This is a genomic window from Bradyrhizobium sp. SPXBL-04, assembly GCF_051853035.1.
In the GTDB taxonomy this organism is placed as follows: domain Bacteria; phylum Pseudomonadota; class Alphaproteobacteria; order Rhizobiales; family Xanthobacteraceae; genus Bradyrhizobium; species Bradyrhizobium zhanjiangense.
In genome coordinates this window covers 903,903-960,159 of record NZ_CP182472.1, presented here as the reverse complement: position 1 = coordinate 960,159, position 56,257 = coordinate 903,903, and the positions used below count along the sequence as shown (strand labels likewise).

General features: G+C 64.9%; 53 protein-coding genes, 1 pseudogene and 1 riboswitch (2 of these 55 only partly in view). Of the genes and pseudogenes, 26 read left to right on the top strand and 28 right to left on the bottom strand.

What is annotated here, in order from left to right; translation table 11 throughout:
* Together ACNJX8_RS04475 and ACNJX8_RS04470 are read left to right on the top strand one after the other, a co-directional pair.
* On the top strand, positions 1-1,342 hold the 3' portion of the coding sequence (locus ACNJX8_RS04475) for a M23 family metallopeptidase (protein WP_439359736.1). Its footprint begins 722 nt before the window's first position; the window shows 1,342 of its 2,064 coding nt (coding positions 723-2,064); its start codon lies beyond the left edge, outside the window; the stop codon is at positions 1,340-1,342.
* Between the two features lie 156 nt (positions 1,343-1,498).
* A complete protein-coding gene (locus ACNJX8_RS04470) occupies positions 1,499-1,861 on the top strand; it encodes an SPW repeat protein (RefSeq protein ID WP_128931233.1) in 363 nt (120 codons plus the stop codon).
* An 85-nt stretch (positions 1,862-1,946) separates the two neighbouring features.
* On the opposite strand, the gene ACNJX8_RS04465 is transcribed toward ACNJX8_RS04470, so the two are convergent.
* The gene (locus tag ACNJX8_RS04465) at positions 1,947-2,357 is read right to left on the bottom strand and encodes a hypothetical protein (protein WP_439359735.1); all 411 of its coding nucleotides are present in this window, start codon (positions 2,355-2,357) and stop codon (positions 1,947-1,949) included.
* 448 nt (positions 2,358-2,805) lie between these two features.
* Here ACNJX8_RS04465 and ACNJX8_RS04460 point away from each other — a divergent pair, with 448 nt between their 5' ends.
* Positions 2,806-4,437, top strand: coding sequence for a hypothetical protein (locus ACNJX8_RS04460; protein WP_439359734.1), 1,632 nt, complete (start codon positions 2,806-2,808; stop codon positions 4,435-4,437).
* Between the two features lie 93 nt (positions 4,438-4,530).
* On the top strand, positions 4,531-4,797 hold the full coding sequence (locus ACNJX8_RS04455; RefSeq protein ID WP_128931230.1) for a hypothetical protein: 267 nt from the start codon (positions 4,531-4,533) through the stop codon (positions 4,795-4,797).
* A gap of 180 nt (positions 4,798-4,977) precedes the next feature.
* Here ACNJX8_RS04455 and clpB read toward each other — a convergent pair whose 3' ends face one another.
* Entirely contained in the window at positions 4,978-7,617 is a 2,640-nt protein-coding gene (clpB, locus tag ACNJX8_RS04450; RefSeq protein ID WP_439359733.1) for an ATP-dependent chaperone ClpB, read from the bottom strand.
* Positions 7,618-7,857: 240 nt separating this feature from the next.
* Here clpB and ACNJX8_RS04445 point away from each other — a divergent pair, with 240 nt between their 5' ends.
* A complete protein-coding gene (locus tag ACNJX8_RS04445) occupies positions 7,858-8,646 on the top strand; it encodes an MOSC domain-containing protein (RefSeq protein ID WP_439359732.1) in 789 nt (262 codons plus the stop codon).
* 122 nt (positions 8,647-8,768) lie between these two features.
* Here the strand turns inward: ACNJX8_RS04445 and ACNJX8_RS04440 are convergent, their stop codons facing one another.
* Positions 8,769-9,425, bottom strand: coding sequence for a TIGR02594 family protein (locus ACNJX8_RS04440; protein WP_439359731.1), 657 nt, complete (start codon positions 9,423-9,425; stop codon positions 8,769-8,771).
* A 215-nt stretch (positions 9,426-9,640) separates the two neighbouring features.
* Here ACNJX8_RS04440 and ACNJX8_RS04435 point away from each other — a divergent pair, with 215 nt between their 5' ends.
* On the top strand, positions 9,641-10,501 hold the full coding sequence (locus tag ACNJX8_RS04435) for an alpha/beta fold hydrolase (RefSeq protein ID WP_439359730.1): 861 nt from the start codon (positions 9,641-9,643) through the stop codon (positions 10,499-10,501).
* Positions 10,502-10,609: 108 nt separating this feature from the next.
* On the opposite strand, the gene metW is transcribed toward ACNJX8_RS04435, so the two are convergent.
* Both metW and metX read right to left on the bottom strand, forming a co-directional pair.
* The gene (gene metW, locus ACNJX8_RS04430) at positions 10,610-11,272 is read right to left on the bottom strand and encodes a methionine biosynthesis protein MetW (protein ID WP_164940422.1); all 663 of its coding nucleotides are present in this window, start codon (positions 11,270-11,272) and stop codon (positions 10,610-10,612) included.
* Position 11,273: 1 nt separating this feature from the next.
* Positions 11,274-12,476 carry a homoserine O-acetyltransferase MetX gene (metX, locus tag ACNJX8_RS04425; RefSeq protein ID WP_128931224.1) on the bottom strand — a complete coding sequence of 401 codons (1,203 nt, stop codon included), beginning with the start codon at positions 12,474-12,476 and terminating at the stop codon, positions 11,274-11,276.
* A 91-nt stretch (positions 12,477-12,567) separates the two neighbouring features.
* Positions 12,568-12,647, bottom strand: a riboswitch (SAM riboswitch).
* Between the two features lie 182 nt (positions 12,648-12,829).
* Between metX and ACNJX8_RS04420 the strand changes: the two genes are divergently transcribed.
* Genes ACNJX8_RS04420 through ACNJX8_RS04410 form a run of 3 tightly spaced genes read left to right on the top strand, consistent with a single transcriptional unit; the run spans position 12,830 to position 15,744 of the window.
* Entirely contained in the window at positions 12,830-13,678 is an 849-nt protein-coding gene (locus ACNJX8_RS04420) for a chorismate mutase (protein WP_128931223.1), read from the top strand.
* A gap of 36 nt (positions 13,679-13,714) precedes the next feature.
* Complete coding sequence (gene hisC, locus ACNJX8_RS04415; protein WP_439359729.1) at positions 13,715-14,812, top strand: histidinol-phosphate transaminase; 1,098 nt, start codon at positions 13,715-13,717, stop codon at positions 14,810-14,812.
* Entirely contained in the window at positions 14,809-15,744 is a 936-nt protein-coding gene (locus ACNJX8_RS04410) for a prephenate/arogenate dehydrogenase family protein (protein WP_439359728.1), read from the top strand. The genes hisC and ACNJX8_RS04410 overlap by 4 nt, the downstream gene beginning before the upstream one ends.
* A 128-nt stretch (positions 15,745-15,872) precedes the next feature.
* Here ACNJX8_RS04410 and ACNJX8_RS04405 read toward each other — a convergent pair whose 3' ends face one another.
* Entirely contained in the window at positions 15,873-17,057 is a 1,185-nt protein-coding gene (locus ACNJX8_RS04405) for a DUF2125 domain-containing protein (protein ID WP_439359727.1), read from the bottom strand.
* A 110-nt stretch (positions 17,058-17,167) separates the two neighbouring features.
* On the opposite strand from ACNJX8_RS04405, the gene ACNJX8_RS04400 reads away from it, so the two are divergent.
* A complete protein-coding gene (locus ACNJX8_RS04400) occupies positions 17,168-17,779 on the top strand; it encodes a gamma-glutamylcyclotransferase (RefSeq protein ID WP_164939295.1) in 612 nt (203 codons plus the stop codon).
* Here the strand turns inward: ACNJX8_RS04400 and ACNJX8_RS04395 are convergent.
* The 4 genes from ACNJX8_RS04395 to ftsE all read right to left on the bottom strand — a co-directional run bounded on the left by ACNJX8_RS04395 (position 17,776) and on the right by ftsE (position 21,171).
* Entirely contained in the window at positions 17,776-18,549 is a 774-nt protein-coding gene (locus ACNJX8_RS04395) for a lysophospholipid acyltransferase family protein (RefSeq protein ID WP_439359726.1), read from the bottom strand. The two genes, ACNJX8_RS04400 and ACNJX8_RS04395, sit on opposite strands and share 4 nt — an antisense overlap.
* A gap of 21 nt (positions 18,550-18,570) precedes the next feature.
* Positions 18,571-19,275: a YdcF family protein gene (locus ACNJX8_RS04390; protein ID WP_128931217.1), complete on the bottom strand. Its 705-nt coding sequence runs from the start codon at positions 19,273-19,275 to the stop codon at positions 18,571-18,573.
* 275 nt (positions 19,276-19,550) lie between these two features.
* Positions 19,551-20,519, bottom strand: coding sequence for a cell division protein FtsX (locus ACNJX8_RS04385; protein WP_439359725.1), 969 nt, complete (start codon positions 20,517-20,519; stop codon positions 19,551-19,553).
* Entirely contained in the window at positions 20,512-21,171 is a 660-nt protein-coding gene (ftsE, locus tag ACNJX8_RS04380) for a cell division ATP-binding protein FtsE (RefSeq protein ID WP_020508614.1), read from the bottom strand. Before ftsE ends, ACNJX8_RS04385 begins: the two co-directional genes overlap by 8 nt.
* Before the next feature lie 185 nt (positions 21,172-21,356).
* Between ftsE and ACNJX8_RS04375 the strand changes: the two genes are divergently transcribed.
* Together ACNJX8_RS04375 and ACNJX8_RS04370 are read left to right on the top strand one after the other, a co-directional pair.
* On the top strand, positions 21,357-22,235 hold the full coding sequence (locus ACNJX8_RS04375; protein WP_439359724.1) for an MJ0042-type zinc finger domain-containing protein: 879 nt from the start codon (positions 21,357-21,359) through the stop codon (positions 22,233-22,235).
* A gap of 40 nt (positions 22,236-22,275) precedes the next feature.
* Positions 22,276-22,650, top strand: coding sequence for a response regulator (locus tag ACNJX8_RS04370; RefSeq protein WP_128931214.1), 375 nt, complete (start codon positions 22,276-22,278; stop codon positions 22,648-22,650).
* A gap of 177 nt (positions 22,651-22,827) precedes the next feature.
* Here ACNJX8_RS04370 and ACNJX8_RS04365 read toward each other — a convergent pair.
* From ACNJX8_RS04365 to ACNJX8_RS04350, 4 genes and pseudogenes are all read right to left on the bottom strand, one after another.
* Positions 22,828-24,190, bottom strand: a pseudogene (locus tag ACNJX8_RS04365) (IS30 family transposase).
* 66 nt (positions 24,191-24,256) lie between these two features.
* Positions 24,257-25,426, bottom strand: coding sequence for an IS481 family transposase (locus ACNJX8_RS04360; RefSeq protein ID WP_128936665.1), 1,170 nt, complete (start codon positions 25,424-25,426; stop codon positions 24,257-24,259).
* Positions 25,427-25,561: 135 nt separating this feature from the next.
* Positions 25,562-26,710 carry a DUF4175 family protein gene (locus ACNJX8_RS04355; protein ID WP_439359723.1) on the bottom strand — a complete coding sequence of 383 codons (1,149 nt, stop codon included), beginning with the start codon at positions 26,708-26,710 and terminating at the stop codon, positions 25,562-25,564.
* Complete coding sequence (locus ACNJX8_RS04350; RefSeq protein ID WP_439359722.1) at positions 26,698-28,680, bottom strand: TIGR02302 family protein; 1,983 nt, start codon at positions 28,678-28,680, stop codon at positions 26,698-26,700. The genes ACNJX8_RS04355 and ACNJX8_RS04350 overlap by 13 nt, the downstream gene beginning before the upstream one ends.
* Positions 28,681-28,849: 169 nt before the next feature.
* Here ACNJX8_RS04350 and ACNJX8_RS04345 point away from each other — a divergent pair, with 169 nt between their 5' ends.
* Complete coding sequence (locus tag ACNJX8_RS04345; protein WP_091891246.1) at positions 28,850-29,233, top strand: carboxymuconolactone decarboxylase family protein; 384 nt, start codon at positions 28,850-28,852, stop codon at positions 29,231-29,233.
* A 233-nt stretch (positions 29,234-29,466) separates the two neighbouring features.
* Positions 29,467-30,372 carry an NAD(P)-dependent oxidoreductase gene (locus tag ACNJX8_RS04340; protein WP_439359721.1) on the top strand — a complete coding sequence of 302 codons (906 nt, stop codon included), beginning with the start codon at positions 29,467-29,469 and terminating at the stop codon, positions 30,370-30,372.
* A 181-nt stretch (positions 30,373-30,553) separates the two neighbouring features.
* Here the strand turns inward: ACNJX8_RS04340 and lysA are convergent, their stop codons facing one another.
* From lysA to argH, 3 genes are all read right to left on the bottom strand, one after another.
* Entirely contained in the window at positions 30,554-31,819 is a 1,266-nt protein-coding gene (lysA, locus tag ACNJX8_RS04335; protein WP_439359720.1) for a diaminopimelate decarboxylase, read from the bottom strand.
* Between the two features lie 23 nt (positions 31,820-31,842).
* Positions 31,843-32,136, bottom strand: a complete 294-nt coding sequence (lptM, locus tag ACNJX8_RS04330; protein WP_439359719.1) for an LPS translocon maturation chaperone LptM — start codon at positions 32,134-32,136, stop codon at positions 31,843-31,845.
* 93 nt (positions 32,137-32,229) lie between these two features.
* Complete coding sequence (gene argH / locus ACNJX8_RS04325) at positions 32,230-33,627, bottom strand: argininosuccinate lyase (protein WP_128947157.1); 1,398 nt, start codon at positions 33,625-33,627, stop codon at positions 32,230-32,232.
* Between the two features lie 106 nt (positions 33,628-33,733).
* Here argH and tlpA point away from each other — a divergent pair, with 106 nt between their 5' ends.
* Positions 33,734-34,399, top strand: coding sequence for a thiol:disulfide interchange protein TlpA (tlpA, locus tag ACNJX8_RS04320; protein ID WP_128931208.1), 666 nt, complete (start codon positions 33,734-33,736; stop codon positions 34,397-34,399).
* Between the two features lie 61 nt (positions 34,400-34,460).
* On the opposite strand, the gene ACNJX8_RS04315 is transcribed toward tlpA, so the two are convergent.
* The 6 genes from ACNJX8_RS04315 to ACNJX8_RS04290 all read right to left on the bottom strand — a co-directional run bounded on the left by ACNJX8_RS04315 (position 34,461) and on the right by ACNJX8_RS04290 (position 38,568).
* A complete protein-coding gene (locus ACNJX8_RS04315; protein WP_439359718.1) occupies positions 34,461-34,655 on the bottom strand; it encodes a hypothetical protein in 195 nt (64 codons plus the stop codon).
* 185 nt (positions 34,656-34,840) lie between these two features.
* A complete protein-coding gene (locus ACNJX8_RS04310; RefSeq protein ID WP_128931207.1) occupies positions 34,841-35,722 on the bottom strand; it encodes a 3-hydroxybutyryl-CoA dehydrogenase in 882 nt (293 codons plus the stop codon).
* 190 nt (positions 35,723-35,912) lie between these two features.
* Positions 35,913-36,857, bottom strand: coding sequence for an electron transfer flavoprotein subunit alpha/FixB family protein (locus tag ACNJX8_RS04305; RefSeq protein WP_439359717.1), 945 nt, complete (start codon positions 36,855-36,857; stop codon positions 35,913-35,915).
* Entirely contained in the window at positions 36,857-37,606 is a 750-nt protein-coding gene (locus tag ACNJX8_RS04300; protein WP_128931205.1) for an electron transfer flavoprotein subunit beta/FixA family protein, read from the bottom strand. The genes ACNJX8_RS04305 and ACNJX8_RS04300 overlap by 1 nt, the downstream gene beginning before the upstream one ends.
* Positions 37,607-37,732: 126 nt before the next feature.
* A complete protein-coding gene (locus ACNJX8_RS04295; RefSeq protein WP_128931204.1) occupies positions 37,733-38,305 on the bottom strand; it encodes a cob(I)yrinic acid a,c-diamide adenosyltransferase in 573 nt (190 codons plus the stop codon).
* Between the two features lie 68 nt (positions 38,306-38,373).
* Complete coding sequence (locus ACNJX8_RS04290; protein WP_128937125.1) at positions 38,374-38,568, bottom strand: twin transmembrane helix small protein; 195 nt, start codon at positions 38,566-38,568, stop codon at positions 38,374-38,376.
* A gap of 332 nt (positions 38,569-38,900) precedes the next feature.
* Here ACNJX8_RS04290 and ACNJX8_RS04285 point away from each other — a divergent pair, with 332 nt between their 5' ends.
* Complete coding sequence (locus ACNJX8_RS04285) at positions 38,901-39,794, top strand: YihY/virulence factor BrkB family protein (RefSeq protein ID WP_249759421.1); 894 nt, start codon at positions 38,901-38,903, stop codon at positions 39,792-39,794.
* Here the strand turns inward: ACNJX8_RS04285 and ACNJX8_RS04280 are convergent.
* Positions 39,721-40,989: an ATP-binding protein gene (locus ACNJX8_RS04280; RefSeq protein ID WP_439359716.1), complete on the bottom strand. Its 1,269-nt coding sequence runs from the start codon at positions 40,987-40,989 to the stop codon at positions 39,721-39,723. The two genes, ACNJX8_RS04285 and ACNJX8_RS04280, sit on opposite strands and share 74 nt — an antisense overlap.
* Positions 40,990-41,079: 90 nt before the next feature.
* Positions 41,080-41,949, bottom strand: a complete 870-nt coding sequence (gene gluQRS, locus ACNJX8_RS04275; RefSeq protein ID WP_128947163.1) for a tRNA glutamyl-Q(34) synthetase GluQRS — start codon at positions 41,947-41,949, stop codon at positions 41,080-41,082.
* 179 nt (positions 41,950-42,128) lie between these two features.
* Here gluQRS and ACNJX8_RS04270 point away from each other — a divergent pair, with 179 nt between their 5' ends.
* Positions 42,129-42,782, top strand: a complete 654-nt coding sequence (locus tag ACNJX8_RS04270) for a DNA-3-methyladenine glycosylase family protein (RefSeq protein WP_439359715.1) — start codon at positions 42,129-42,131, stop codon at positions 42,780-42,782.
* Here the strand turns inward: ACNJX8_RS04270 and ACNJX8_RS04265 are convergent.
* Entirely contained in the window at positions 42,779-43,666 is an 888-nt protein-coding gene (locus tag ACNJX8_RS04265) for a LysR family transcriptional regulator (protein WP_128931199.1), read from the bottom strand. The two genes, ACNJX8_RS04270 and ACNJX8_RS04265, sit on opposite strands and share 4 nt — an antisense overlap.
* Before the next feature lie 177 nt (positions 43,667-43,843).
* Between ACNJX8_RS04265 and ACNJX8_RS04260 the strand changes: the two genes are divergently transcribed.
* The 9 genes from ACNJX8_RS04260 (at position 43,844) to ACNJX8_RS04220 (ending at position 54,356) form a co-directional block, all read left to right on the top strand.
* On the top strand, positions 43,844-44,818 hold the full coding sequence (locus ACNJX8_RS04260; protein WP_439361806.1) for an NAD(P)H-dependent flavin oxidoreductase: 975 nt from the start codon (positions 43,844-43,846) through the stop codon (positions 44,816-44,818).
* Between the two features lie 36 nt (positions 44,819-44,854).
* Entirely contained in the window at positions 44,855-46,039 is a 1,185-nt protein-coding gene (locus ACNJX8_RS04255; protein ID WP_128931198.1) for an ABC transporter substrate-binding protein, read from the top strand.
* Positions 46,040-46,054: 15 nt separating this feature from the next.
* Complete coding sequence (locus ACNJX8_RS04250; protein WP_439359714.1) at positions 46,055-47,569, top strand: acyl-CoA synthetase; 1,515 nt, start codon at positions 46,055-46,057, stop codon at positions 47,567-47,569.
* 336 nt (positions 47,570-47,905) lie between these two features.
* Positions 47,906-48,883 carry a peptidyl-alpha-hydroxyglycine alpha-amidating lyase family protein gene (locus ACNJX8_RS04245; RefSeq protein ID WP_439359713.1) on the top strand — a complete coding sequence of 326 codons (978 nt, stop codon included), beginning with the start codon at positions 47,906-47,908 and terminating at the stop codon, positions 48,881-48,883.
* A 211-nt stretch (positions 48,884-49,094) separates the two neighbouring features.
* On the top strand, positions 49,095-49,652 hold the full coding sequence (locus tag ACNJX8_RS04240; protein ID WP_018646514.1) for an HNH endonuclease: 558 nt from the start codon (positions 49,095-49,097) through the stop codon (positions 49,650-49,652).
* A gap of 271 nt (positions 49,653-49,923) precedes the next feature.
* Positions 49,924-51,180, top strand: coding sequence for a glycosyltransferase family 87 protein (locus ACNJX8_RS04235; RefSeq protein WP_439359712.1), 1,257 nt, complete (start codon positions 49,924-49,926; stop codon positions 51,178-51,180).
* A 110-nt stretch (positions 51,181-51,290) separates the two neighbouring features.
* Positions 51,291-51,512, top strand: a complete 222-nt coding sequence (locus ACNJX8_RS04230; RefSeq protein ID WP_128931193.1) for a dodecin — start codon at positions 51,291-51,293, stop codon at positions 51,510-51,512.
* A gap of 180 nt (positions 51,513-51,692) precedes the next feature.
* Positions 51,693-53,597 (top strand): sensor domain-containing diguanylate cyclase, encoded by a 1,905-nt coding sequence (locus ACNJX8_RS04225; RefSeq protein ID WP_439359711.1) that lies wholly within the window; start codon positions 51,693-51,695, stop codon positions 53,595-53,597.
* Between the two features lie 111 nt (positions 53,598-53,708).
* The gene (locus ACNJX8_RS04220) at positions 53,709-54,356 is read left to right on the top strand and encodes an HAD family hydrolase (RefSeq protein WP_439359710.1); all 648 of its coding nucleotides are present in this window, start codon (positions 53,709-53,711) and stop codon (positions 54,354-54,356) included.
* Between the two features lie 22 nt (positions 54,357-54,378).
* Here the strand turns inward: ACNJX8_RS04220 and ACNJX8_RS04215 are convergent, their stop codons facing one another.
* Both ACNJX8_RS04215 and ACNJX8_RS04210 read right to left on the bottom strand, forming a co-directional pair.
* Entirely contained in the window at positions 54,379-55,347 is a 969-nt protein-coding gene (locus tag ACNJX8_RS04215) for an ABC transporter ATP-binding protein (protein ID WP_128931190.1), read from the bottom strand.
* Positions 55,344-56,257, bottom strand: partial view of an ABC transporter ATP-binding protein gene (locus tag ACNJX8_RS04210; protein WP_439359709.1) — the 3' portion only. The gene runs 82 nt beyond the window's last position; only the last 914 of its 996 coding nucleotides appear in the window; its start codon lies off the right edge, out of view — the gene reads right to left on this strand; the stop codon is at positions 55,344-55,346. Before ACNJX8_RS04210 ends, ACNJX8_RS04215 begins: the two co-directional genes overlap by 4 nt.

Genomic DNA, 56,257 nt, shown 5'->3' with positions numbered 1-56,257 from the left:
CTCCGGCGCGACCGGCGCGTCCGACATGAAGATGGCCTACGCCACCGAAGTGTCGTCGGCCGATCCCTATGCCGGCTTCGAGACGCGCGTGGTGCCGGAAAACGTCACGCTGCTGCCCAAGACCAAGGAGCAGATCACCGGCGGCAATCCCAACGGCGAACGCGTCCACATGGTCAAGAAGGGCGACAGCGTCGCTGGCGTGCTGCGCGATCTCGGCGCCACCGCCGACGAGATCAAGGCAATCACCGCAACGCTCGGTCCGCGCGGCCGCGACGGCGGCCTGAAGGAAGGCGAGAAGCTCCGCATCCTGATGGCGCCCGCCAGCCCCGGCGCCCGCCTGCAGCCTTATCGCGTGGTGGTTGCAAACGACACCATGGTCGAGGCGATCGCGGCGCTGTCCGATCTCGGCAAATACGTCGCGGTCGACGTCTCCAGCATGAACACCGTCGCCGACGCAGCGGCCAGCGCCAACAGCGACGACGATGACGACGATGACGGCTCCGGCGTGCGGCTCTACCAGAGCATCTACGAGACCGCGATGCGCAACAAGGTGCCGATGCCGGTCATCGACGACATGATCAAGATCTATTCCTACGACGTCGATTTCCAGCGCAAGGTGCAGCCGGGCGATTCCTTCGACGTGTTCTACGCCGGCGAAGACGAGGGCGTGACCGCGAGCGAGAAGAACGAGGTGCTGTTCGCTTCGCTCACCGTGGGCGGCGAGACCAAGAAATACTACCGCTACCAGAGCCCCGACGACGGCGTCGTCGACTACTATGACGAGACCGGCAAGAGCGCGAAGAAGTTCCTGGTCAGGAAGCCCGTCAACAACGCCATCATGCGCTCCGGCTTCGGCGGCCGCCGCCATCCGATCCTCGGCTATGTGAAGATGCACACCGGCGTCGACTGGGCCACCGCCTACGGCACGCCGATCTTCGCGTCCGGCAACGGCATGATCGAGAAGGCCGGCCCCGAGGGCGGCTACGGCAAGTACATCCGCATCAAGCACTCCAACGGCTACGAGACCGCCTACGGCCACATGTCGGCCTTCGCCAAGGGTATGGAAGTCGGCAAGAAGGTGCGGCAGGGCCAGGTGATCGGCTTCGTCGGATCGTCGGGCCTATCGACCGGCCCGCACGTCCACTACGAGATCCTGGTCAACGGCCGCTTCGTCGATCCGATGCGCGTGAAGCTGCCGCGCGGCCGGTCGCTGGAGGGCCCGATGCTGGCGAGCTTCGAGAAGGAGCGCGACCGGCTCGACGGCATGATGAGCGGCCGCGGCGGCGCCATCGCCCGCATGTCGGACGCAACCGGCGGGCCGCTGCAGGTCATCAACCGCTAAGCCAGCTGAGTGGACTTCGTGGCGAGGCGGCTTGCCGCCTCACATCAGGTGCCGCGCGTTCCGCTCCTTCATTCAATTTCCCTGGAACCGCAAGGAACACGCCGGACGGTGGCCCGGTTATTTTCGCATGAGGGGGCGGAGCTAATGGAGGATATCATGGAGAACTGGACGAACGCAAAATGGTGCGACGTCGCCAACCTGGTCCTCGGCGCATTCCTGTTCTTCTCGCCCTGGATATTCGGATTCGATGCCGGAGTAGCCTCTCAGAACGCGTATGTCGCGGGCATCGTAATTGCGATCCTGGCCATCGCGGCGCTCGCAGCCTTCGCGGTGTGGGAGGAGTGGCTTAACCTGATCGTCGGCCTGTGGACGCTTATTGCGCCTTGGGTGCTCGGGTTCCAGGGCGCCAAGACGGCAATGACGGTGCACGTCGTGGTCGGCATCCTGGTGGCTGTGCTTGCTGCGGTCGAACTCTGGATGATGTCCCAGAACCCGCCGCGGCTGACGACAGGCCGGTAACAAAATACCCGTCCGCACCACGGCGCGGGCGGGGCCATTATGCAGATATCACTTCCGCCGTATCCGGCAATCCGGCGCCGGAGAGCTACGGCAGCGCCCACGCCCGCACGATCACGAAGACGATCCCGATCGCCGTCAGGCCGAACGAGACGGCCGCCAGCGGCAAAAGGACATCGATCGCGGCATGCGAGCCGCGAAGTTTTGCACCCCAGACCTTGAATTCGCCGGCCTCCCAGTCGTGCAGTGAGGTCGGCCCCAGATGCGGCTCGTACGGCATCCGATATCTCCTCCAGAGCCGCGAAAGGGCCCAGGGCAGCAGGATCGCGACTACGAACAGCAACGTGACGAGGCCGAGGGAAAGACTGATGTCACTGCTGCGGTCAAACAGCACCCAGGCCATGAACGCGAACCATACGACAAGGCCGACCGCTGCCCCGTAGATCTTGGGATGAAGCTCGTCAAAGACACGATGGTGGGCGACAAGATCTTGTTTCATGGCAATATCCTGCGCTGCTCTGGGGCAACCCCAGTCCACCGCACCAGTTTCATCAAATCGAAGGGTTCCGGCGCCCCTCGTCGGGCTGGGACGATGGAACGGCTGGACGCTCAATAGCGATTGCCGCGCGGCCACTTGCCGGAAGGCCCGACACGCAAACCTCGAAAGACCGCGGCGGGCTCGAAGCGATAATGAGCGGCCGCAACGGCGCGATCATCCGGATATCGAATGCGAGTTGGATGCGACGCTAGTGCTGTGTCTCTGACCGTACTCTGTGGCCCAACGGATTCCGGGCTCCCTCGCCCCGCTCGGGCCCGGAATGACGGAATGAACTGTCGGAATCACAACACCAGTGAAATGAAGTCGCTTCAGTGCGTCACAACGTCAAGTTTCGTTTGCCAAAGCCGTGTGATGGGCGAATACTTTCCGAAAAATGGGAGGTCTCGCCATGAAGAACAGGCTCGCCTGCGCAGCTCTGGTTGGTGCAATTTTTTCCATCACGAGCGCATCGGCCGAGACATTGCCGGCAACCTGGGAGGTCACCAAACTCGTCCCGGGCTCCGCATTCCACGGCGTACATGGGCTCGGCATCGACAAGGCCGGCCATCTGTTCGCCGGCAGCGTCGCGGGCGCCGCGCTCTACGAGGTCGACATCGCGGGCGGTACCGCCAAGGTTGCAATCCCCGCTCCGATCGGAATGGCCGACGACATCGCGTTCGCGCCCGACGGCACCATGGCCTGGACCGGCTTCCTCGCCGGCGATCTTTACGCGCGCAAGGGCGACGGCCCGATCAAGAAGCTCGCTTCCGGTCTTCCCGGCATCAACTCGCTCGCCTTCCGCAAGGACGGCAGACTCTACGCCACCACCGTCTTCCTCGGCGACACGCTCTACGAGATCGACGTCGAGGGCGTCAAACCGCCCCGCCAGATCATGGAGAAAATGGGCGGCCTCAACGGTTTCGAGTTCGGCCCCGACGACAAGCTCTACGGTCCGCTCTGGTTCAAGGGACGGGTCGCCAAAGTCGACGTCGACAAGGCCGAGCTGACAGTCGTCGCCGACGGCTTCAAGGTCCCGGCCGCGGTGAACTTCGATTCCAAGGGCAACCTGTTTGTGGTCGACACCGCGCTCGGCCAGCTCGTCCGCGTCGATCCGAAGTCCGGCGCCAAGACGATGGTCGCGCAACTGAAGCCGTCGCTGGACAATCTCGCGATCGACGACAAGGACCGCATCTACGTCTCCAACATGGCCGACAACGGCATCCAGGAGATCGATCCGGCGACCGGTCAGGCGAAGCAGATCATCATCGGCAAGCTGGCCCTGCCCGGCGGCATCGGCGTCACCTCGGAGAATGGCAAGGATACCATCCACGTCGCCGACGTGTTCGCCTATCGCACCGTGGACGGGGTGACCGGCGAGGTCACCGAAAAGGCGCGCATGCACGCCGCCGGTACCACGCTCGAATATCCGATGAGCGCGACGGCGAAGGGTAACGACGTGATCCTGTCGAGCTGGTTCACCGGCACGGTGCAGGTGATCGACGGCAAGACCGGCGCGACGCGCGAGATGCTGCACGACTTCAAGGCGCCGCATGACGCGGTCGTCCTCGCGGACGGCAGCATTCTGGTGGCCGAGCTCGGCACCAAATCGCTGATCAAGGCGAGCGGTGAGCATGGCAAGGATCGCGCCACGCTGATCGGCGATCTCGAGGGACCCGTGGGTCTCGTCGGCGGATCGGACGGCGAGGTCTACGTCACCGAAGCCTTCTCTGGCGTGGTCTCCCGGATCGACAAGACCGGCGCAAAGACCGTGCTCGCCAAGGAGCTGAAAATGCCCGAAGGCATTGCGCGCGCCAGCGACGGCAAGCTGGTCGTGGCGGAAGTGGGCGCCAAACGATTGATCGAGATTGCGCCGGAGACCGGCAAGGTGACGGAGATCGCGGCCAATCTCCCGATCGGCCTGACGGGCGCGCCGGGCGGCCTGCCGACGCATATCCCGACAGGCGTCGCGATCGGCGCGAGCGGCGTCATCTACTTCAGCTCGGACGTGGAGAACGCGATCTACAAGGCGGTGAAGAAGTAACATCCGCCCCAGAAGACCTAGACCTGACCGCGGAACCCACGCGCGGGTTCCCGGTTAAACGCTGACGGAAGCCGACCAGCAGGAGGATCGCCCATGACGCGCCTCTCACGCGACGATGTCATCAAGGCCGTGGACCGGGCCGACGACGTCACCATAGCCCAGATCATCGGAACCGGCGCGACCGTCGAGGAACTCGCCGAAGCCCAGGCCTGGCTCGCCAATGACGAGCCCATGATCAATGACTTGCGCCCGCTGGCGCAGGGACGGGTGCGCGAGCTGGTGGATATTTTGTCGGAGCTGGAGGAGGTTGACGACGAGGAAGGTCCGGCCTCTCCGGGCTCCGCGTCCGCAGTCAGCTAAAGCATGATCCGGAAAAGTGCGCAGCGGTTTTCCGAAAAGATCATGCTCAAACAACAACCTAAAGCGCGATGACGATTCATCTTAATCTCATCGCGTTTTAGCAGCAGATCCCACCCAACAATTCGCCCCGGAGAGGTGAACCTCTCCGGGGCGGCCTGTTGTTTAAGGTGGCAGAAACGATCAGTTCAGCTTCCGCTTCGCCACCGGCGCCTCGAACTGGGCGATCTCCGCGGTCTGCGGCGCCTTGCCGTTGAAGGTCAGCACATTGCCTTCGGACGAGATCGCAACGCTGTCGCCGTCCCTGACGTCGCCGGCGAGGATCATCTCGGCGAGCGGGTCCTGGAGGTGACGCTGGATCACGCGCTTGAGCGGGCGTGCGCCGTAGGCAGGATCCCAGCCCTTGGCCGCGAGCCAGTCGCGCCCTGCGGCATCGAGCGTCAGCACGATCTTGCGATCGGTGAGCAGCTTCTGCAGCCGCGCGAACTGGATCTCGACGATCCGGCCCATCTCGCTCTTCTGCAAGCGGTGGAACAGGATGATCTCGTCGACGCGGTTGAGGAATTCGGGGCGGAAATGCCCACGCACCATTCCCATCACCTGCTCGCGCACGGCCGAGGTGTCCTCGCCTTCCGGCTGGTTCACCAAAAATTCCGAACCGAGGTTCGAGGTCATGATGATCAGCGTGTTGCGGAAATCGACGGTGCGGCCCTGGCCGTCGGTCAGGCGGCCGTCGTCGAGCACCTGCAACAGGACGTTGAAGACGTCAGGATGCGCCTTCTCGATCTCGTCGAACAGCACCACCTGGTAGGGCCGGCGCCGCACCGCTTCGGTGAGCGCGCCGCCCTCGTCATAGCCGACATAGCCCGGAGGCGCGCCGATCAGACGCGAGACCGAGTGTTTCTCCATGTATTCGGACATGTCGAGGCGGACCATCGCGGTCTCGTCGTTGAACAGGTACTCCGCCAAGGCTTTCGTCAGCTCGGTCTTGCCGACGCCGGTGGGCCCCAAGAACATGAACGAGCCGGTCGGCCGGTTCGGGTCCTGCAGGCCTGCACGCGAGCGGCGCACGGCGGTTGCCACCGCACGCACGGCCTCGGCCTGGCCGACGACGCGCTTGCCGAGCTGATCCTCCATCTTCAGGAGCTTCTCCTTCTCGCCTTCCAGCATCTTGTCGACGGGCACGCCGGTCCAGCGCGAGACCACCTGCGCGATGTGGTTGGCGGTAACCGCCTCCTCCATCATCTCGCCGGCGTTCTCCTTAGCCTCGATATCCGCAAGCTTCTTCTCGAGCTCCGGGATCCTTCCATAGGCCAGTTCGCCGGCCTTCTGGAATTCGCCGCGCCGCTGGGCGTTGGCCAGCTCGACACGCAAGCCGTCGAGCTCGGCCTTCAGCTTCTGGGCATCGGAGAGCTTGCTTTTCTCTGCGCTCCAGCGCGCCGTCAGGGCCGCAGACTTCTCCTCGAGCTCGGCAAGATCCTTCTCCAGCGTCTGGAGCCGGGTCTTGGAGCCGGGATCGCTTTCCTTCTTCAGCGCCTCCTGCTCGATCTTGAGCCGGATGATCTCGCGATCCAGCGAATCCAGCTCTTCCGGCTTGGAATCGACCTGCATCTTCAGCCGCGCCGCGGCCTCATCCATGAGGTCGATCGCCTTGTCGGGCAGGAAGCGGTCGGTGATGTAGCGGTTGGACAGCGTCGCGGAGGCCACAAGCGCGGAATCGGAGATCCGCACGCCATGGTGCTGCTCGTACTTGTCTTTCAGCCCGCGCAGGATCGAGATGGTATCCTCGACCGACGGCTCGCTGACGAAGATCGGCTGGAAGCGCCGCGCCAGCGCCGCGTCTTTCTCGACGTGCTTCTGGTACTCGTCGAGCGTGGTCGCGCCGATGCAGTGCAGCTCGCCGCGGGCGAGCGCCGGCTTGAGCAGGTTGGAGGCGTCCATCGCGCCGTCACCCTTGCCGGCGCCGATCAGCGTGTGCATCTCGTCGATGAACAGGATGTAGGTACCCTCGCTCGCGGTGACTTCCTGGAGCACGGCCTTGAGGCGCTCCTCAAACTCGCCGCGGTATTTCGCACCGGCAATCAGCGCACCGAGGTCGAGCGACAGCAGCTTCTTGTCCTTCAGACTCTCCGGCACGTCACCATTGACGATGCGCAGCGCGAGGCCCTCGGCGATGGCGGTCTTGCCGACGCCGGGCTCACCGATCAGGACAGGGTTGTTCTTGGTCCGGCGCGATAGCACCTGGATGGTGCGGCGGATCTCCTCGTCGCGGCCGATGACCGGGTCGAGCTTGCCGTCGCGCGCCGCCTGGGTCAGGTCGCGGGCATATTTCTTCAGCGCGTCATAGGCGTTCTCGGCGGTCGCGGAGTCCGCGGTGCGACCCTTGCGCAGCGCCTCGATCGCCGCATTGAGGTTCTGCGGGGTGACACCGCCCTTGTTGAGGATCGCGCCGGCCTCGCTGGTCTTCTCCAGCGCAAGACCGAGCAGCAGCCGCTCGACCGTGACAAAGCTGTCGCCGGCCTTCTCGCCGGCCTTTTCGGCGGCATCAAAAGTGCGGGCGAGCTCGGGCGCCAGATAGATCTGGCCGGCGCCGCCGCCGGAGACCTTCGGCACTTTGTTCAGGGCGTCCTCGGTCGCCTTCAGGATCGCACGGGAATTGCCGCCGGCTCGGTCGATCAGACCGGAAGCCAGCCCCTCAGTGTCGTCCAGCAGGACCTTCAGCATGTGCAGGGTGGAGAACTGCTGGTGCCCCTCGCGCATCGCAAGCGACTGCGCGGACTGGATGAAGCCCCTGGAGCGTTCGGTGTATTTCTCGATATTCATGTCTTTTCTATCCCTCGGCCTGCCCCTGGGGCCCTCTCAGGCACCCCAAATGGCATCTTCACTGGGTTTCCGATTACCGCATTGACGTTTCTCAACCGGTAACGGGTCTCTTTTGCCGGCGTGGCCGCCGGCCTGAGGCAAATGTGGGAAGCGGGTTGCGGATGCGAAAGAGGCGAGTTCACAATTTCGTGCGCTCATGGGCCGCTTGGCGCGGGCCCGTCGAATCCCCTAAGTAGCGGCATGACAGCCAGCCGCACAGCCGAGATTACCGGCCTCTACCGCTACCCGATCAAAGGCCTGACCCCGGAACGCCTGACCCGCGTCACCTTGCGGAGCGGCCAGACCCTGCCCGCCGACCGCCGCTACGCCATCGAGAACGGGCCGAGCGGGTTCGACCCGGAGGCGCCGCAGTGGAAGCCGAAAATCCAGTTTCTGATGCTGGCGCGCAATGAGCGGCTGGCCTCCCTCGAGAGCCGGTTCGAGGACGCGACCAACCGCCTGACCATTCGCAAGGACGGCCAGATCGTCGCCAGCGGCGATCTCGAGACCGCTGCCGGCCGCGCCGCCATCGAGAGCTATTTCAACGAGAACTTTCAGCCGGAGCTGAAGGGACCGCCGAAGGTCCTGTCCGGCCGCGACCACAGCTTTTCCGACGTCGCCCGCAAGGTCGTATCCATCATCAATCTCGACAGCGTCCGCGCCATCGAGACCATGCTGGGCGGCGCCGCAGTCCACCCCCTGCGCTTCCGCGCCAATCTCTACCTGAAGGGCTGGCCGGCCTGGTCGGAGCTCGACCTCGTCGGTCAGACGCTTGCGATCGGTGACGCCCGGCTGAAGGTGGTCAAGCGCATCGTCCGCTGCCCGGCCACCAATGTCGACCCCATCACCGCAAAGCGCGATCTCGAAATCCCGCCCACGCTCTCGCGCAATCTCGGCCACATGGACTGCGGCATCTATGCCGAGGTGATCGAAGGTGGCGAGATCGGCGTCGGCGATGCGGTCGCGGTGGAAGAGCCGAGATCGGTGTGACGAGGCACCGCTGCCGTAGGGTGGGCAAAGCGAAGCGTGCCCACCGTTCCTGCTAGCGAACGCTGACGCACCGCCGGTGGGCACGGCGCTCTTGCGCCTTTGCCCACCCTACGGCTCCGTCGTTAATTCGGCATCACATACGCATAGATCCGACCGCGCGAGACCGGCGCCTCGCGGACGCGGTTGCCGTCGTTGCCGGAGATCATGATCGGATTTCCCTTTGCATCGACGCCGGTGATGATGCCGACATGGCCGCCCCGGCCGCCGCGCGACATCACCGCGATGGCGCCGACCTGCGGACCGGAGACGCGCGTGCCGTAGCGCGCGAACGAGCTCGCCATGTCGGAGCCGGTGCCCTGATGCCCGGTGTGCTGCAGCACCATGTTCATGAAACGCGCGCACCACAGGCTGCCGCGTCCGGTCGGATTGCCGCCGAGATAGCGGCGCGCCTCGGACACGAGGCCCGATCCGCCGCCGAAGCCGCCGTTGCTCATCGCGTTGTTGGCCATGCCGCCGCTATTGGCGTTCGGATCATAGCTCGCCTGGGTGTTGGCGAATCCACTCGCCTGCAACTGCGCTGCGCTGCGCTCGAAGCGCGAGCTGCGTGCATGGTGGCGGTAGTGATGATGTCTGGCCTGATGCACGTAAACGTGCCGCTCTGCGCTATGACGATGATGCGGCCGCGCTGAGGCCGGAGAAACGAGCACGGCGACCGCCGCGAAGAAAAGCGCCAGCGCGACAACACAACGCGACAGGCGATACGCAAACAACTCAAACATTCTTCATCCTTGATTAACACCCCCACTTCCCATCGGCCCGTGCGGCGGCCGACATCCGAAAGGCCGTTAAGCCGTCCCATGTGGCGAGAAAAAGACGCCGCGTCGGCGAATAGCTGCGATGATTTTGCGTCAATACTCATCTGACGCTGCCGCATTGCGGACAACAGCATTAACTGCGATCCTCCAAATGCGGCTTGAACAGAGGGAAACGGTTAATGCCCCACGCCACGACCAGGGACGACGTCCGCATCTATTTCGAGGAGGCGGGCCAGGGATCGCCGATCATTTTTCTGCACGAGTTTGCGGCTGACTACACCAATTGGGAGCCGCAGATGCGCTACTTCTCGCGCGGTCATCGCTGCATCACTTACTCTGCGCGCGGCTACACACCCTCGGACGTGCCCGATGGCGAGGTCTATACCTACACACATTTCTACACCGATGCGCTCGCGGTGCTCGATCATCTCGGGATCGAGCACGCGCATCTCGTCGGCCTGTCGATGGGTGCCTACTCGTCGCTCCAGATCGGGCTCAACGCGCCGCAGCGCGCATTGTCGATGACGCTGGCCGGTGTCGGCTCCGGCTCCGAAATCGAGAATCTCGATGCCTGGCGCAAGCAGTGCCGCGCCAATGCCGAGCAGTTCGAGACATTAGGGTCTGCGGAAGTCGCAAAGGTCACGCGCGAGGCGCCGAGCCGGATTCCCTTCCTGGTGAAGGATCCGCGCGGCCACGCCGATTTCTACGCCGCGCTGGCACGGCACGATGCCAGCGGCTCGGCGCGCACGATGCGCGGCTTCCAGGGCGGCCGTCCCTCGATCTACACGATGACGGACGCGATCAAGCGCGCCTCAACGCCGGCGCTGATCATCTGCGGCGACGAGGACGACCCGTGCGTCGGCCCGAGCCTGTTCTTGAAGAAGCACCTTCCGGCGGCCGGGCTCGCGATGTTTCCGAAGTCGGGCCACGTGCTCAATCTCGAAGAACCCGCGCTATTCAACGAGAGCGTGGAGCGGTTCGTCACGCTGGTGGAAGCGGGCCGCTGGCCGGTACGCGATGCGAGGTCGGTGGCGCACTAGAACGAAGGCTTGGCCACACACGCCGTCATTGCGAGCGCAGCGAAGCAATCCAGAATCCCTCCGCGGAAAGACTCTGGATTGCTTCGCTGCGCTCGCAATGACGAAAAGCTACTTTCCCTGCCCGCGGCTCAGCAAGAACACGCCCTGCTCGCCGAACATGTTCCACACCCACCACGGCAGGTTCAGCGGCACCGGGCGGCCGTAGAGATCGAGCGCGACCGAACGCTCCATCTTGACGTTGATCTTGTCGCAGAGCTCGACGAAATCCTTGATGGTGCAGAAGTGGATGTTGGCGGTGTCGTACCAGGTCGCCGGCAGATTCTCGGTGCGCGGCATGTGGCCGCCGATCAGGAGCTGGAGCCGCATCTTCCAGAAGCCGAAATTCGGGAACGAGACGATGGCGCGGCGGCCGATGCGCAGCAGGTTCTCCAGCACCACACGCGGCTGCCGCGTCGCTTGCAGCGTCTGCGACAGGATCACGTAATCGAAGGCATCGTCGGGATAGTTGACGAGGTCGGTGTCGGCGTCACCCTGCACCACCGCAAGCCCCTTGGCGACGCAGCGATTGACGCCCTCGCGCGACAGCTCGATGCCACGGCCGTCGATGCCGCGCGTTTCCAGCAGCTGGAGCAGATCGCCCTCGCCGCAGCCGACGTCGAGCACCTTCGAGCCCGGCTTGACCATCTCGGCCACGAGCAGATGGTCGGCACGAAACTGACCGGACGGCCCGGCCGCAACGCCGTTCAACGGCAGCACTTCCTGTACGGACATTCTAGCCACCTTTGCCGTCGAGACCGCGTGCCTTGCCTGCCGATTGCAGGAAGGCACGCGAGATGTCGAAGAATTCGGGCACGTCGAGCAGGAAGGCGTCGTGACCGCGATCGGTCTCGATCTCGGCGAACGACACCCGAGCACTCGACGCATTCAGCGCGTGCACCAGGGCGCGCGATTCCGAGGTCGGAAACAGCCAGTCGCTGGTGAAGGAGACCACGCAGAAGCGGGTCTTGATGCCCGCAAACGCCTTCGCCAGCACGCCACCATGATCGGCGGCGATGTCGAAATAATCCATCGCGCGTGTCAGATACAGATACGAGTTGGCGTCGAAGCGCTCGACAAAGGACGAGCCCTGGTAGCGCAGATAGGACTCGACCTGGAAGTCGGCATCGAACGAGAAGGTCGGCAGCTCACGGTCCTGCATGCGGCGGCCGAACTTGCGATGCAGCGCGGCGTCGGAGAGATAGGTGATGTGCGCCGCCATGCGCGCCACCGCGAGCCCGCGATGCGGATGGATGCCGCGGTCGGCATATCCGCCATTGTGCCAGTCGGGATCGGCCATCACGGCCTGGCGGCCGAGCTCGTGGAACGCGATGTTCTGCGCCGAGTGCCGCGTCGAGCAAGCAATCGCCAGTGCGGAGTACACGCGAGCAGGATAGGCCGCGGTCCATTGCAGCACCTGCATGCCACCCATCGACCCGCCGACGACCGCGAACAGCGTGTCGATGCCGAGCCGGTCGATCAGCATCGCCTGCGCGCGCACCATGTCGGGAATGGTGATGACGGGGAAATCGAGGCCCCAGACCTTGCCCGTGGCGGGATTGATCGACGCCGGCCCGGTCGAGCCCATGCAGCCGCCGATCACGTTGGAGCAGATGATGAAGTAGTGCTTGGGATCAATGGGTCGACCGGGGCCGACCAGCGTCTCCCACCAGCCGGGCTTGCCGGTGACGGGATGCACATTGGCGACATGCTGGTCGCCGGTCAGCGCATGGCAGATCAGAACGGCGTTGGAGCGATCGGCGTTCAATTCGCCATAGGTCTGGTAGGCGATCTGGAACGGCGACAGATCGATGCCGCAATCGAGCCGCAGCGGCTGATCGGCGCCGAAACGCATAACCTGCGAACTCGGATGATCGACCTCGTGTGACCGATCATCGGTGCTGATCGCAGGACTCGGTATCGACTTGACGCTACCCATTTTGACCATCGACCTCGTTTGCGATCGGACTTCAGACCGCAGTGACATCAGGCCATGAAAAACCCGGCCTGAACGATAAGTTCGGCCGGGATCAGAAGCGTCCCCGGCCTGTTTAGCGAGTTTTTTAACGTGGCTGCAAGCCGGCCGGCTCAAATGACCACGGAACAGGCAAAAACTACCGTCTGGGGCGGTTTTCGTCAAGTCGCGGCCCGGGTCAACCGGATTTGCCTCCGAGCGGTCGATCGAAAAGGCCGTCATTTCTCTTTGCTTTCGCTGCCTATCCTGCCTAATCAGGATAGACCGCAGCTGACCGCTTTTGCGGATCGGCACCTCTCAACAGCCCTTTGTCAGTCATGTCCCAACGTCCGCCCGCGCCACCATCGCTTCAGGAATTGCGCAAGGAGATCGACGCGATCGACGAGGGCATGCATCGCCTCCTGATGCAGCGCGGCGACATCATCGACCGCCTGATCCAGGTGAAGCAGACCCAGGAAGTCGGCTCGGCGTTCCGCCCCGCGCGCGAGGCTTCCATGATGCGCGAGATCGTGCAGCGGCATCGCGGCATCCTGCCGCTCGACACGGTCGAGAGCATCTGGCGCGTCATCATCTCGACCTTCACCTATGTGCAGGCGCCGTTCTCCGTGCATGCCGACATCTCGGTGAGCGAGCCGGCGATGCGCGATTCCGCGCGCTTTCATTTCGGCTTCACCGTGCCTTACGTCGCGCATTTCAGCGCGCAGGCGGCGGTCGAGGCGGTGGCGAAATCCAAGGGCGATCTGGCGCTGGTCTCGGCGACCTCGAGCCGCACACCGTGGTGGCTGGAGCTGGAAGCCGACGGCGCGCCCAAGATCATCGCGCGGATGCCGTTCGTCGAGCGCGCCGACCATCCGGCCGCACTGCCGGTGTTCGCGATCTCGCGCGTCGCCGACAGCGCCCTGGTGACGGAGGTCGAGACCTTCAGCGTGCGCGTCTCCGGGTGGAACGCCGAGGTCGCGCGCGCGCTGTCGCCGCTTGCCGAGATCGTGGCAGTGCCCGATACCGCCTTCGACGGCGCGGCATTGCTGGTCTCGGTCACGAGCGCGACCAGCATCGACAAAATCAAGGCTGCCCTGATCGAGGCGGGGGCCTCGGTGCGCTCCACGGCCCTCGTCGGCAGCCACGCAACGCGCTATACGGTGCCCCCGACCGGGCCAAAATCGTAGATCGCGAACCGCCTGAAGCCACTTTCGGAGTTGAAGATGTCCCGCCCCGTGCCGAATCCCGGCATTCTCGACATTGCGCCCTACACGCCCGGCAAGAGCCCGGTGGCGGAGCCGGGCCGCAAGGTGTTCAAGCTCTCGGCCAACGAGACGCCGTTCGGGCCCTCGCCCAAGGCAATCGAGGCGTTCAAGCACGTGGCCGAACATCTGGAAGACTATCCGGAAGGCACCTCGCGCGTGCTGCGCGAGGCGATCGGCCGCAGCTTCGGGCTTGACCCCAACCGCATCATCTGCGGCGCCGGGTCGGACGAGATCCTCAATCTGCTCGCGCACACCTATCTCAGCCAGGGCGACGAGGCGATCTCCACCACGCACGGCTTCCTGGTCTACCCGATCGCGACCATGGCGAATGGGGCCAAGAATATCGTTGCGCCCGAGACGAACTTCACTGCCGACGTCGATGCCATTCTCAAGGCGGTCACGCCGCGCACAAAGCTGGTCTGGCTCGCCAATCCCAACAACCCGACCGGCACCTATCTGCCGTTCGACGAGGTCAAGCGCCTGCGCGCCGGCCTGCCGTCGCACGTGTTGCTGGTGCTGGATGCCGCCTATTGCGACTACGTCTCGCGCAACGATTACGAGATGGGGATCGAACTCGTCGCCACCACCGAGAACACTGTGGTGACGCACACCTTCTCCAAGATCCACGGTCTTGCGGCGCTGCGCATCGGCTGGATGTTCGGGCCCGAGCACATCATCGACGCGGTCAACCGCATCCGCGGTCCCTTCAACGTGTCGACGCCGGCAATGTATGCCGCAGTCGCCGCGATCGAGGATACCGCGCACCAGGCGATGTCGAAGCAGTTCACCGAGACCTGGCGCAATCGGCTGACAGAAGAGATCGGCAAGCTCGGGCTGAAGGTGACGCCGAGCGTCGCCAATTTCGTGCTGATCCACTTCCCTTCCGACAGGGGCAAGACCGCGGACGATGCCGACGCTTACCTCACCAAACGGGGCCTGGTGCTGCGCGCGCTGAAGAACTACGGCCTGTCGCATGCGCTGCGCATGACCATCGGTACCGAGGAGGCCAACCGCCTCGTGATCGAGGCCCTGCGCGACTTCATGGCCGGCAAATGAGTGCGCAGGCGCACTTCCAGCGCGTCGCGCTGATCGGCTTCGGCCTGATCGGCGGCTCGATCGCGCGTGCGGCGAAGCTCCAGGGCTTAGCTGGCGAGATCGTCACCACCGCGCGCTCGGAGAAGACGCGCGCGCGGGTCGCCGAGCTCGGCATCGTCGACCACGTCGTGGCGACCAATGTGGAAGCAGTGGAGGATGCCGATCTCGTCATCCTCTGCATTCCCGTCGGCGCCTGCGGCGAGGTGGCGCGAGAGATCGCCGCGCATCTCAAGCCGGGCGCGATCATCTCCGACGTCGGCTCGGTCAAGGGCGCGGTGGTCAGGGACATGGCCCCGCATCTGCCGCAGGGCGTGCATTTCGTGCCGGCGCACCCGGTCGCAGGCACCGAGCATTCGGGTCCGGATTCCGGCTTCGCCGAGCTCTTCATCAACCGCTGGTGCATCCTGACGCCGCCGGAAGGCGTCGATGCGGCTGCCACCGATCGCCTGCGGGCCTTCTGGGCGGCGATGGGCGCCAAGGTCGAGGTGATGACGCCGGATCATCATGATCTCGTGCTCGCGATCACCAGTCACCTGCCGCATCTGATCGCCTACACCATCGTCGGCACCGCCGACGAGCTGGCGCAGGTGACGGAATCCGAGGTGATCAAATTCTCCGCCGGCGGTTTTCGCGATTTCACCCGCATCGCGGCCTCCGATCCGACGATGTGGCGCGACGTCTTCCTTGCCAACAAGGAGGCCGTGCTGGAAATGCTCGGTACCTTCACCGAGGACCTCGCCAAGCTCACCCGCGCGATCCGCCGCGGCGACGGCGAAGCCCTGTTCGACCACTTCACCCGCACCCGCGCCATCCGCCGCGGCATCGTCGAGATCGGCCAGGATTCGGCCGCGCCGGATTTCGGCCGGCCCCATGCGGCGCTGAAGAAGCCGTAGCGAAACTGCTCATTCTTCGTCATTGCGAGCGTAGCGAAGCAATCCAGGATACCTCCGCGGAGACAGTCTGGATTGCTTCGCTGCGCTCGCAATGACGGTGTGGAGAGCTCTGGCGCAAATCACCGCCCTTAATACAGTGGCGGAATCTGGCCGACTTTGACCGGGCCGAGCAGCACGGCGCCGTCGACGAATTTCAGCGGGAAGCTTCTCGCCTTCTTGCCTTCCAGCGTGCTCTCGGTGCCGATCGAATTGATGCCGGCGGCAACGCCGGCATTGGCGTTCTGCTTGATGACCTTGCCGAGGCCCGGCACGGCGCGGTCGAGCGCGCCGAACAAATTGTTGAGGTCCTGCGACTTCACGCCCGGCGCGACGCGGTCGAGCGTTGCCTGCGGCACGCCCTCCTCCAGCATCTTCTCGATGCCGAGCGCCGGAATGACGCGCTCGAGGCCCGCCACCGTCATCTGCAATTCGCCGTCCAATCGGCCATTGGCCGAAAGGCCGAGCGTGCCGGCCGCAACCGCGATCATCTCGCCCTGCTGGATCCGCGACTGCACGATCTCGATATGGCCGCCGGCGGCCTGGATCTCACGGAAGCGCTGCGGCCAGGGTTTTGGCGTGAGATCGGTGAGGCCGGTGACCTTCGCGCGGGTGTCCGCCTCGAACGGCTCGGCGAGCAAGGGATGAACGCCCTGGATGCTGCCCTGCGCGACGTGGACCACCGTCTCGATCACCGGTTGATCGGATGGCGATCCGTCCGCGAGGCGGCCGTGCAGCTCGATCTGCTTGGCGCGCGCGAGCGGCACCTGGACGCTGCCGTCGAGGCGGTTGAGGCCGGGATCGTCGAACACGATGGAGGCGCGGTCCGGCACGGCCGGCAGACCGACCACGCTGGCGCGGCCCTTGCTCCAGTTCACCACGAAGGTGGTTTGCGTGACGCCGTCGGTCAGCGTCGCCGGCGCGGAGAACTCGGCGATGACGAGCTTGGGGTCATAGACCTGGGCGACGACCAGGATGTTGTCGAGCTTCGCCGTGAACGGCGTCTTGCTCGCATTCTGCGACACCAGGGCGACGCTGGCACCGGAGCACTGGACCTCGAAGCGGAACGGGAAGCCCGCGATCGAGCGCTTGGCGCAATCATAGATGCGACCCGACTTGGCCTCCTGCGCGCGCCAGGCGTCTGCGGCGATTTCGGCCTGCGACGCCGCATAGAACCAGAAGCAGCTCCAGGCGACGGCGAGGATCAGGACGAGAACGGGTGCAATGAAAAGGCCCCAACGGGAGCGGCGGCCTGCGGCAACGGTCATATTGGACATGCGGCGACCCTTTGCCCCCAGATTCAGGCAAATGTAAGCGAGGCCGGCCCCCGACGAAAGGCGGAGAATTCGCTTCGCTTGGGGGCACGGTTCTGGTAGCCGTGCCCGAAATGTCGGAAATCCCCCTCCCCTCCGTCACCACAGCCAAGGATGACCTCTGGGTGTTCGGCTACGGCTCGCTGATGTGGCGGCCGGGCTTCGAATTCGAGGAGCGCGTCCCGGCGCGGCTGGTCGGCGAGCATCGCGCGCTCTGCGTCTATTCCTTCGTGCACCGCGGCACGCCGGAGAAGCCGGGTCTGGTGCTCGGGCTCGACCGCGGCGGCGCCTGCCGCGGCATTGCCTTCCGCGTTGCCGAGAAGAACCGCACCGAGGTCGTCGCCTACTTGCGGGAACGCGAGCAGGTCACCTCGGTCTACCGTGAGGTGATGCGCTCGGTGTGGCTGGAGAACGATGCGCGCCAGCGCGTCTCCGCACTCACCTATGTCGTCGACCGCGGCCATGTCCAATATGCCGGCCGGCTGTCGCTTACCGAGCAGCACCGCCATGTCATCCAGGGCCATGGCCAGTCCGGCGCCAATCGGGACTACGTCACCGCGACGGTGAAAGCAATCGAGGCCGAAGGCTTTCGCGACACGCAGCTGCACCGGCTTGCGACGATGCTGCACGGTGATGCGCATTCTCTGCACGCGCCGGCGCCGGCCGAAGATCGAGAGAACCGCTAACTCTCCGACGGCGCATAGCTCGGCGCGGAGCCGATCAACTGCTCCTGCTCTTTCCGGCCGGCTTCGACGAGACGGCTGGTCACGTCTTCGATCGCCGTCTGCACGCGCGCGAGAAACTCGTCCTTCGGCAGGCCCGCCGGCAGTGGATCGAGGAATTCCACCACCAGCGTGCCGGGATAGCGCATGAAGGTGCGGCGCGGCCAGAACAGGCCGGAATTGAGCGCGATCGGCAGGCACTGCACGCCGCAGGAGGAATAGATCTGCGCAAAGCCGGTCTTGTAGTTGGGGACAGCGCCCGGCGCGCGCCGCGTGCCTTCCGGAAAGATCACGAGCTGACGGCCGCTGCGCACCGCCACGCGCGCCCGCCGCGTCATGTCCAGCAGCGCCTTCACGCCGGCATTGCGGTCGATCGCGATCATGCCGGTCTTGACCAGGAACTGACCGAAGACCGGGATCTGCATGAGCTGACGCTTGAGAATGAAGATCGGACGGTCGAAGAAGCCGGGCAGCACGAACGTCTCCCAGAACGACTGGTGCTTGGCCACGATCAGCAATGGGCCCTGCGGAATCTTCTCGACCCCGCGGAATTCCACCTTGATGTTGCAGATCACGCGCATCAGGACCAGCGTCGCCTTTGCCCACCATTCCGCGACCGTCAGCATGGCGCGCGGCGGCAGCGCAAAGGTCGGCAGCGCCACGATCGCCAGGCATATCAGCACGGCGTAGAACAGCACGTTGAACACGAGCGAGCGCAGGAAAATCAGAAACATCGACGATCCGATCATTGCCGGTCAATTGGCCTGTGCGGTGGCAGGCCGCTTCGGCTGCAAGCCTGAAGGCTGCTCCGACACTTCGGGCGAAAGGTCAATCCCGAAATTCTCCAGCCGCACCCTGGCCTCGGCCGCGACGTACTTGGCATATTCCGACAGCAGCAGCCGCAACGTCGACGGCGAAGTCCACCACGGCTCCTCGCGCCATTTGTCGCCGACGACTGCGAACGGGATCAGCGTCGTCTGCGGCATCGCGTGCGAGAATTCCACCAGCGCGCGCGGCATGTGATAATTCGAGGTGACCACGATCAGCGATTTGAACCGGCGTCCCTCGGCCCAGCGCCGCGCCTCCGCCGCATTGCCGCGGGTCGAAAGCGCGGTGCGGTCGAGATCGACGCAACAGGTCATGAAGGACTGGTTCTCCGGCAGGGTCCGGGAGATATCGCTCGCCGTCGAGGTCGGATGCACGCCCGATATCAGGAGCCTCCTGCCGTAGCCGGCAGCGAGCAGCTCCATCGCGTCCGACACCCGCGAGGACCCGCCGGTCAGCACCACGATGCCGTCCGCCTTGCGGTCCGGCACCATCTCGGCGCCGCGCAATTGCGACAGGAACGCAACGAAGCCCGCCGCCGCGCCGACGAAGGCGAGCGCGATCGTCGACACGATTGTCGCGCGCAGCCAGCCGCGCGGCAGTTTCGGCGATCGATCTTCGGTCGGCGAGGTCATGCGATGTCGGTGATCCCTTCCCTGAGGTGATTTTAAGACGTTTTGAGGCGAAGTGGAGTCTGGTTTGTTGGGCTCAATCAACGCGATGGACAACAACGCTATCCGCGACGGCGGCTGCGCTCCCTCGCCCCGCTTGCGGGGAGAGGGTTGGGGTGAGGGGGACTCTCCGCGGGGACGGAGACAGTCGGACTCGCGGAGAGTCCTCCTCACCCGGAATCCGCGCCTTCAGCGCGCATTCCGGCCTCTCCCCGCAAGCGGGGAGAGGCGAAGAAATCTCAATCGACATCGTTCAGCGTCGCGAACAGCGTCTGGCGCGAGGCGACCGCGGTGATGGCGCCGATCAGCACCGCCTGCACCGCGAGCACGATGTAGCCGGATGGCCGCAGCGAGAAGGTGCCGAGCAGGGCTGCGAACTGGTCGCCGACGGGGGTGCCGGAAAACCAGCCGGCGATCGACTCGGAGAAGCCGAACAGCAGCATCGCCACGCCGCCGCCGATCACGCCGCCCTCCAAGCCGAGCCTAAGGAAATGGCGCAGGAAGTGGTTGGCGATGTAGCGGTCGCCGGCGCCGACGAAATGCAGGACCTCGACGATCGGGCGGTTCGCCGCCATGGCGCCGCGGGTCGCAAACGACACCGAGATGATGGTGGCGATGATGACCAACGCGAGAATGCCGACACCGGCGAGGACGGTGGCATTGGTCATCGAACGCATGCGCTCGATCCAGGCACGGTGATCATCGACACTCGCGCTCGGCGCCACCTGGGTGACGCGTGCGCGCAGGGCGCCGAGATCAAGTGGCGTGCCCGGTTGCACGCGCGCGATGATCATGCGCGGTACCGGCAGATCGTCCATCGACAGGCCAGTGCCGAGCCAGGGCTCGAGCAGCTTTCCGCTTTCATCCTTGGTGAACGGCTTGACCTCGACGATGCCTGCTTGCGCGCGCATCGCCTCCGTCACCGCCGCGGTGTCGCGTTCGAGATCGCGGCCAGCCAGCGGACGGACCTGGATGGTGATTTCGCTGGCGACCTCCGACTGCCATTCGGCGGCGGAAGCGCTGACCAGCAGCACCGTGCCTGTCGTCATCGAGGCGAGGAAGGTCATGATGGCGACGACGGCGACCAGCGCGCGACCGTGGATCGAGGCACGCGGCACGATCGGCGACATGTTGCGTGCCTTGGCCGGAAGCTGCGGACGCTCCTGCCCGAGGTCGACCAGTACGCCGCGCTCGTCGGTCCTACTCATAGACGTGCAGCCGTCCCTGATGCAGCACCAGCCGCCGCGCCTCGTACTGGTCCATCAGGCCGATGTCGTGGGTCGCGATGATGACGGCCGTGCCTGATTTGTTGAGCTCGATGAAGAGCCGCAACAGGCGGCGGCCGAGCGTCGGGTCGACGCTGCCGGTCGGCTCGTCCGCGAGCAGCAGCTGCGGGCGCGAGATCACCGCGCGCGCGATCGCGGCGCGCTGCTTCTCGCCGCCGGACAGGATCGGCGGCAGCGCATCCATGCGGTCACCGAGGCCGACCCAGCGCAGGAGATCGATGACCTCCTTGCGATAACTCGACTCGCTACGCCCCATAACGCGGAACGGCAGCGCGACGTTCTCATAGGTCGTCATGTGGTCGAGCAGGCGGAAATCCTGGAGCACGATACCGATGCGCTTGCGCAGGTCGGCGATCTCGTCCTTGCCGAGCCGCGAGATATCGTGGCCGAACAGATTGACCAGGCCCCGCGTCGGCCGATGCGACAGGAACAACAGGCGCAACAACGAGGTCTTGCCAGCACCGGACGGTCCGGTGAGAAACTGAAACGAATGCGCCGGGATCTGGAAGCTGAGGTCGCGCAGGATCTCCGGCCCCAGACCGTAACGCAATCCGACATTTTCGAACCGAACCAAGCTCAGCTCCGTTCGAGAGGGGGCGCGGGCCACACGGCTGTGGCCCGCCATACGCGATTGACGGGTTTTGCGACCGTTATGGTTTCCGGTTCGTTAACGCTCGCCCGGTAGCATAAGGGCCGCCCGGTTCTCCGCGACCGTGGCATCGTCAAGACCAGTCCTCGTCCATGCATCAAGGCTCGTCCATGCATATCGTCTGCCCCCATTGTACGACATCCTACGCCATCAAGCCCGCGAGCTTGGGTGCGAACGGCCGGACGGTGCGCTGCTCTCGTTGCAAGGAGACCTGGGTCGCCCATGCTGAGGATGCCATCGAGGAGGCGTCCATCCCGGCCATGGCCGCGGCCAGCCAGGCGGAGGACCAGTCCGACCTCGCCGAGCAGTGGAACTCCTACGCCAAGGACGATAGCGCGGCTGACACCCCGATGGTCGAAAGCCCCTCGATCGCCAGCGACTGGCCGACCGAGGACACCAAGGAGATCGAGGACGAGTGGTCAGCGGCGGCCCGGGCCGCCGAGGAGGACGTCGCCGGCGCGCAGCATCAGTCCTGGTTCCGCGGCCTGTTCCGTCGCCGCGGCGCGCGGGTCAGCCGCCCGGCCGCCGCCACGGCGCCGCGAAAAACCTATTTCGGCCTGCCGACCGCCTGCGCCGCCATGGGCGCGCTGGTCCTGGCGCTCGCGATCTGGCGTGGCGACATGGTGCGGCTGCTGCCGCAGACGGCAGCGTTCTACAAGATGGTCGGGCTCGAGGTTAATCTGCGCGGACTGGCCTTCAAGGACGTCAAGCTGTCCAGCGAAACCGTCGACGGTAAGCAGGTGCTGGTGATCGAGGGCGTGATCGTCGGCGAGGGTACGAAGCCGCTCGACATTCCGCGCCTGCGCTTCGCCGTGCGCGACGCGCAGGGCGCCGAGATCTACGCCTGGAACACGGTGCTGGAGCAGACCGTGCTGCGGCCCGGCGAGCGCGCCTTCTTCCGCTCGCGCCTGGCCTCGCCGCCGCCCGAGGGCCGCAATATCGACGTTCGCTTCTTCAACCGCCGCGACATTGCCGGCGGCAGCGTATAATCAGCCTCGCAAGCGGGAGTTGGTCCCAAGGTTTGCTCTCATGCCGAAAATCCTGATCGCCGACGACGAGGATTCGATGCGCACGCTGGTGGCGCGCGCCATCGCCATGGACGGCCACGAGACCGTCACCGCGCAGGACGGCGCCGAGGCGCTGGAGATCCTGACCCGCGAGGACGGCGCGTTCGACCTGCTGCTCACTGACATCCAGATGCCTGTCATGGATGGCATCGCACTGGCCCTCTCCGCCGCGCGCGATTTCCCCGGCCTGACCATCCTGCTGATGACCGGCTTTGCCGACCAGCGCGAGCGCGCCTCGAACCTCAACGCGCTGGTGCACGACGTCGTGACAAAACCGTTCTCGGTCGCCGACATCCGCACCGCGGTGGCGGATGCGCTGGCGGCGAAGAAGAGGTAGCGGCGGGGCGAGCTACACATTCCGCTGTCATGCGCCGGCTTGCCGCCTTCGCTAAAGCTTCGGCGGCCGAGCACCCTTGTGGCCCCGGCGTAGCCTTGGCGGAGCCGGGACCCGGGGCATCCAGTACGCCGCAGCCTCTCGACTCAATCACTTCCGTCTCTGGAATACTGGGCGGATTCAACCGCTCGTCGCAACACTCCGTGTATCGCTCACCCGTAACAATTGGTCGAGAGTTTCGGCGGGTGTTTTCCAGCCGAGCGTCTTTCTGGGCCTGGTATTGAGTGCGAGAGCCACGGCCTCGAGGTCCTCGGCATTGTGCATGCTGAGATCGGTCCCTTTTGGAAAGTACTGACGCAGCAACCCATTCGTGTTCTCGTTGGTGCCGCGCTGCCATGGGCTATGAGGGTCGCAGAAGTAGACCTGTACGCCTGCATCGATCCTCAGACGTGCATGCTGTGCCAGCTCGGCTCCTTGATCCCAAGTCAGTGACCGACGCAGTTGCTCTGGCATGGTGACGATTGCGCGGGTGATGGCATCGCGCACGGCCTCAGCCGCCATGTCCGGCGAGTGCTTTCTTCACCCCAGCTTCCTGTTCCTGGCCCGTCATGCGCGGTAGATGCAGCAGAATGGTAAAACGGGTCGTGCGCTCCACCAGAGTGCCGATCGCGGAGCTTCCAAGGCCCATAATGAGGTCACCTTCCCAGTGGCCCGGCACAGCTCGATCGGCGGCCTCCGCCGGACGCTGACTGATCATGATCTCGGAAGGAATAAAGCTTCGGCCTTTACGCGCGCGCGCCCTTGGCATCCGCAACGCCCGCCCGGTGCGCAAGCAGGCCGTCAGTTCGCGACGCAAAGCCCCTCGTCCCTGCACATAAAGCGCCTGATAGATCGCCTCGTGACTGATGCGCATCGTCTCATCCTCGGGGAAGTCGAGCCGAAGTCGCCGCGAAATCTGTTCCGGGCTCCATGCCGTCGCCCAGCGCCGGTTTTGCCGATGTACAGCCCGGCGCCCCTTCCACACCACCTTCGGGCCAGGGAGGGGCTTCCCGTCCGGCTTGGCGATCATACCGGCAAGCCGGTCTTGCACATAATCCCGCAGGGCCGGATTGATTGCCAACTTCGCCAATTTGGGTCGTCGGGCGGATCGATCAGCGCGCCATTGTGCCGTGGTCGCGCGGTACTCTGCAGCGCCGTGGCGACGCGCCACATTGCGTCGGAGCTCACGAGAGATCGTGCATGGCGGCCGATCGAGCTGGCGAGCTATGGCTCGCACCCCATGCCCCTGCGCGCGCAAGATGGCGATCTCCTCACGCTCGGCGAACGAGAGGTAGCGCCCTGATGAGGGTTTTGACGACCGCGACAAATGTGTTGGCGGCATACCGCCCGCCCTCCGGAACCAGCGCACTCCGACCGCCGGCGACACCCCGGCCTCAATCGAAGCATCCTCGCTCGATCGCCCCGAGGCAATCGCGACCCAGAACGGTCTGTAATGCTCTCGCAGGGCCTTCTGAGCACGACCCACCCGCACACAGCTCTCCATCGCAACCTCCTTGCTGGAGTGTTGCGACGAGCGGTTGAATCCGCCCTGGATCGCCCGGTCAAGTGTTCAGCCCGGGGACATGACCGACGGGTGTTCGGGGACATAGCCGACACTTTCTCCGCTCGCCAAGTCGATGATAGCGATTTGGTGGGCGGCAAAGAAGATCCCGTATTGCGCATCGTTTGCCGAGGGGCGGATGGCGAGGCGCTCGCCACGGAAGGCCTGTGGCACTTTCCACAGACGTCCCTTGAAGCTGACATAGGCCTTGGTCGTGGAGACGCGGCGCACGATCTCATGGCTGTCGTATTCGACCTGTGGCAATCGATCGGGCATTGGTCGCTGGCTGGGCCGATATCGACTGGCCGGGACCTGTTGTCCGAGCGCCTCGTGTGGCCGTTCGAAGTTGTAGACTTCCCGCCAGGCGTCGAAGGCACGCTGCGTCTCTGCGAGATCGCGGAACTGTCGCAGTGCGAACACCTCAGCCGCGAGGGTGCGGTGGAATCGTTCATTCTTGCCGCGGCTTTGCGGGTGATATGGGCGGCTGCGGATGACGGCGACGCCAAGCTTGAGCAGCCACACCGAGAACCGTGTCCATCGCTCGCCGGAAGGATCACCCCAGGGCGAACCATTGTCGACGAAGAAGGCCTCCGGGAGCCCGTAGTGGCGAAAGGTCTTCTCCAGGCGGCTGCGCACGGTATCTGTGCGTTGATCGGCACAGGCCTGCAGACACAGATCATAGCGGGAGTGGTCATCCACCACCGTCAGAGGATGGCACTGGGTATCATTGCCGAGCCGAACCCAGCCTTTGAAGTCCATCTGCCACAACAGATTGGGGGCCGGCATCTCGAAACGCTGGCTTGCCATCGGGCCGCCGATCGGAGGCTTGATGCGGCCAGACCGACGCAAGATCTGATGAACTGTTGAGACTGCTGGCGAACGCAAACCATTGCGCTCCAGGCAGTGAGCTATCTTGCGAGCTCCCCATGCCGGATGGGCATCGCGCACCGCGAGAATACGTGCCTCGAGCTCGCAATCGGTCTGTCCCGGGCTCGCATGCGGTCGGCGCGAGCGGTCGTTGACATTCTGATCCGCTTGCCATCGTGCAAGCCACTTGTAGCCCGTGTCGGGATGGATATTGAACCGCCGGCAGAGCTCCCGCCGGTTCGCTCCCTCCTGCATCGCAAGCCGCACGAACTCCCGCCGCTGATCCATCACCGACACCTCTCGCCAGGGCATGGACTTGGCCTCCTTTACCGCCAAATCCCTGCACTATGATGTGTCGGCTATGTCCCCGAACACCCGTCGGTCATGTCCCCGGGCTGAACATCAAGCCGGGCGATGACACTGGGTGTGCGGCCAGAAATCGAGTTGTCAAAAATCCTTCAGCAGCCGCTCGAGATAGTCGAGCTCGATCTGCGGGCGCGAGGTATCGCCCAAGCGGCGGCGGAGCTCTTCGAGGATGCGGCGGACACGCTGGGCGTCGATCTCGCCGGGGATCTTGACGGTGTAGTCGTCGCTCAGATCGCGGCCGTGAAGCGGACGGCCCAGCGGATCGGTCTGATTGCCGCCGCTCTGCTGACGGCCGGCGCGATTGCCGGGACCATCGCCCTGCCCGTCGCCATCACCTTGCTGCATCGCCTCGGCCATCTTCTGCGCGCCCTTGCGCAAGGCCTCGAGGGCCTTGCCCTGCGAATCCACGGCGCCGTCGGCATTGCCCTCGCCGAGCTTCGATCCGGCATCGCCCATGGCCCCGTCGGCGTCATCCAGACTGCTGTCGTCATCGCCCTGATCGCCGTCCTGATCGCCATTCTGGCCGGACTGGCCCTGCTCGCCCTGCTGCCCCTTCTGCCCCTGCTGCTTCTGACCCTTTTGTCCCTTCTGCGCGAGGCCGCGCTTGGCGAGTTCGTCCTGCAACTTCTTCAGGCGGTCGCGCAGCGCCTGCTGGTCCTGCTGAAGGTCCGACATCGACTGATCGCCCTGCTTGCCGCGTGAGCGGTCACGCCGGGAATCCTGGCCCTGCTTGAATGTCTTGTCGCGCAATTGCTGCTGCTTGCGGATCATGTCGCTGAGCTCGTTGAGCGCCTGCTCCATGTCGCTGTCGCCGGATTGCCCGGGCTGCGCCATCTGGAGATTTTCCATGATCTGCGCGAGCTGCTCGAGCATGCGCTGGGCCGCCTCGCGATTGCCTTCGCGCGCCGCCTTCTCGATCTGCCTCAGGAGGTCGTCGAGATCGCGTTGCGTGATGACGTTGCGATCACGGCTGGAGGATTGGCTCCGTTCCGTCGCCCGCTTGTATTCCTCGAGCTTCTGGATGGCGTCGGACTGGTTGTTCAGGCTCTTCCCGGATTCCTTCTGCCTGAGGCTGTCGCCGGAATCCTGCATGGCCTTTTCGGCGCCGTCGAGCAGCGCATCGGGATCCTGATCCAGCTGGGCAGCCGCAGGAGACAAGCCTCCCAACAAGAAGGCGAGACTGGCGATCGACATCGCCCTCAAGACTGGCACGCGTGCTAGCTTCCGCATTTCCGGTCTCGCGTAAACTGGTTGGCCCCGTCGTTGCCCGCCTTGGCCCGGTTGCTCGCCGACTTCCGATAGGCCTGAAGCTGCTGGCGAAGTGCGTCCTGCTGCTGCGCCAGCTCCTCGAGCTGCTCGGGCGTCGCATGCTGGGTCTTCTGTCGCAACTCGACAGCCTTGTCGAGGATGAGCTGGACCTCCGCGGGGAACGGCTGCCGCGGTCCGAGCGGATTTTGCTCGGCGCGCCGGGCGAGGTCACGCACCTTGCCGGCCATGGCCTCGCGGAGCTTTTGCGTCAGCACCCTGATCTCGTCCTCGCTGGCGCCGCGTTCCAGCGCCGCCTTGAGTGCGTCCTGCGCCGAGCGCAGCGCCGCGTTGACGCTGCCGGCGACGCCGTCGTCCTCGATGGTGACCGCGAATGCCCACATGCTCGCCACCACCTCGCGCAGCGCGTCGTCGGTGCGGGCCGCCTCGAGCTGGGACGCCAGGCTGCGGAGGCCGAGATAGCAACCGGCATCCGGCGTGAACAATTCGGGCGCGATCATCAGTGCGTCGAGCGCGGTGTAGACCTCGGAATTCCTGTTGGCGTCGAGCGCGAGGATGCGGCGCTGCTCGATCAGCGCTCGCGCGAGCGAGTTCGTGAAGAGACGCTCGGGCAGGCGCAGGTTGAAGGGCTCGCTTCGCGCCTCGTTGCCGGCCTCGTCCTTGGCGGTGAGCGTCAGCGTGACGTCGGCGCCGGCATAGGGATCCTCGCTGAGGTCCTTCACCGTCTGGCCGACGCCGTTACGGGTGCGCGCGTTCGGCAGCACGAGCGGGAATTGCGGCGGCTGGAACAACGGTCGCGCCGCACCTTTGGCGTCGGCGTCCTTGCTGTTGTCCTTCGCGTTATCCTTGCCGCCATTCTTGCCGGCGTCCTTGATGTTATCCTTGGTGTCGGCGGGGCGCAGCGCAATGTGCGCATCGGCGCCGGTGACGCCGTAATCGTCCTCGATCTTGTAGGAGAGCTGGAGCGCGCCGCGCGCCTGGCGCTCGGGGTCCTTGGCGAGTGCGATCGTCGGCGGACGGTCCGGCGTTGCCGCGAAGGCCCATTGCGGCTGGCCGGAGGGCGCGCGGACATGCGCGGTGCCGTCGGCGGCGATGGCGAAGTGCTTTTCGTTGGTGCCCTTGGGCGCGGCTTCCGTGGGGGCGACCTCCTTGAGGCCGCCGGAGACCGCGACATCCAGGCTGCCGCCGGAGGAGCGCACGATCAGGGTCGAGCCGGCGGGAACGGCAAGCGGGCCGCTGGCGGGCAGCGCTGCGGCCTCCTTGTTTGCGGCCGACAGGATGATCGGCGGCTTGCCGGTGTAGAGCGGCGGTGTCACCCAGGCGTCGACGCGAACATTGATCGGGGCCAGCACGCCGTTCCAGTCGAAGGCGGCCCCGAGCCGCATCGCACGTTCGTCGCCGGCGGCGAAGAAGGTCGCAACCAGCATCACCATGACGAGCGCGCGCAGCGCCCAGGGATCGTGGAGCGCGAGCCGCGGATGCGGCAGGCCGGCTCGGATGCGCTTGAGCGAGGCCAGCGTGCGCTCGCGCTGCGCCTGCCACAGCGCCTTGGCAACCGGGTCCTGCGAGGTCAGCGTGTCCGTGAGCGTGGTCGCCGGGCGGTGACGGATACCGGAGCCACGATCGAGCCGGCTCAGCGCCTCCTCCCGGCTCGGCCAGCGGAAGCGAATCAACGGGAACAGAGCGGCAATCGCGATGCCGGCGAAAATCACGAGACCGATGGCGCGGGCGACGAACGGCAAGGATAGCCATAGCCCGGCCCAGGACACCACCAGGAACAGGCCGATGACGGTCAGAAGCCGCGCCAGGTTCGGCCAGGCACGCTCCCACGCGATGGCATAAATGGCCCGATCGAGGGCCTGCGCCAGCTTCAGCCGCGACAGAGCGTCCCCATCGCGGATCGGGTCTGACGGGTCGGGGGTGACGCCGTTCAATCAGCTCTCCAGGTTGCCCGGTAGAGAGAAGCCTATCACAACGGCAGCACTGAGGCATCCGTTCCTGGACGGGAGACACCCCTTTTCCCGCATAACACGAGGACGTGACTGGCCCGGCTCGACCCCGTAATTTCCGCGGCGCCATCCCGAGGAAAACGAAGGAAACGCCATGGACAAGAAGATGCACGACAAGGGCCTGGAAGTCCGCAAAGCGGTGCTGGGCGAGGCCTATGTCAACAACGCCCTGAAGAACGTCGACGATTTCAACCGTCCGTTCCAGGAAATGCTCAACGAATATTGCTGGGGCACGGTGTGGGGCCGCGAGGAACTGCCGCGCAAGACCCGCAGCATGCTCAACATCGCGATGATCGCGATCCTCAACCGCCAGCACGAATTCCGCGCACATCTGAAGGGCGCGCTGACCAACGGCGTCACCCGCGAGGAGATCCGCGAGATCCTGATGCAAGTCGCGATCTATGGTGGCATGCCGGCGGCCGTCGACAGTTTTCGTATCGCGCGCGAGGTATTTTCGGAGATCGATGGGAAGGCGTGAGCGGCAAGCCACCCGCCGCCGTCGTCCCGAACAAGCGTAAGCGCAGATCCGGGACCCATAGCCACAGGCCGATGTGGTTGCGGGGACTCGGAGTTACCGCTTTCGCGCAACAATTCCTGCCTGTGGTTATGGGTCCCGGATCGGCGCGCGCTTAAGGCGCGCTGGTCCGGGACGACACCGAGGGTGGAGTGCGCATCTTTCACAACAACGAACAACAACCACAAGGAAACACCATGGACATCGGATTCATCGGGCTTGGAAACATGGGCTTCCCGATGGCACGACGGCTGATCGAGGCGGGACACAAGCTCGTCGTGTTCGACATGCGCCAGGAGGTCGTCGACAAGCTGGTGGCGCGCGGCGCCACTGCTGCGACATCGCCGAAGGACGTCGCCGACCAGGTCGAGACGGTGATGGCGAGCCTGCCTTCGCTGCAGGCTTCGCTCGAGGTCGCGACGGGCGCAAACGGCGTGATCGAGGGCAAGCGCGCGAAACGCTTCATCGATCTCTCCACCGTCGGCTCGGCGATGGCTGCGAAGATCTACGGCCTCTTGGCCAAGCGCGATATCGTGCAGATCGACTGTCCCGTGTCCGGCGGCGTCGGCGGCGCCGAGAAAGGCACGCTGGCGGTGATGGTCTCGGGGCCGAAGGCGGAGTTCGAGCTGCTGAAGCCCGCGCTCGACGTGATCGGAAAGGTGTTCTTCATCGGCGAGAAGCCGGGCGCGGCGCAGACCATGAAGCTCGCCAACAATTTCCTCTCGGCCACCGCGATCGTGGCGACGTCGGAAGCCGTGGTCATGGGCGTCAAGGCCGGGCTCGATCCCGCGGTGATGATCGACGTCATCAATGCGGGCTCCGGCATGAACACCGCGAGCCGCGACAAGTTTCCGCGCTCGGTGCTGCCGCGCACGTTCGATTTCGGCTTCGCCACGGGATTGATGGTGAAGGACGTGCGGCTGGCGCTGGAGGAGATGAAACAGCTCGGCCTGTCGATGGAAGTCGCGGATGCCGTGGGGCGGTTGTGGGAGACTGTGATCAGCGCGGAAGGCGCAGAATCCGATTTCACCGCGGCGATCAAGCCGATCGAGCGGAAGGCGGGGGTGGTGGTCGGAGCGAAGGGCGGATTGGCGGGGAAGTAGCATCGCGTGCAATTCCCCCCGATGTCGTCCTGGACAAGCGAAGCGCAGATCCAGGACCCATTACCCCAGCGAGAGGTTTGGCGAAGACTCGTAGTTAGCAGCTTCGCGCCAAATCAGCCCTGGGGTAATGGGTCCTGGCCTTCGCCAGGACGACATCGGATTTGTTGAGCCGCCGCGCGCCTCACAACCAAGGCGCCGGCGTATCCATCGCAATCAGCTGCTCGACCTCGATGCGGGGGCGCACCACGGCGTATTGGTCGCCCTTCACCAGCACCTCCGGCACCAGCGGCCGCGTGTTGTAGGTGCCGGCCTGTACCGCGCCATAGGCGCCGGCGGTCATGATGGCGAGCAGGTCGCCCGGCTGCGGCGTCGGCAGCGTGCGGTCGAGCGCGAGGTAGTCGCCGGTCTCGCAGACCGGGCCGACGACGTCGGCCATGATGGTGCCAGTGCCCTTGGCGGGCTGCGTCACCGGCAGGATGTCGTGATGCGCCTCGTATAGCGTCGGGCGGATCAAATCGTTCATCGCGGCGTCGATGATGACGAAATTCTTGCCGTCGCCGTGCTTCACGTAGATGACCCTGGTGACCAGGATGCCGGCATTGCCGACGATCATGCGCCCCGGCTCGAACATCAGCGTGCAGCCGAGATTGTGGCTGACGCGCTTGACCATGGCGGCATAGGCGTCGGGTGCCGGCGGCGCCTCGCGGTCCATGTAATAGGGAATGCCGAGGCCGCCGCCGAAATCGACATGGCTGATGTTGTGGCCGTCGGCGCGCAGCATCTGCACGAATTCGGAGAGGATCCGGAACGCGGTCTCCATCTTGGAGAGGTCGGTGATCTGACTGCCGATATGCACGTCGGTGCCGGTCACCTCGATGCCCGGGAGTCTTGCGGCGCGCGCATAAACCTCGCGGGCATGGGCGATCGGAATGCCGAACTTGTTCTCGGACTTGCCGGTGGAGATTTTTGCATGCGTGCCGGCATCGACGTCGGGATTGACGCGCACGGAGATGCGCGCGGTCTTGCCCATCTCGGTTGCAAGCCGCGACAACAGCTCGAGCTCGGGCTCGGATTCGACGTTGAGACAGAGGATGTCCGCGGCCAGCGCGGCGCGCAGCTCGTCTTCGGTCTTGCCGACACCGGAGAACAGGATTTTGCTGGCGGGAATGCCGGCGGCTAGCGCCCGCTTCAACTCGCCGCCGGAGACGACGTCAGCGCCGGCGCCCAACTTGGCCAGCGTGCGCAGCACCGACTGGTTGGAGTTCGCCTTCATGGCGTAGCAGACCAGCACCTTCTCGCCGGCGAAGGCCTCGGTGAAGACGCGGTAGTGCCGCTCCAGCGTTGCGGTCGAATAGCAATAGAACGGCGTGCCGACGGTTGCGGCCAGCTCGGACAGGTTCACCGCCTCGGCGTGCAGCACGCCGTTGCGATAGTCGAAATGGTTCATGGCGCAGGCTCGGTTGTCCCGGCTTATTTATTGCCGGGAGGTTCGTCCAGGAGCGGGTCGAGAATAAACGGTTTCTTCCTGCCCTTGGCCGCCGCGGGCGCGGCGTCCACACCGTAGGTGGGATTGAACACGCTCGGCGTCCTCTGGGCTTCGGTCTCGGTGTCGGTCGGCGCCGCGCCGTTGGCCGTGGGTGCATTGGAGGCGGTCGGCGGCAGATCCAGCGGGCCCTTGCGGCCGCAACCGGCGAGCGCCAGCGCCGTCAGGCTAAGGACAATGATGGCCCACCCCGAGCCGGCCGGGCGAAACTTTGACGTCACGACGAAATCCCCACTACGCGGCGCGCACCATACAGAGATTGGCGCGCTCTGGCGAGAGCCGGATGACCATGAAACATAAGCGAAATTTTGCCCTCAGCCCGATTTTCGCTCTTTTTCGAGCCGCTTCGCCCAGGCCTTGGCCTGCGACGCCACGTTCTTCGGCGCGGTGCCGCCGAAGCTGGTCCGGCTCTTCACCGACGATTCGACCGAGAGCACGCCGAGCACGTCCTTGGTGATCTTGGACTCGATCGCCTGCATCTCCTTCAGCGGCAGCTCGTGCAGTGCGACGCCGCCTTCGGCGGCCTTGGCCACGATGCGGCCGGTGACGTGGTGGGCCTCGCGGAACGGCATCTTCAGCGTCCGCACCAGCCAGTCGGCGAGATCGGTCGCGGTGGCGTAACCCTCGCCTGCGGCCGCCTTCATCTTCGCTTCATCGGGCACGAGGTCGCGGACCATGCCGGTCATGGCGCGGATCGCCAGCGACAGCGCGGCAAAACCCTCCATGGCGCCCTGCTTGTCCTCCTGCATGTCCTTTTGATAGGCGAGCGGCAGGCCCTTCATCACGATCAGGAGCCCGTTGAGCGCGCCGATCACGCGGCCGGTCTTGGCGCGCACGAGCTCGGCGGCATCCGGGTTGCGCTTCTGCGGCATGATCGAGGAGCCGGTGGTGAACTTGTCGCTGAGGCGGATCAGGCCGACCAGCGGCGAGGTCCAGATCACGATCTCCTCGGCAAAGCGCGACATGTGCACGGCGCAGATCGAGGCCGCCGACAGCGTCTCCAGCACGAAGTCGCGGTCGGACACCGCATCGAGCGAGTTCGCCATCGGCCGGTCGAAGAGGAGCGCCTTCGCGGTGGCGTGGCGGTCGATCGGGAATGAGGTGCCGGCGAGCGCGGCCGCGCCCAGCGGCGATTCGTTCAGCCGCTTGCGCGCGTCCTGGAAGCGGCCGCGGTCGCGCGCGACCATCTCGACATAGGCAAGCAGGTGGTGGCCGAAGGTGACGGGCTGCGCGGTCTGAAGATGCGTGAAGCCGGGCATCACGGTTGCGGCGTGCTCCAGCGCGCGCTCCACCAGGGCCTGCTGGAACGCGGCGAGCGCCGCATCGGTCTCATCGATGACGTCGCGGACGAACAGGCGAAAATCGGTCGCGACCTGGTCGTTGCGCGAGCGCGCCGTGTGCAGCCGTCCGGCGGCGGGGCCGATCAGCTCGGACAGGCGGCTCTCGACATTCATGTGAATGTCCTCGAGCGCGCGCTTGAACGCGAAGCCGCCCTTGCCGATCTCTGACAAAATCGTGTCTAGACCCTTGCCGATATTTTTCGCATCAGAGGCCGTGATGATGCCCTGGCTGGCGAGCATCGCGGCGTGGGCCTTGGACGCAGCAATGTCCTGGGCGAAGAGGTGACGATCGACGTCGATGGAGACGTTGATCTCTTCCATGATCTCATCGGGACGTTCCGAGAACCGGCCGCCCCACATCTTGTTGCTCATGATCCCCTGCTCACGCCCTTGCTTGTCGCTAGCCACGTTTGCTGGCCGCCGCCAGCCGTATTAAGAGGCCCCTGATAGCCATATCTGCGACCGGATGACAAACGATATGCTCGACAAGACGCCCTCCGCCACGCGCCGGATCCCCCTCGTCATCGCCACCGTGGCGATCGGCGGTCTGGCCGGCTTCGCCGCGCTGTACGGGCTGGGCCTGAGCCGGTCGCCGTCAGGCGATCCGTCCTGCCGGTCCGCGGTGGCGACCGCGCAGAAGATCGCGCCGCTCGCCCATGGCGAGGTGGCGGCGCTGACCATGGCGAGCGCCCCGTTGAAGTTGCCCGACCTCGCCTTCGAGGACGCCGACGGCAAGCCGAAGAAGTTGTCCGATTTCCGCGGCAAGACGCTGCTGGTGAACCTCTGGGCCACCTGGTGCGTGCCCTGCCGCAAGGAGATGCCGGCGCTGGACGAGCTTCAGGGCAAGCTATCGGGCCCGAATTTCGAGGTGGTGGCGATCAATATCGACACCCGCGATTCGGAGAAGCCCAAGACCTTCCTGAAAGAGGCCAATCTGACCCGGCTCGGCTATTTCAATGATCAAAAAGCCAAGGTTTTTCAGGATCTTAAGGCAATAGGCCGGGCACTGGGGATGCCGACATCGGTGCTGGTCGATCCGCAAGGCTGCGAGATCGCGACGATCGCGGGGCCGGCGGAATGGGCGAGCGAGGACGCGCTCAAGCTGATCCGCGCCGCGACCGGCAAGGCCGCCGCGTCGCTTTAGTAATTGGCGCATGATCTGATCGGAAAACCGGTGCCCACTTTTCCGGATCATGCGCTGAGGGTTAGGCCGCGACGTTGAGATTGCCGCCGATGCCGGGGCCGACATTGGCAAGCGAGGGCTGACCGGCGCCCAGCAGTGTCAGGACGGTGGATTTCTCCATGTCCATGTTCTGCTTGGTCAGCGTCGCCGCGATATTCGATTGCAGCGCGCCTTGCTGAGCGGCCAGCATGGTGCTGACCATCGCCATCATGTCCATTACGCGAACCCTCTTACCGGCCGTAACCTAGGCGCGAGGGGTTAATGGGACATGAATTGTCACAGATCCGTGGTGCCGTAGGGTGGGCAAAGGCGCACCTTGCGCCGTGCCCACCATCTGTCCGCAAATTGGATTGAAGCGGTGGGCACGCTTCGCTTTGCCCACCCTACGGCACCGGGAACGGATCAGCGCGTCGGAACCGGCTTGGCGCCGCGATAGTCATAGAAGCCGCGCTGGGTCTTGCGGCCGAGCCAGCCGGCCTCGACGTATTTCACCAGCAGCGGGCACGGACGGTACTTGGAGTCGGCGAGGCCCTCGTGCAGCACCTGCATGATGGAGAGGCAGGTGTCGAGGCCGATGAAATCGGCGAGCTCCAACGGGCCCATCGGATGGTGCGCACCGAGCTTCATCGCGGCATCGATCGCCTCGACGTTGCCGACGCCTTCGTACAGCGTGTAGATCGCCTCGTTGATCATCGGCAGCAGGATGCGATTGACGATGAAGGCCGGGAAATCCTCGGAGACCGCGACCTGCTTGCCGAGCCTGGCGACGAACTCCTTGGACGCCTCGAAGGTCGCATCGTCGGTGGCGATGCCGCGGATCAGCTCCACCAGCTCCATCAGCGGCACCGGGTTCATGAAGTGAATGCCGATGAAGCGCTCGGGCCGGTCGGTGGCGGCGGCGAGCCGGGTGATCGAGATCGACGACGTATCGGAGGCGACGATCGCCTCCGGCTTCAACACGGCGCAGACCTCGTGGAAGATCTTGCGCTTGACCTCCTCCTTCTCGACCGCGGTCTCGATCACGAGATCGCAATCGGCGAGGTCGTCCAGCTTCTCGGCAAGCTTGATCCGCGCTATCGCCTTGGCCTTGTCGTCCTCGGTGACGGCCTTCTTGGAGACCTGCCGCGCCAGATTGCCATTGATGGTGGCCATGCCCGACTTGAGGCGGTCAGCCGAGACGTCGTTGAGCACCACGTCGAAGCCGGCCAGCGCCGCAACATGCGCGATGCCGTTGCCCATCTGACCCGCGCCGATCACGCCGACCTTCTTGATCACTGCCGCCATAATGTCATCCACCGGAACGGCGCGCATGTCGCGCCTGCCTATCCCCTTGAGCCGGGAGTCCGATTTAATCAGAACCTTGGCTCGAAACCTAGATTGGATCGCTTCGAAGGCGGCCCCACACCAAAGAAAACGCCTCAAAAAAGCAACACCGGCCGGAGTTTATAGCTCCGGCCGGTGTTTTTGGCTCGTTTTACTTGCCGAGCTTGCCGAGTTCGGCGGTCAGCTCCGGAACCGCCTGGTAGAGATCGGCCACCAGGCCGTAATCGGCAACCTGGAAGATCGGCGCGTCCTCGTCCTTGTTGATCGCGACGATCACCTTGGAGTCCTTCATGCCGGCCAGATGCTGGATCGCGCCGGAAATGCCGACCGCGACATAGAGCTCGGGGGCCACGACCTTGCCGGTCTGGCCGACCTGCCAGTCGTTCGGCGCATAGCCGGCGTCGACCGCCGCGCGCGAGGCACCGACACCGGCTCCTAACTTGTCGGCGAGCGGCTCGATGTACTTGGAGAAGTTTTCCCGGCTCTGCATGGCGCGGCCACCGGAGACGATGATCTTGGCCGAGGTCAGCTCGGGACGGTCGCTCTTGGCGACCTCCTCACCGACGAAGGACGACAGGCCCGGATCGGCCGCCGCCGCCACGTTCTCGACCGGCGCGCTGCCGCCTTCGCCTGCTGCGGCGAAGGTGGAGGTGCGGACCGTGATGACCTTCTTGGCGTCCTTCGACTTCACCGTCTGGATGGCATTGCCGGCATAGATCGGACGCTCGAAGGTGTCGGGGGCGACCACCTTGATGATCTCCGAGACCTGCATGACGTCGAGCAGGGCTGCGACTCGCGGCATCACGTTCTTGAAGCGCGAGGTCGCAGGCGCGACGATCGCGTCATAGCCGGAAGCCAGCGATACGACCAGCGCGGCCAGCGGCTCGGCGAGATCGTGCGCGTAGGTCTCGCCATCGGCGAGCAGCACCTTCTTCACGCCGGCAAGCTTGGCAGCGGCATCCGCCGCGGCCTTGGCGTTCTGGCCGGCCACCAGCACCTCGACGTCCGCGCCGAGTGCGGCAGCCGCGGTGAGAGCCTTGTTGGTCGCATCCTTCAGCGACGCATTGTCGTGTTCGGCAATCAGAAGCGTCGTCATCAGAGCACCCCGGCTTCGTTCTTGAGTTTCGACACCAGCTCGGCGACGTCCTTGACCTTGACGCCCGCCTTGCGGCCCGCCGGCTCCGTCGTCTTGAGAATCTCGAGACGAGCGGCAACGTCGACGCCGTAATCGGCGACGGTCTTTTCAGCGATCGGCTTCTTCTTGGCCTTCATGATGTTGGGCAGCGAGGCATAGCGCGGCTCGTTGAGACGCAGGTCGGTGGTGACGATCGCCGGTCCCTTCAGCTTCACGGTCTGCAGACCGCCGTCGACTTCGCGCGTCACCTTGAAGTCAGAACCTTCGACCTCGAGCTTTGAGGCGAAGGTCGCCTGCGACCAGCCGAGCAGAGCGGCCAGCATCTGGCCGGTCTGATTGGAGTCGTCGTCGATCGCCTGCTTGCCGAGGATGATCAGGCCCGGCTGCTCTTCTTCAGCAACCTTCTTCAGGATCTTGGCGACCGCGAGCGGCTCGACATTGCCCTCGGCCTTCACCAGGATGCCGCGGTCAGCGCCCATCGCGAGACCGGTGCGGATCGTCTCCGATGCCTGCGCAGGTCCGATCGAGACCACCACCACCTCGGTCGCCTTGCCGCCTTCCTTCAGGCGCAGCGCTTCCTCGACCGCGATTTCATCGAACGGGTTCATGGACATTTTGACGTTGGCGAGTTCAACGCCCGATCCATCGCTCTTGACGCGGACCTTGACGTTGTAATCGACCACCCGCTTTACCGGCACTAAGACCTTCATCGATCCTCTTTCACTCAATTTGGGAGGGGAGTTATCAACTGGCGCGGAACCTAAAGGCCTGATCAGGCCCGGTCAACGCGCGAACGAGCCAAATTTTAGACCTTAGAAATGCGCCCGCTCAATGGGTCAGCGGTTCTGGCCGGGAACCCAGAGCACGTCGCCGGCGCCATTCCCGTTGGCGGCTCGGCTGGCCACGAACAGGAAGTCCGACAGGCGGTTCATATATTGGATGCCAGCCGCGCTGACCGGCTCGCCGGGCTGAGCAGCCAGTTTCACCATCACCCGTTCCGCCCTGCGGCATATTGTGCGCGCGACGTGAAGATGAGCCGCGGCCGGCGTGCCGCCCGGCAGCACGAAAGAGGTCAGCGGCGCGAGCTTGTCGTTGAGTGCGTCGATGTCGCGCTCGAGCCGCTCGACCTGGCTCGCCACCACCCGCAGCCGCTCCGCTTTGCCTTCGCGCTCGGGCACCGCAAGATCGGCGCCGAGATCGAACAGATCGTTCTGGATACGGCCAAGCATCGCATCGAGCTCGGGCATATCCGAGGTGTGGAGCCGCACCACGCCGATCGCGGCATTGGTCTCGTCCACGGTGCCATAGGCCTCTATGCGCAGATCGTATTTCGGACGACGCTCGCCCGAGCCGAGCGCCGTCGTGCCGTCGTCACCGGTTTTCGTGTAGATGCGGTTCAACGTGACCACGTAGACCTCTTAATTTTGGGGCATGATCTCGTCGGAAAACCGCTTCACACTTTTTTCCGGATCATGTCCTATCGCCCCATGGCCCAGACTGCGAGCATGGCAAGGATGATCGCCACAAACTGAAGCAGCACGCGCCAGCGCATCAGCTTCTGCGAGGTGTTGGGCGAGCCGCCACGCATCATGTTGACGAGCCCGAGCAGCAGCACGAGCGCCACGGCGCCGACCGCGATCGGCAGGATGAAAGTACTCAAGATCGATGCCATTGGGGTTAGATAACACCGTGCTTGCGGATGCGCCATGGTGCCGCGGCAGGCACCGGCGTCATTCCGGGGCGATGCGACGGGACCGCGCGACGCGCGAGCCGGAGCATCGAGCCCGGAATCCATCGCTCCAGGTACGTTGCAGCTAAATGGATTCCGGGCTCGCGCTGCGCGCGCCCCGGAATGACGCCGGAGAGGGACAGGCTATCGCCTGCGCGATCTGGCTTTTAGGCCAATAATATCAGATGGTAGCGGAATGATTTCCGATTTGCGCCAATTGCCTGTTTACCCCACCTCTCTCCCCGCGCGCGGAGAGAGAGCAGTGTAGGTCGCGCATGAAAGCGATCCGCTACATCTACGTCGTCGTGATGGACGCGTTCTACACGTTCCTCGCTGACGACGGCTGGGCGATCGCGAGCCACATCGCCCTGTCGACGCTGATGGCGCTGTTCCCGTTCCTGATCGTGCTGACCTCGCTTGCCGGCTTCTTCGGCTCCAAGGAACTCGCTGATCAGGCCGCCGGCCTGATGCTCCAGATCTGGCCCAAGCAGGTCGCCGATTCGATCTCCGGCGAGGTCCACGACGTGCTGACCACCACCCGCACCGGCATTCTGACCATCGGCGCGGCGCTGTCGGTCTATTTCGCCTCCAACGGCGTCGAGGCACTCCGCGTCGCGCTCAACCGCGCCTATGCCGTGGTGGAGATGCGCCGCTGGTACTGGCTGCGGCTGGAATCGATTGCCTACACGTTGATCGCAGCTTTCACTGCGCTTGCCATGGCGTTCCTGATCGTGCTCGGTCCGCTCCTGATCGAAGCGGCGCGACGCCATATCCCGCTGTTCGTCGAGTCCAACGAGAGCATCCTGACCTGGGTGCGGTACGGCATCACCATCAGCGCGCTGGTGGTGGCGCTGTTCATCCTGCACGCATGGCTGCCGGCGGGACGCCGCAGCTTCCTCCAGATCATGCCGGGCATCGTTTTCACGGTGGTGGCGTCGCTGGTCTCCGGTGTCGTGTTCGGGCAATATCTGGCGCGCTTCGCCAACAATTACGTGACGATGTATGCGGGGCTGGCCTCGGTCATCATCGCGCTGGTGTTTCTGTATTTCATCGCCGCGATTTTCGTGTACGGCGGCGAGCTCAATGCCGCGATCATCAAGTCGCGGCTGCCTCACGGCGTGTCGCTTCAAGCAGCGCAGTCGCTAAAGCCCGCGGAGACACAGGCTTGACCAGGAAGGCGTCCGCACCGGCCTCGCGCGAGGCCGCCTCGTCCTCGCCGCGACCGGAAACGCCGATGATGGGGATCTGAGCCAGCGGCGTCGGCAGCGTGCGGATTCGCCTGATGGCCTCGACGCCGTCGATGCCGGGCAGCACCATGTCCATCAGCACCGCGTCGAACGCTCCTTGCGCCAGCCGACCGACCGCATCCTCGCCGCGACCGATGAACTCGGCATGATGGCCGAGCTCGGTCAAAATGGTGTTGAGCACCACGCGGCCGAACGGATTGTCCTCGACGCTAAGCACGCGAAGGGCAGCCACCGCCTCGGGCTCGCTACCGTTCTTTCCTTTGCGCGATTTGCCCGATCCCGCCGCATCCAGCGACACCGTCAGCGTGAACGTGGCGCCGCCGCCGCGGCGCGGAGCGACCGTGATGTCGCCGCCCATCGCGCGCGCGAGCTGCTTCACCGAGGATAGACCCAGACCGGCGCCGCCGAAGCGCGATGCAATGGTGACATTGGCCTGGGTGAATGGGCGGAACAGCCGCTTGATCTCGGCCATGGTAAGACCGATGCCGCTGTCGGACACCGCGAAGGCGATGCCGACCCTGCCCTTATCCTTGGCTTTGCCTTTGCGCTCGTCCTTGGCGAGACGCCAGGGCGCCACCGCAAGCGCCACGCCGCCCTGATCGGTGAATTTCACGGCATTGTCGATCAGGTTCTCGAGCGCAGCGCGCAGGCGGACGGGATCGCCGACCACCAGCCCCGGCAACTTCTCGGAAATGTCGACCTGGGCCTGAAGACCCTTGGCCGCGGCGCGGCCGGCCAGCGAATCGCCGGCGCTGCGGGCAAGCGTCCGCAGGTCGAACAGGTCCTGCCGCAGCGTGCTTCCCCCCTTTCCTGTCCGGGCAGCGTCCACAAACACCGTCGCAAGGCTCGCCAGATGTTCGGCGCCGGCCTTGATGGTGTCGGCCCAGCGCCGCTCCCGCTCGCCGAGATCGGAGGTCGCGAGCAGGTCACTGATCGCCAGAATACCGGTCAGGGGGGTGCGGACCTCGTGGGCAAAGGCGGCGAGCGCGGCCTGGACCACGTCAGGCGCGACCGCCTTGGTGCTGCGCTTACGCAACCGGCCGGCCGCCCCGGACCGCTTCCGAGGCGGTCGCCTGGACGTTCGCGTGGTGCGCATTGGGCGCGTTTTCGCCGCCATAGATCCCCTTCGAACCCCGGGCTCTCGGGCAAGCATGGCACGGCGGAACACCCGGAGTCACGGCGGCGTTTGGCTAACCCCCAGAGAAACTTAACCTAATCCCACCGATCGACGGATGCCGGCCGGCGTGGCACCGGCGGCGCGCAATTCCCGCAGGCCGGTCGAGCGGCTCGATTTCGACAGCTTCCGCCCCTCGCCGTCGCGGATCAGAGCGTGGTGGCGATAAGCCGGTTCCGGCAGGCCAAGCAGGATCTGCAGCAGGCGGTGTACCGATGTGGCGTGAAACAGGTCCTGGCCCCGCACGATCTCGCTGATGCCCTGGTGGGCGTCGTCGACCACCACGGACAGATGATAGCTGGTCGGCGTCTCCTTGCGGGCGAGTATCACGTCGCCCCAGGCTTCCGGTCGCGCCGACACGATGCCGCGCTCGCCATCCGGCCCCGCGCCGAGTTCGTTCCAAGTTAGGCCGGCGACGCGCCGACAGGCAGCCGCCATGTCGAGCCGCAGCGCGTAAGGCGCGCCGGATGTGATCAGCCGCTCGCGCTCGCCGGCCGACAGCGACTTGGCGTCGCCGGGATAAAGTGGCGCGCCGTCGGGATCGCGCGGCCACGGCCCATCCACCTCGCGCGCGGCTATAAGCCTTGCGATCTCGGCGCGGCTTTCAAAGGCCGGATAGACGAGACCGAGCGCAGAAAGCTTGTCCAGCGCGGCACGATAGTCGGCAAGATGCTCGGACTGTCGCCGCGCCGGTGTTTCCCAGGAGATCCCGAGCCAGGCGAGATCCTCGTAGATCGCCGTCTCATAGTCCGGCCGGCAGCGCGTCGCGTCGATGTCCTCGATCCGCAGCAACAGCCGCCCGCCGGTCTCGCGTGCACGTTCGAAGTTCAGCAGCGCGGAATAGGCGTGGCCGAGATGCAGGAAGCCGTTCGGGCTTGGGGCAAATCGGAAAACGGGTGGCATGAGTTCTCGGTGTATTCGTCATTGCCGGGCTTGACCCGGCAATCCATCTTCCAGGACTCTCGTTAGGAGATGGATGCGCGGGTCCCGCCTACGCCGAAGGCTTCGGCGGGCTTTACGGTATTGGGCCAGCGTAGCTTTAGCAGAGACGGCAAGCCCGCGCATGACGAGTTGAGCAAGCAATGACCATCCACCTCGAATCCCAGTCCGATCTCGAAGAGGCCGTCCATGCGCTGATCAAGCGCGACCCGCGCCTCAAGCCCGTGCTGGAAATCGCCGGCATGCCGGCCTTGCGGCGGCGCGAGCCGGGTTTTGCGGGGCTCGCCCACATCGTCTGCGGGCAGCAGCTCTCGACCGCGAGTGCCGCGGCGATCTGGGGACGGCTGTCGGCGGCGTTCGATCCATTCGACCATGACGCCGTGCGCCGCGCGCGCACCGACCGGCTGGGACGGCTCGGCCTCTCCGCCGCCAAGATCAAGACCCTGAAACACCTTGCGCGCGAGATCACGGCGCAACGGCTGAACCTCGAGGTTCTCGCCGAAGAGGATGCCGACGCCGCGCATCACACGCTGATCTCGCTGCCCGGCATCGGCCCCTGGACGGCCGACGTCTATCTGCTGTTTTGCCTGGGTCATGGCGACGCCTGGCCGGCCGGCGACCTCGCCGTGCAGGAGGGGATCAAGCTTGGTCTCGGCCTGAAGACGCGACCGACGGAGAAGCAGATGGCGCCGCTCGCCGAGCCCTGGCGTCCGCTGCGCGGCGCCGCGGCGCATCTGTGGTGGAGCTATTACCGCGCGGTGAAGAAACGTGAGGGCGTGCTCGCGGGGGCGGGCTAGCCCCGCAGCCGCGCGCGGTCGGCCCGGGCGCATTCGGCGACGAAATCGACCACGGCGCGCACCGCCGGCAGCTCGACAAGGTCGGGATGGGCCAGCAGCCACAGATCCGCGACGCTGGCGAGCTTCTGCGGGGCGACGCGCACGAGATCGGAATAGGCTTCGGCGACGAAGCACGACAGTGCCGAGATTCCGATCCCGGCGCGGACCGCCGCCAGCATGTCCCCCTGGGAGGAGCAGCGCATCACCACCCTCGCCTGCCGCGTGACGACGTCGCTCCAGCGCGCAAGCTGCGCATTGGACGTCTGGTCGGCGAAGCCGATGACGCTGTGCTCCTTCCACTCGCCGCGCCGTTCAGGCAGTGACCGCCCGGCGGCATAATCGCGGGAGGCATAGAATCCCGTGCCGAGACGGCCGATCTTGCGGCCAACCAGGTTTTCCTCGCCGCTGTCGACAGGCCGCAATACCACGTCCGCCTCACGCCGGCGCACGCTTGCCGGAAACGGATGGGTGATGATCTCGAGCTGGATATGATCGTGCGCACGCAGGAAGGCAGGCAAGCGCGGCATCAGCCAATGCGAGGCCAGCGTCGCGCCGATCGATAGCTTGACGATACCGCGCGCCTTGTGTCCCTTCGCCGCAACCGCGGTCTCGGCCCGTAGCGCCGCAGCTGCCATCGCCTCGGCGTGCTCGCGCAACGTCCTTCCATCCGCGGTCAGCGCCAGGCCGTCAGCGGCGCGCGCCACCAGCCGCGTGCCGAGCTGGGCTTCCAGCGCCGCGATGTTGCGGCTGACGGTTGGATGGCTGGTGTGCAGCCTGCGGGCGGCGGCGGTGAAGCTGCCGGTATCGGCGACCGCAACGAAGGTCTTGCAAAGGTCCCAGTCCATCGGCAGCCTTGTTCAAATCTAAAGGGTCATCCGTTCATTATTGAACGGCCGGGCCGCGCCGTCCAACCTTATAATGGGATCAAATCTGCAACACGGGCGCCAATCCGCCCGGGCACAATCAACATGGAAACGCCTCGTCATCCGCCCGCCGGCGGTGCCGCGTTTCAGGAGGACATGATGGCGCTGCCCACTCTCTTGAAGGATTCGCTCGAGCTGCCCGTCGTCGGCTCGCCCCTCTTCATCGTCTCCGGCCCGGAGCTGGTGATCGCCCAATGCAAGGCAGGCGTCGTCGGCTCGTTTCCCGCGCTCAATGCCCGTCCGGCCGAGCAGCTCGACGAGTGGCTGAGCCGGATCGAGGACGAGCTCGGCGAATACAGATCGCGCAATCCCGGCAAGAAGGTCGCGCCCTACGCCGTCAACCAGATCTGCCATGCCTCCAACGACCGGCTGATGAAGGACATGGAGACCTGCGTCAAGCACAAGGCGCCCATCATCATCACCTCGCTGCGGCCGCCGGCGGAGATCGTCAAGGCCGCGCACTCCTATGGCGGGCTGGTGTTCCACGACGTCATCAACGTCAAGCATGCACGCAAAGCCGCCGAGCAAGGCGTCGACGGCCTGATCCTGGTCTGCGCCGGTGCCGGCGGACATGCCGGCACGCTGTCGCCCTTCGCGCTGGTGCGCGAGGTCAAGCAATGGTTCGACGGCGCGATTCTGTTGTCGGGCGCGATCAGCGACGGCTTTGGCATCGCCTCCGCGCTGACGCTGGGCGCCGACCTCGCCTATATGGGCACGCGCTTCATCGCCACGAGGGAAGCCAATGCCGACGAAGCCTACAAGTCGGCGCTGACGCAGCACGCCGCGCACGACATCGTCTACACCAACCTGTTCACCGGCGTGCACGGCAACTATCTCGGCCCTTCGATCACTGCCGCCGGGCTCGACCCGGACAATCTCCCGGTCGCCGACAAATCGAAGATGAACTTTGGCTCCGGCGGCAACATGAAATCGAAAGCGTGGCGCGACATCTGGGGATCGGGCCAGGGCATCGGACAGATCACCGATGTCCCTCCCGTCGCGGAGCTCGTCGACCGCATGAAGAGTGAATTCGATCAGGCCCGCCAGGATTTCCTGATGCGTGTGAGCGCCTGACGTCTCGGACCGGGCAAGAAAGAGCGGGAGGACATCATGAAGCTGGCAGCCGCACTGATCGGCCTGTCCCTGCTGGCGCTCGCCAGCGGCGGCGCCCATGCCGAAGGCAACGGCGAGATCCGCATCGGACAAACCCTGCCCTATAGCGGTCCGGCCTCCGGCTTCGGCGCGATCGGGCGGACGCAGGAGGCCTTCTTCGAGAAGGTCAATGCCGAGGGCGGCATCAACGGCCGCAAGGTCACGTTCATCACGCTGGACGACGCCTACTCGCCGCCGAAAACAGTCGAGCAGACCCGCAAGCTGGTGGAACAGGACGAAGTGCTGATGATGTTCGGCTCGCTCGGCACCGCCACCAACAGCGCCGTGCAGCGCTATCTCAACGGCAAGAAAGTCCCGCAGCTGTTCGTGCTCTCGGGCGCGACGAAATGGGCCGATCCGCAGAAATATCCGTGGACCATGCCCGGCATGGCCGCCTACGAGTCCGAGGGCGTGGTCTATGCCAAGCACGTGCTGCGGACCAAGCCCGACGCCAAGATCGCCATCCTGTCCCAGAACGACGATTTCGGCCGCGACTATGTCGCGGGCTTCAAACGCGCGCTCGGCGCCAAGGCCGCCAGCATGATCGTTGCGGAGCAGACCTATGAGACCAGCGCGCCGACGATCAGCTCGCAGCTCTCGACCCTGAAGGCGTCGGGCGCCGACGTGCTGTTCGGCGTCGTGCTCGGCAAGTTCACCTCGCAGATGATCAAGGGCGTGGCTGAGATCGGCTGGAAGCCCGAGCTGTTCTTCGTGCCGACCTCAGCCTCGTCGATCTCGTTCCTGGAGCCCGCCGGGCTCGACAACGCCGTCGGCCTGATCTCGTCGAGCAACCAGAAGGACACGATGGACCCGCAATGGGCCAGCGATCCCGGCGTGAAGGAATATTTCTCCTTCATGAAGCAATACATGCCGAACGCGGATCTCTCCAATTCCAACTACGCAGCCGGCTACCACTATGCGACGCTGCTGATGACCGTGCTGAAGGCGTGCAAGGATGATTTAAGCCGCGACAACATCATGCGCCAGGCGGCCTCGCTGAAGGAGGTGAAGCTGCCGCTGCTGCTGCCGGGCATGTCCGTCACCACCGGCCCCGACGACTACCTGCCGTTCCAGCAGCTTCAGCTCCGGCGCTTCAATGGCAAGAGCTGGGTAGGGTTCGGTGACGTGCTGGACGATCGCTAGACTCGAGGACACACAATGATCATCAGCGGTGAGCGCCAGATCGGCAACGACGAGATCCAGGCGCGCATCAGACGCGCGGCGAGCGGGCTTCGCGCCCTCGGCCTTGCCGAAGGCGCGCCGGTCGCCATGATGCTGCGTAACGATTTCGCTCTGTTCGAGGTAGTCGCGGCTTCGGCCGCGCTCGGCAGCCCCGTGGTACCGATCAACTGGCACCTGAAAGCCGAGGAGGTCCGCTATATCCTGACGGATAGCGGTGCGAAGATCCTGGTCTGCCACGCCGACCTGCTGCCGCAGATCCGCGCCGGCTTGCCCGAGGACGTCCGCCTGCTCGTCGTCGCGACGCCGCCCGAGCTGGCGACGACCTTCGCCATTCCCCATGAGCTGACCGAGGTCCCGGCCGGACTGACCGATTGGGACGGCTGGCGGGACAGCCATCCGGAAATGCAGGAGCCGCCGCGCCGTGCCGCGGCGATGATCTACACGTCGGGGACCACGGGCATGCCGAAGGGCGTGCGGCGCATGCCGATGCAGCCGGAACAGGCGGCCGCCTCCGAGCGCGTCGGCGCGATCGCCTACGGCATCAAGCCGCGCGAGGACCAGGTCGTGCTGATCAACGGCCCGATGTATCACTCGGCGCCGCATTCCTACGGCATGATGGCCTTCCGCAACGGCTGCACCATCGTGCTCCAGGCGCGGTTCGACGCCGAGGAGTTGCTGGCGCTGATCGAGCGCCACCGTGTGACGCATATCCACATGGTGCCGACCATGTTCGTCCGCCTGTTGCGCCTGTCCGAAGCCGTCAGGCAGCACTACGACCTGTCGTCGCTGCGCTTCGTCGTGCATGGCGCCGCGCCCTGCCCGCCCGAGGTCAAGCGCGCCATGATCGATTGGTGGGGACCGGTCATCAACGAATATTTCGGCTCGACCGAGACGGGCATCCCGGTCTGGCACTCGGCCGAGGAGGCGCTGAAAAAGCCCGGCACGGTGGGCCGCGCCATCGAAGGCGGCATCGTCAAGATTTTTCGCGATGACGGCAGCCTTTGCGACGTCAATGAGGTCGGCGAGATCTACATGCGCCAAACGGCGGTGCCGGACTTCGACTATCACGGCAAGGCGCAGGCCCGCGCCGAAGCCGGACGCGACGGCCTCGTCAGCGTCGGCGACGTCGGCTATCTCGACGAAGACGGCTATCTGTTCCTGTGCGACCGCAAGCGCGACATGGTGATCTCGGGCGGCGTCAACATCTATCCCGCCGAGATCGAGAGCGTGCTGATCGCAATGCGAGGGGTGCGCGACTGCGCCGTGTTCGGCATTCCCGACGCCGAATTTGGCGAGCGGCTGTGCGCCTGCGTCGAGCCGGAGTCCGGTGCGCAGCTCACGGCCGCGGGCGTGCGGGCTTTTCTGCGCGAGCGATTGGCCAACTTCAAGGTGCCGAAGGAGGTCCAATTCCTGGACGCGTTGCCCCGTGAGGCGACCGGAAAGATCTTCAAGCGCAAGCTGCGCGATCCTTATTGGGCAAACCACAGTTGACGGCACTCCGGGTAAACGCTTTTGACGTCAGCCGAACCAGTATAGCGTCAGCTCATTTCGAAGCATGATCGCTTCGGAAAACCGCTGCACACTTTCGGGATCTGTGCCGGATCACCTCGAAATATCTCGCGCTCCAGATCAAGGCGATCGAGGAAGGGATTTTGCCAAGCGCTGTGACTATGCCATTGAGCACAGCTTGGGCAACATCGTCATTGCGCGCGCAGCGAAGCAATCCAGGCTGTCTCCGCGGAGGGATTCTGGATTGCTTCGCCGCGCTCGCAATGACAACGTGGGGACTGCATCGCACCCCCACTCGGGAATTGAGGGAAGATACACATGCCAGCCATTCTCGGCACCGGCGAGCACCGCTACCGCGTCGTCGAAAATTTCGCAAAACTGCCGGACGGCTGGCAGCTCACCGACGTCGCCTCCGTCGCGGTCGACAGCAAGGACCAGATCTACGTCTTCAACCGCGGTGCCCATCCGATGGTGGTGCTGGACCGCGAGGGCAGCTTTTTGCGCAGTTTCGGCGAAGGCCTGTTCTCGCGCGCGCACGGCCTGCACATCGACGCCGACGACAATCTCTATTGCACCGATGACGGCGACCACACGGTGCGCAAATGCACCACTGACGGCAAGGTGCTGCTGACGATCGGTATCCCCGAAAAGCCGGCGCCGTTCATGAGCGGCGATCCTTTCCATCGCTGCACCCACACCGCGCTGTCGCCGAAGGGCGAGATCTACGTCTCCGACGGCTATGGCAATGCGCGGGTGCACAAGTTCACGCCTGACGGCAAGCTGCTTAAGAGCTGGGGCGAGCCCGGCACCGATCCCGGGCAGTTCAACATCGTGCACAATATTGCCACCGACGCCGACGGCTGGGTTTACGTCGCCGACCGCGAGAACCACCGGGTGCAGGTGTTCAACGGCGAGGGCAAGTACGAGACGCAGTGGAACAACCTGCACCGCCCCTGCGCGCTGTGCTGCTGCGGCGGGGCTAAGGGCCCGACCTTCGTGATCGGCGAGCTCGGCCCCGGCATGGCCGTCAACCGCAAGGTGCCCAATCTCGGTCCGCGGCTGTCGATCGTGGATGCCAAGGGCAAGCGCATTGCCCGGCTCGGCGGCGAGGAGGGGCCGGGCGTCGCCAGCGGCAAATTCCTGGCGCCCCACGGCATCGCGCTGGATTCGAAGGGCGACATCTATGTCGGCGAGGTCGGCGTCACCGACTGGAAGACCAGCTTTCCGGACGAGGAGATGCCGGCCGCGGTGCGCACGACTCGGTGCCTGCAAAAGCTTGAGCGGGTGCGCGAGTAGCTAAGGCAGGCGCAACGCACCGGGAAGGCGGTTCCGGGCCGGCTGCATGGCCCTGCCCGGAATCGCGGCTTTTTGGGCGCTTTTGCCACCCCGCCGCCGCATTGCTCGCGACTGAATAAGTCGCTCAACGGGCTTCACAATCCCGTCACGCTGCATGTAGTATGTCAGTACATGCTGCTTCGCAGCGTATATTGGAGGCCGGGAGCGTTACTTGAACGCACATGTCTCGCAAGGCAGTTGGCCGGTGTTGGTGCTGAATGCGGACTTCCGGCCGCTGAGTTACTACCCACTGTCTCTGTGGTCGTGGCAGGACGCGATCAAGGCGGTGTTCCTCGACCGCGTCAACATCGTCGCGCATTACGACCAGGCGGTTCGAAGTCCGACGTTAGAGATGCAACTGCCGAGCGTGGTTTCGCTCAAATCCTTCGTCAAGCCGACCACCCATCCCGCCTTCACCCGTTTCAACGTCTTCCTCCGCGACCGCTTCAATTGCCAATATTGCGGCTCGCCCGAAGACCTCACCTTCGATCACATCATCCCGCGCAGCAAAGGCGGCCAGACCACCTGGGAGAACGTGGTCGCGGCGTGCTCGCCCTGCAATCTGCGCAAAGGCAATCTCACGCCAGCGCAAGCAAAAATGTTTCCGCGCCAGAGCGCGTTCGCGCCGACCGTGCACCAGCTCCACCGCAACGGCCGCCTGTTTCCGCCGAACTATCTGCACGACAGCTGGCTGGACTATCTTTACTGGGATACCGAGCTGGATCCGTAAGGGCATTTCGGGTGCTTGAAGGCGATTGTCGTATCGAGTGCGAACTAATTTACCCGCGGCGTATTCCTGTCCACGCGCCGCGACGATGACCACCGCACATCCCTATCCCCGCAACTGCTCCATACATGAGCTATCAGCTGCTCTTCCGGGGCCATGCTGACGTAAATTCTGTAGCAGTCGTTACCGTCCCTTAAACCTCTGGTGGCAGTTTGGCCGGGATCCGCGGAACCGCGTGCCAGGCCGCGATCTGTCAGGTTCGAGGTCGTCACCAATGTTTGCCGAAACGCTGGAAGCGGTTCAATCCTCACCGTCGAAGCGAACGATTTATGTCCGCTTCGTGCTCGCGACGCTCGCGGTGATGGTGCTGTTCAAGACGTTCAGGTTCGGCCGCTGGAGCGCCTGGCAAGTCCGCGAACTGTCCGATTTCGACGCCTTCTACCTCGTTGCGCGGCAGATCTGGCATGGTCAGCTTGATCTCGTCTACCGGTTCGAGACGCTGGTCCAGCTTCAGCAGGCGTTCAACGGTTCGACCAGCTTCATGCCCTGGACTTATCCGCCGCAATTCGACCTGCTGGTGGCTCCCCTTGCGCTCCTGCCGGCCGGCATCGCCTATCTGCTGTTTATCACCGCGACGCTCACTGCCTATCTCCTGACGATTCGGGCCATCGCCCGCAACAATTTCGCGCACATCTTGGTCGTGCTGTTTCCCGCGCTGGCGATCACGGTCGGCTGCGGCCAGAATGGCTTTCTCACCGGCGCCCTGATCGGCACCGTTTGCCTCAACGTGGAGCGGCGCCAGATCATCGCTGGTCTTGCGCTCGGAGCAATGGTGATCAAGCCACATCTGGCTATCGCCGCGGGCCTCTACATGCTTGCGACGCGCCGCTGGACGGCGCTTGCAACCGCCGCAGCAGTCGTGCTCGCAAGCTCGCTCGTCTGCACGCTAGTGTTCGGATGGCAGATTTGGGCCGCATGGCTAGGCGCAATCAGGGAATCTGCGATCTTCCTCGACCGCGGCTTTTATCCGCTGTTCCGAATGGTCTCAACCTACGCTGCGCTCAGTCGGGCCGGCGTACCCCCGAGCATTGCCTTCTGGGCACAGGCAGCTGCGGCGAGCCTCGCCTTGTCTGCGATCGTGCTTGCCCTCTGGCTTGGAGCGGCGCGCAGAATGTCGCCCTCGTTTGCGCTCGGTGTCGTCGCCATGGTCTCGGTGATGATCAGCCCGTACGCCTATGACTATGACCTGCCGATCATCGGGATTGGCCTCGCGTTGATGCTCCCCGACCTGGCACAAGTGGCAAACGTGCGCGAGCGCAGCTTCGTCTACGGGCTGATCCTGCTTGCCGGCGCCTATGGAATGCTGCAATCGGCAAGGCTCGCGGCGCAGTTCGGCAATGAAGCGGATCTGGATGACAAGTTTACGCCTTCGCTCGGAGGCTTCGCGATGATGGCGCTGTTGGCCATGTTGCTGCGGCTGCTGTGGCGTGGACTGCAGCCTGCCCCCATCGTGACGCAGGCCGCGGAATAGCCTACCCGAGCGTGACACCATCGCGCAGGACGGAACCGGACCGGCCGGCGCTCGTTCAGATGAGAGCGTACGCTGCGCCGCGTGCCGCGGCGCAACCGAGGAGGTTCATCATGCCCACAGCCGAACATGATCACGTCTACAAGATCCTGGAACTGGTCGGATCATCCGAGACGTCGATCGACGATGCGATCAAGAACGCGATCGGCCGCGCCGCCAAGACCATTCGCGAGATGAAATGGTTCGAGGTGGTGCAGACACGGGGTCACATCGAGAACGGCACTGTCCGTCACTATCAAGTGACGCTGCGCGTCGGCTTCACGCTGGAGGGATGACGCAGCGGACGCGGATGAAGCTGTCGCGCTGCGGCAAGGTGGTTAACAACCGCCGAGGAGAGTCAATCAAGATATCGTCAACTCCCTCCGGTTGAATACGGACGCACAAAATCATCGCAGAAGTTGCAATAGGCCGTTAAGGCCAAAGTGAGAGGTTTGCTCCGAAATGGAGCAAGCCTGATGGTGACGAGCCGCGAACTCGGCAAGACGCGCCTTCCGCTCTGGGCCGCGGGATTCATCGTGCTGATTTGCGTTGAGATCCTCGGCTTGAGCGCCTGGCGCGAATGGGAGGCGCGCAATGCCGATCTCAGGACCGCCGAGATCGACGTCACCAATCTGGCGCATTCGCTGATCCAGCACGCGGACGATACGTTCGAACTCGCCGATACGATCCTGGTCGGGCTGGTTCACCGGCTCGAAATCGACGGGACGGGTCCGGATGCGATTGCGAAACTCCAGGCCTATCTGCCGACACGCAAATCATCGGACCGCATCCGCGGCATCTTCATCTATGACGCGACCGGCGGGTGGCTTGCCACGACTGAACACCTCGACTTCTCCAAGCTCAACAACAGCGACCGCGACTATTTCCGTCACCATCGCGACTCGCCGGCGACGGGCACGCTGATCGGACCGCCCGTCAAGAGCAAAGCCGGCGGCCAATGGATTATCACCGTGTCCCGCCGGATCAACGATTCCGACGGCGGCTTCGCCGGCGTTGCCCTGCTCACGATCGACGTCAGCTATTTCGTCAAATTCTACGAGCGCTTCGACTTCGGGCCGAACGGCTCGGCCTCGCTGCTCAACAATAGCGGCACCATGCTGGCGCGCAGTCGCGACGAGAGCGGCGCCTTCGTCGGACGCGACCTGTCCAATGCGCCCTTGTTCAGAAGTTGGAAAAGCCGCCCCGCCGGGGCGGTCTACTATTTCAGGTCGCCGATCGATGGCGTGGACCGGCTGAGCTACTATCAGCGCAGCAGCCGCTATCCCCTGATGGTGCTGGCGAGCAAGTCGCAAGACGACGTGCTGGCCTCCTGGCGGCGCGCAGCGACCACACGCATGACCTTCGTCCTCGGCCTCGTTGTGCTGATCGCATTGATCGGCTCCTACCTGGTCCGTCAGCTGGTGCAGCGGCAGCGCATGGCCCAGGCCTTGGTCGCCAAGGAAGCAAATTTCCGCCTGCTGGCCGAGCAATCCAGCGACATGGTGACCCGGATCGGACTGGACAACCGCGTGCTCTACGTCTCTCCCTCATGCGCGCGCATCACCGGCTGGTCCGCCGAGGAATTGCTGGGCACGTCGGCGCTCGCTGGCATTCACGCGGACGACATGGAACGGGTCCGGCAGGCCATCACCGCGCTGAGGAACGGCGAGGCCGAGGAGGCGCGGTTCGTCTATCGCCAGCATCATCGCGACAAGGGCGAGATCTGGGCCGAGGCGGCGCTGCACGTGACGCTGGCGTCGGACAGCGGCGCGATCGACGGCGTCGTCGCGGTGGTGCGCGACATGACCGAGCAGAAGGACCTTCAGGACAAGCTCGCCTCGCTGGCAACGACCGACGGTCTCACCGGTCTCGCCAACCGGCGCGCATTCGACGAACGCCTTGCCGACGAATGGGCGCGTGCCCGGCGCGACGGCACGCAGCTCTCGTTGCTGCTGATCGATGTCGATCATTTCAAGAAGTTCAACGACCATTACGGACATCTGGCGGGCGACGCCTGCCTGCGCGCGCTCGGCCGGATTCTGTCCACCTACGCGAGACGTCCGGCCGACCTCGCGGCGCGTTACGGCGGCGAGGAATTCGCGGTGCTGTTGCCGAACACCGGCCCGGATGGTTGCGCCGAGGTCGGCGAAGGAATCCGCCAGGCGCTGCTCGATCTCGCCATGCTGCATGCGCAGAATCCACCTTCCCGGCTGGTGACTGCGAGCGTCGGCGGCGCGGCTGCTCTTCCGTCCCAGACCACGATGGACTGCAGCACGTTGGTCGCGGCCGCCGATCGCGCGCTCTACGCCGCCAAGGACAGCGGCCGTGACCGGCTGGTGATGTCGGGACAGGTGGTCCCCTGGCCCGCCAAGAGCGCGTGACATCGGAGATTCCGCCCTCGAAACTCGCCGACTTTGGGCCTCGCATCGGCTGGTTTTTGCTCCGCGTTTGTCGCCCGTATTCGGACAGGATATGACTCGGATCACGGCCGGATGTCCGGCCACTCCGAGAGTGCTGCTGTGACTAATGGGATCAAGCTCGTCCTCTTCGACATGGACAATGTCCTGTGCGACTACGACAGGGGAAAACGTGTCGCATGTCTGGCGGAGCTTGCGGGATCGACCAGCGAGTTCATCCACAAGGCGATCTGGGACAGCGGATTCGAGCTGCTTGGCGATTGCGGCGCTCTCGATGCCGCCGACTATTTGCGGGGCTTCGGCGAGCGCATCGGCTATCCGCTCTCGCTCGACGAATGGGTCGAGGCGCGGCGCCGTTCAATGCAAGCCAAAGGCGCGATGCTGGAGATTGCCGGCAGCTTGCGTAAGACCGTCGACATTGCCGTCCTGACCAACAACACCACGCTGGTCGCTGATCATATCGACACGCTGCTACCGGACTTGCGCCCGCTGTTCGGCTCCCGAATCTACACCTCAGCCCAATTCAAGACCGCGAAGCCGGACCCGCGCTGCTACCGCCTCTGTCTGTCGGAGCTCAACGTCGGGCCAGAGACCGCCCTGTTCGTCGACGATCTCATGGCAAATGTCGCCGGCGCACGCGAGGCGGGTCTGTTCGCGCATCACCACACGTCAGTGGAGAGCTTCAGGCAGGCCCTTTCGGAGCTCGGCCTGCTTCACGAATGATCCGCGCGGCCCTCCGCCGGCATCAAGCCAGATGGCACGAGACAAAATGCCCGCCCGCCCCTTCTCTCAGCTCCGGCGCGCTTTCCGCGCAGCGCGGCTGGGCGATCGGACAGCGGGTGTGGAAGTGGCAGCCGGATGGCGGCTTCATCGGGCTCGGCACGTCGCCCTTGAGGCGGATGCGTTCGCGCTTGAGCTTGGGATCGGGCACCGGCACCGCGGATAGGAGCGCCCTGGTGTAGGGATGCTGCGGGTTGCGGTAGAGGTCGCTCGCCTTCGCCAGCTCGACGATGCGGCCGAGATACATCACCGCGACGCGGTCGGAGATGTGTTCGACCACAGAGAGATCGTGCGCGACGAACAGATAGGTGAGGTTCAGCTCGGCCTGGAGATCTTCCAGGAGGTTGATCACCTGCGCCTGGATCGACACGTCGAGCGCGGAGACCGGCTCGTCGCAGACGATCAGTTTCGGTTCGACCGCGAGCGCGCGCGCGATCACGATACGCTGGCGCTGGCCGCCGGAGAATTCATGCGGATAGCGCCGCATGTGCTCGGCCTTGAGCCCGACTTTGACCAGGAGAGCCGCGACGCGCTCCTCGCGCTCTTTCGCGGATGAGGCGAGATTGTGGATGGTGAAGGCCTCGCCGAGGATCGCGCCGACCGTCATGCGCGGATTGAGCGAGGCGAACGGATCCTGGAACACCAGCTGCATGTTCCGTCGCATCGCGCGCAGATCGTTGCCGCCGAGCTTGCGCACATCCTGGCCGTCGAAGGTGACCTCGCCGTCGGTCGGCTCGATCAGGCGCAGCACGCAGCGTCCCGTCGTCGACTTGCCGCAGCCGGACTCGCCGACGAGACCAAGCGTCTCGCCGCGATTGACCGAGAACGACACGCCGTCGACCGCATAGACGGTGCCGACCTGGCGCGACAACAGGCCGCCGAGCACAGGGAAATGTTTCTTCAGGCCGCTGACGCGGAGCAAGGGCTCGCTCATGCCGCGTCTCCCAAATTAGTATCTCCCAGATGACAGGCCATGCGATGGTCGGGCGCGATCTCGCGCAGCAGCGGCTCCTTCTCGGTGCAGACCTTCATGGCAAACTTGCAGCGCGGGGCAAAGCGGCAGCCGACCGGCGGATTGATCAGGATCGGCACCGAGCCGCCGATCGCCTCCAGCCGCGTCTTGTGCTCGCTGTCGAGGTCGATGCGGGGAATCGAGCGGATCAACCCTTGCGTATAGGGATGGCGGGGATCGCCGAAGAGGTCGTCGACCAACGCCTCCTCCACCACCTTGCCGGCATACATCACGACAACACGCTGCGCGGTCTCGGCGACGACGCCCATTGCATGGGTGATCAGCATCACCGCCATGCCGAAGCGGACCTTCATGTCCTGGAGCAGGTCGAGGATCTGCGCCTGGATGGTGACGTCGAGCGCGGTGGTGGGCTCGTCGGCGATGATCAGCTTCGGCTTGCAGGCGAGCGCCATCGCGATCATCACGCGCTGGCGCATGCCGCCGGAGAACTGGTGCGGATAGTTGTGCACGCGGCCTTCGGCATTGGGGATCTGCACCAGCTTCAGCATCTCGATGGTGCGCTCGAGCGCCTGCTTCTTGGTCACCGCTTCATGCCGGCGTAGGCTCTCGGCGATTTGCTCGCCGATCGTGAGCACCGGATTGAGCGAGGTCATCGGCTCCTGGAAGATGAAGCCGATCTCCTTGGCCCTGATCTCGTCGAGCTGATTGCTCGTCAGCGGCACGAGATCGCGGCCCTCGAAGATGATCTGGCCCGCCGCGATCCGGCCCGGCGGCATCGCGATCAGCTTCAGGATCGACATCGCCGTCACGGTCTTGCCGCAGCCGGACTCGCCGACGACGCAGAGCGTCTCGCCCCTGTTGATGGAGATGT

Coding starts and splice junctions, on each gene's coding strand:
- ACNJX8_RS04470 (WP_128931233.1), top strand. CDS start 1,499: ATGGAGAACTGGACGAACGCAAAATGGTGCGACGTCGCCAACCTGGTC.
- ACNJX8_RS04465 (WP_439359735.1), bottom strand. CDS start 2,357: ATGAAACAAGATCTTGTCGCCCACCATCGTGTCTTTGACGAGCTTCAT.
- ACNJX8_RS04460 (WP_439359734.1), top strand. CDS start 2,806: ATGAAGAACAGGCTCGCCTGCGCAGCTCTGGTTGGTGCAATTTTTTCC.
- ACNJX8_RS04455 (WP_128931230.1), top strand. CDS start 4,531: ATGACGCGCCTCTCACGCGACGATGTCATCAAGGCCGTGGACCGGGCC.
- clpB (WP_439359733.1), bottom strand. CDS start 7,617: ATGAATATCGAGAAATACACCGAACGCTCCAGGGGCTTCATCCAGTCC.
- ACNJX8_RS04445 (WP_439359732.1), top strand. CDS start 7,858: ATGACAGCCAGCCGCACAGCCGAGATTACCGGCCTCTACCGCTACCCG.
- ACNJX8_RS04440 (WP_439359731.1), bottom strand. CDS start 9,425: ATGTTTGAGTTGTTTGCGTATCGCCTGTCGCGTTGTGTTGTCGCGCTG.
- ACNJX8_RS04435 (WP_439359730.1), top strand. CDS start 9,641: ATGCCCCACGCCACGACCAGGGACGACGTCCGCATCTATTTCGAGGAG.
- metW (WP_164940422.1), bottom strand. CDS start 11,272: ATGTCCGTACAGGAAGTGCTGCCGTTGAACGGCGTTGCGGCCGGGCCG.
- metX (WP_128931224.1), bottom strand. CDS start 12,476: ATGGGTAGCGTCAAGTCGATACCGAGTCCTGCGATCAGCACCGATGAT.
- ACNJX8_RS04420 (WP_128931223.1), top strand. CDS start 12,830: ATGTCCCAACGTCCGCCCGCGCCACCATCGCTTCAGGAATTGCGCAAG.
- hisC (WP_439359729.1), top strand. CDS start 13,715: ATGTCCCGCCCCGTGCCGAATCCCGGCATTCTCGACATTGCGCCCTAC.
- ACNJX8_RS04410 (WP_439359728.1), top strand. CDS start 14,809: ATGAGTGCGCAGGCGCACTTCCAGCGCGTCGCGCTGATCGGCTTCGGC.
- ACNJX8_RS04405 (WP_439359727.1), bottom strand. CDS start 17,057: ATGTCCAATATGACCGTTGCCGCAGGCCGCCGCTCCCGTTGGGGCCTT.
- ACNJX8_RS04400 (WP_164939295.1), top strand. CDS start 17,168: ATGTCGGAAATCCCCCTCCCCTCCGTCACCACAGCCAAGGATGACCTC.
- ACNJX8_RS04395 (WP_439359726.1), bottom strand. CDS start 18,549: ATGTTTCTGATTTTCCTGCGCTCGCTCGTGTTCAACGTGCTGTTCTAC.
- ACNJX8_RS04390 (WP_128931217.1), bottom strand. CDS start 19,275: ATGACCTCGCCGACCGAAGATCGATCGCCGAAACTGCCGCGCGGCTGG.
- ACNJX8_RS04385 (WP_439359725.1), bottom strand. CDS start 20,519: ATGAGTAGGACCGACGAGCGCGGCGTACTGGTCGACCTCGGGCAGGAG.
- ACNJX8_RS04375 (WP_439359724.1), top strand. CDS start 21,357: ATGCATATCGTCTGCCCCCATTGTACGACATCCTACGCCATCAAGCCC.
- ACNJX8_RS04370 (WP_128931214.1), top strand. CDS start 22,276: ATGCCGAAAATCCTGATCGCCGACGACGAGGATTCGATGCGCACGCTG.
- ACNJX8_RS04360 (WP_128936665.1), bottom strand. CDS start 25,426: ATGCCCTGGCGAGAGGTGTCGGTGATGGATCAGCGGCGGGAGTTCGTG.
- ACNJX8_RS04355 (WP_439359723.1), bottom strand. CDS start 26,710: ATGCGGAAGCTAGCACGCGTGCCAGTCTTGAGGGCGATGTCGATCGCC.
- ACNJX8_RS04345 (WP_091891246.1), top strand. CDS start 28,850: ATGGACAAGAAGATGCACGACAAGGGCCTGGAAGTCCGCAAAGCGGTG.
- ACNJX8_RS04340 (WP_439359721.1), top strand. CDS start 29,467: ATGGACATCGGATTCATCGGGCTTGGAAACATGGGCTTCCCGATGGCA.
- lysA (WP_439359720.1), bottom strand. CDS start 31,819: ATGAACCATTTCGACTATCGCAACGGCGTGCTGCACGCCGAGGCGGTG.
- argH (WP_128947157.1), bottom strand. CDS start 33,627: ATGAGCAACAAGATGTGGGGCGGCCGGTTCTCGGAACGTCCCGATGAG.
- tlpA (WP_128931208.1), top strand. CDS start 33,734: ATGCTCGACAAGACGCCCTCCGCCACGCGCCGGATCCCCCTCGTCATC.
- ACNJX8_RS04315 (WP_439359718.1), bottom strand. CDS start 34,655: ATGGACATGATGGCGATGGTCAGCACCATGCTGGCCGCTCAGCAAGGC.
- ACNJX8_RS04310 (WP_128931207.1), bottom strand. CDS start 35,722: ATGGCGGCAGTGATCAAGAAGGTCGGCGTGATCGGCGCGGGTCAGATG.
- ACNJX8_RS04305 (WP_439359717.1), bottom strand. CDS start 36,857: ATGACGACGCTTCTGATTGCCGAACACGACAATGCGTCGCTGAAGGAT.
- ACNJX8_RS04300 (WP_128931205.1), bottom strand. CDS start 37,606: ATGAAGGTCTTAGTGCCGGTAAAGCGGGTGGTCGATTACAACGTCAAG.
- ACNJX8_RS04290 (WP_128937125.1), bottom strand. CDS start 38,568: ATGGCATCGATCTTGAGTACTTTCATCCTGCCGATCGCGGTCGGCGCC.
- ACNJX8_RS04285 (WP_249759421.1), top strand. CDS start 38,901: ATGAAAGCGATCCGCTACATCTACGTCGTCGTGATGGACGCGTTCTAC.
- ACNJX8_RS04280 (WP_439359716.1), bottom strand. CDS start 40,989: ATGGCGGCGAAAACGCGCCCAATGCGCACCACGCGAACGTCCAGGCGA.
- gluQRS (WP_128947163.1), bottom strand. CDS start 41,949: ATGCCACCCGTTTTCCGATTTGCCCCAAGCCCGAACGGCTTCCTGCAT.
- ACNJX8_RS04270 (WP_439359715.1), top strand. CDS start 42,129: ATGACCATCCACCTCGAATCCCAGTCCGATCTCGAAGAGGCCGTCCAT.
- ACNJX8_RS04265 (WP_128931199.1), bottom strand. CDS start 43,666: ATGGACTGGGACCTTTGCAAGACCTTCGTTGCGGTCGCCGATACCGGC.
- ACNJX8_RS04260 (WP_439361806.1), top strand. CDS start 43,844: ATGGCGCTGCCCACTCTCTTGAAGGATTCGCTCGAGCTGCCCGTCGTC.
- ACNJX8_RS04255 (WP_128931198.1), top strand. CDS start 44,855: ATGAAGCTGGCAGCCGCACTGATCGGCCTGTCCCTGCTGGCGCTCGCC.
- ACNJX8_RS04250 (WP_439359714.1), top strand. CDS start 46,055: ATGATCATCAGCGGTGAGCGCCAGATCGGCAACGACGAGATCCAGGCG.
- ACNJX8_RS04245 (WP_439359713.1), top strand. CDS start 47,906: ATGCCAGCCATTCTCGGCACCGGCGAGCACCGCTACCGCGTCGTCGAA.
- ACNJX8_RS04235 (WP_439359712.1), top strand. CDS start 49,924: ATGTTTGCCGAAACGCTGGAAGCGGTTCAATCCTCACCGTCGAAGCGA.
- ACNJX8_RS04230 (WP_128931193.1), top strand. CDS start 51,291: ATGCCCACAGCCGAACATGATCACGTCTACAAGATCCTGGAACTGGTC.
- ACNJX8_RS04225 (WP_439359711.1), top strand. CDS start 51,693: ATGGTGACGAGCCGCGAACTCGGCAAGACGCGCCTTCCGCTCTGGGCC.
- ACNJX8_RS04220 (WP_439359710.1), top strand. CDS start 53,709: ATGTCCGGCCACTCCGAGAGTGCTGCTGTGACTAATGGGATCAAGCTC.
- ACNJX8_RS04215 (WP_128931190.1), bottom strand. CDS start 55,347: ATGAGCGAGCCCTTGCTCCGCGTCAGCGGCCTGAAGAAACATTTCCCT.